General features: G+C 44.2%; 39 protein-coding genes and 1 pseudogene (1 of these 40 cut by a window edge). 27 read left to right on the forward strand and 13 right to left on the reverse strand.

The genetic code is table 11. The features are described 5' to 3' along the window. The 9 genes from KUV50_RS02290 to KUV50_RS02330 form a co-directional block, all read left to right on the forward strand. On the forward strand, positions 1-413 hold the 3' end of the coding sequence (locus KUV50_RS02290) for a succinylglutamate desuccinylase/aspartoacylase family protein (RefSeq protein ID WP_222578460.1). It extends 526 nt beyond the left edge of the window; the window shows 413 of its 939 coding nt (coding positions 527-939); the start codon falls outside the window, past its left edge; it ends in the stop codon at positions 411-413. After that, positions 410-1231 (forward strand): SDR family NAD(P)-dependent oxidoreductase, encoded by an 822-nt coding sequence (locus KUV50_RS02295; protein WP_222578461.1) that lies wholly within the window; start codon positions 410-412, stop codon positions 1229-1231. Before KUV50_RS02290 ends, KUV50_RS02295 begins: the two co-directional genes overlap by 4 nt. Continuing rightward, complete coding sequence (locus KUV50_RS02300; RefSeq protein WP_222578462.1) at positions 1228-2373, forward strand: pyridoxal-phosphate dependent enzyme; 1146 nt, start codon at positions 1228-1230, stop codon at positions 2371-2373. The genes KUV50_RS02295 and KUV50_RS02300 overlap by 4 nt, the downstream gene beginning before the upstream one ends. Positions 2374-2392: 19 nt before the next feature. After that, positions 2393-3310, forward strand: a complete 918-nt coding sequence (locus KUV50_RS02305) for a dihydrodipicolinate synthase family protein (RefSeq protein ID WP_222578463.1) — start codon at positions 2393-2395, stop codon at positions 3308-3310. Positions 3311-3447: 137 nt separating this feature from the next. Next, positions 3448-3828, forward strand: coding sequence for a RidA family protein (locus tag KUV50_RS02310; protein WP_222578464.1), 381 nt, complete (start codon positions 3448-3450; stop codon positions 3826-3828). Further along, a complete protein-coding gene (locus tag KUV50_RS02315) occupies positions 3825-5303 on the forward strand; it encodes a M81 family metallopeptidase (RefSeq protein WP_222578465.1) in 1479 nt (492 codons plus the stop codon). Before KUV50_RS02310 ends, KUV50_RS02315 begins: the two co-directional genes overlap by 4 nt. A 280-nt stretch (positions 5304-5583) precedes the next feature. Next, a complete protein-coding gene (locus KUV50_RS02320; protein WP_222578466.1) occupies positions 5584-6426 on the forward strand; it encodes an SMP-30/gluconolactonase/LRE family protein in 843 nt (280 codons plus the stop codon). 11 nt (positions 6427-6437) lie between these two features. Continuing rightward, the gene (locus KUV50_RS02325) at positions 6438-7502 is read left to right on the forward strand and encodes a hypothetical protein (protein WP_222578467.1); all 1065 of its coding nucleotides are present in this window, start codon (positions 6438-6440) and stop codon (positions 7500-7502) included. 169 nt (positions 7503-7671) lie between these two features. Next, entirely contained in the window at positions 7672-8442 is a 771-nt protein-coding gene (locus tag KUV50_RS02330) for a patatin-like phospholipase family protein (protein WP_222578468.1), read from the forward strand. A gap of 49 nt (positions 8443-8491) precedes the next feature. On the opposite strand, the gene KUV50_RS02335 is transcribed toward KUV50_RS02330, so the two are convergent. Then, on the reverse strand, positions 8492-11230 hold the full coding sequence (locus KUV50_RS02335) for a TonB-dependent receptor (RefSeq protein ID WP_222578469.1): 2739 nt from the start codon (positions 11228-11230) through the stop codon (positions 8492-8494). 1063 nt (positions 11231-12293) lie between these two features. On the opposite strand from KUV50_RS02335, the gene KUV50_RS02340 reads away from it, so the two are divergent. Together KUV50_RS02340 and KUV50_RS02345 are read left to right on the forward strand one after the other, a co-directional pair. Next, positions 12294-13223, forward strand: coding sequence for a hypothetical protein (locus KUV50_RS02340; protein ID WP_222578470.1), 930 nt, complete (start codon positions 12294-12296; stop codon positions 13221-13223). Positions 13224-13300: 77 nt separating this feature from the next. Beyond that, positions 13301-16105: a gliding motility-associated C-terminal domain-containing protein gene (locus KUV50_RS02345; RefSeq protein ID WP_222578471.1), complete on the forward strand. Its 2805-nt coding sequence runs from the start codon at positions 13301-13303 to the stop codon at positions 16103-16105. A gap of 265 nt (positions 16106-16370) precedes the next feature. Here the strand turns inward: KUV50_RS02345 and KUV50_RS02350 are convergent, their stop codons facing one another. The 5 genes from KUV50_RS02350 to KUV50_RS02370 form a co-directional block, all read right to left on the reverse strand. Next, entirely contained in the window at positions 16371-16889 is a 519-nt protein-coding gene (locus KUV50_RS02350; protein ID WP_222578472.1) for a UpxY family transcription antiterminator, read from the reverse strand. Between the two features lie 41 nt (positions 16890-16930). Beyond that, positions 16931-18229: a sulfate adenylyltransferase subunit 1 gene (locus KUV50_RS02355; RefSeq protein ID WP_222578473.1), complete on the reverse strand. Its 1299-nt coding sequence runs from the start codon at positions 18227-18229 to the stop codon at positions 16931-16933. A 60-nt stretch (positions 18230-18289) separates the two neighbouring features. After that, positions 18290-19192, reverse strand: coding sequence for a sulfate adenylyltransferase subunit CysD (gene cysD / locus KUV50_RS02360; RefSeq protein WP_222578474.1), 903 nt, complete (start codon positions 19190-19192; stop codon positions 18290-18292). Then, positions 19192-19782: an adenylyl-sulfate kinase gene (cysC, locus tag KUV50_RS02365; protein ID WP_222578475.1), complete on the reverse strand. Its 591-nt coding sequence runs from the start codon at positions 19780-19782 to the stop codon at positions 19192-19194. The genes cysD and cysC overlap by 1 nt, the downstream gene beginning before the upstream one ends. 427 nt (positions 19783-20209) lie before the next feature. Then, positions 20210-21172 carry a YheT family hydrolase gene (locus KUV50_RS02370; RefSeq protein WP_222578476.1) on the reverse strand — a complete coding sequence of 321 codons (963 nt, stop codon included), beginning with the start codon at positions 21170-21172 and terminating at the stop codon, positions 20210-20212. A 370-nt stretch (positions 21173-21542) separates the two neighbouring features. On the opposite strand from KUV50_RS02370, the gene KUV50_RS02375 reads away from it, so the two are divergent. Further along, the gene (locus KUV50_RS02375) at positions 21543-23660 is read left to right on the forward strand and encodes an elongation factor G (RefSeq protein ID WP_222578477.1); all 2118 of its coding nucleotides are present in this window, start codon (positions 21543-21545) and stop codon (positions 23658-23660) included. A gap of 58 nt (positions 23661-23718) precedes the next feature. Here KUV50_RS02375 and rpsT read toward each other — a convergent pair whose 3' ends face one another. Next, the gene (gene rpsT / locus KUV50_RS02380; RefSeq protein ID WP_222578478.1) at positions 23719-23970 is read right to left on the reverse strand and encodes a 30S ribosomal protein S20; all 252 of its coding nucleotides are present in this window, start codon (positions 23968-23970) and stop codon (positions 23719-23721) included. Between the two features lie 327 nt (positions 23971-24297). On the opposite strand from rpsT, the pseudogene KUV50_RS02385 reads away from it, so the two are divergent. From KUV50_RS02385 to KUV50_RS02400, 4 genes and pseudogenes are all read left to right on the forward strand, one after another. Next, positions 24298-24600, forward strand: a pseudogene (locus KUV50_RS02385) (HU family DNA-binding protein); the annotation flags it as partial. Positions 24601-25450: 850 nt separating this feature from the next. Further along, positions 25451-26617 carry a cystathionine gamma-synthase gene (locus KUV50_RS02390; RefSeq protein WP_315899916.1) on the forward strand — a complete coding sequence of 389 codons (1167 nt, stop codon included), beginning with the start codon at positions 25451-25453 and terminating at the stop codon, positions 26615-26617. A gap of 184 nt (positions 26618-26801) precedes the next feature. Beyond that, positions 26802-27326: an OmpH family outer membrane protein gene (locus KUV50_RS02395; protein WP_222578481.1), complete on the forward strand. Its 525-nt coding sequence runs from the start codon at positions 26802-26804 to the stop codon at positions 27324-27326. Positions 27327-27367: 41 nt separating this feature from the next. Continuing rightward, positions 27368-27892 carry an OmpH family outer membrane protein gene (locus KUV50_RS02400; RefSeq protein ID WP_222578482.1) on the forward strand — a complete coding sequence of 175 codons (525 nt, stop codon included), beginning with the start codon at positions 27368-27370 and terminating at the stop codon, positions 27890-27892. A 140-nt stretch (positions 27893-28032) separates the two neighbouring features. Here the strand turns inward: KUV50_RS02400 and KUV50_RS02405 are convergent, their stop codons facing one another. The 4 genes from KUV50_RS02405 to ruvA form a co-directional block, all read right to left on the reverse strand. Continuing rightward, entirely contained in the window at positions 28033-28755 is a 723-nt protein-coding gene (locus KUV50_RS02405) for a response regulator transcription factor (protein WP_222578483.1), read from the reverse strand. Between the two features lie 72 nt (positions 28756-28827). Then, positions 28828-30303, reverse strand: a complete 1476-nt coding sequence (locus tag KUV50_RS02410) for a sensor histidine kinase (RefSeq protein ID WP_222578484.1) — start codon at positions 30301-30303, stop codon at positions 28828-28830. An 89-nt stretch (positions 30304-30392) separates the two neighbouring features. Then, a complete protein-coding gene (sprA, locus tag KUV50_RS02415) occupies positions 30393-37631 on the reverse strand; it encodes a cell surface protein SprA (RefSeq protein WP_222578485.1) in 7239 nt (2412 codons plus the stop codon). Between the two features lie 59 nt (positions 37632-37690). Next, entirely contained in the window at positions 37691-38293 is a 603-nt protein-coding gene (gene ruvA, locus KUV50_RS02420) for a Holliday junction branch migration protein RuvA (protein WP_222578486.1), read from the reverse strand. Between the two features lie 126 nt (positions 38294-38419). Between ruvA and purD the strand changes: the two genes are divergently transcribed. The 7 genes from purD to KUV50_RS02455 all read left to right on the forward strand — a co-directional run bounded on the left by purD (position 38420) and on the right by KUV50_RS02455 (position 47770). Then, positions 38420-39703 carry a phosphoribosylamine--glycine ligase gene (purD, locus tag KUV50_RS02425; RefSeq protein WP_222578487.1) on the forward strand — a complete coding sequence of 428 codons (1284 nt, stop codon included), beginning with the start codon at positions 38420-38422 and terminating at the stop codon, positions 39701-39703. Between the two features lie 107 nt (positions 39704-39810). After that, positions 39811-40935: an alanine racemase gene (gene alr / locus KUV50_RS02430; RefSeq protein WP_222578488.1), complete on the forward strand. Its 1125-nt coding sequence runs from the start codon at positions 39811-39813 to the stop codon at positions 40933-40935. A gap of 71 nt (positions 40936-41006) precedes the next feature. After that, positions 41007-42995 carry a peptidylprolyl isomerase gene (locus KUV50_RS02435; protein WP_222578489.1) on the forward strand — a complete coding sequence of 663 codons (1989 nt, stop codon included), beginning with the start codon at positions 41007-41009 and terminating at the stop codon, positions 42993-42995. Beyond that, entirely contained in the window at positions 42961-43851 is an 891-nt protein-coding gene (locus KUV50_RS02440; protein ID WP_222578490.1) for a hypothetical protein, read from the forward strand. Before KUV50_RS02435 ends, KUV50_RS02440 begins: the two co-directional genes overlap by 35 nt. Further along, on the forward strand, positions 43841-45220 hold the full coding sequence (locus tag KUV50_RS02445) for a peptidylprolyl isomerase (protein ID WP_222578491.1): 1380 nt from the start codon (positions 43841-43843) through the stop codon (positions 45218-45220). The genes KUV50_RS02440 and KUV50_RS02445 overlap by 11 nt, the downstream gene beginning before the upstream one ends. A 90-nt stretch (positions 45221-45310) precedes the next feature. After that, the gene (locus KUV50_RS02450; protein ID WP_222578492.1) at positions 45311-46081 is read left to right on the forward strand and encodes a LytR/AlgR family response regulator transcription factor; all 771 of its coding nucleotides are present in this window, start codon (positions 45311-45313) and stop codon (positions 46079-46081) included. Positions 46082-46108: 27 nt separating this feature from the next. Continuing rightward, positions 46109-47770 carry a M1 family metallopeptidase gene (locus tag KUV50_RS02455; RefSeq protein WP_222578493.1) on the forward strand — a complete coding sequence of 554 codons (1662 nt, stop codon included), beginning with the start codon at positions 46109-46111 and terminating at the stop codon, positions 47768-47770. A gap of 564 nt (positions 47771-48334) precedes the next feature. On the opposite strand, the gene KUV50_RS02460 is transcribed toward KUV50_RS02455, so the two are convergent. Continuing rightward, entirely contained in the window at positions 48335-48733 is a 399-nt protein-coding gene (locus KUV50_RS02460) for a hypothetical protein (protein WP_222578494.1), read from the reverse strand. Between the two features lie 135 nt (positions 48734-48868). On the opposite strand from KUV50_RS02460, the gene KUV50_RS02465 reads away from it, so the two are divergent. Both KUV50_RS02465 and KUV50_RS02470 read left to right on the forward strand, forming a co-directional pair. After that, positions 48869-49225, forward strand: a complete 357-nt coding sequence (locus tag KUV50_RS02465) for an AAA family ATPase (protein ID WP_222578495.1) — start codon at positions 48869-48871, stop codon at positions 49223-49225. Between the two features lie 637 nt (positions 49226-49862). Beyond that, on the forward strand, positions 49863-50333 hold the full coding sequence (locus KUV50_RS02470; protein WP_222578496.1) for a hypothetical protein: 471 nt from the start codon (positions 49863-49865) through the stop codon (positions 50331-50333). A gap of 15 nt (positions 50334-50348) precedes the next feature. On the opposite strand, the gene KUV50_RS02475 is transcribed toward KUV50_RS02470, so the two are convergent. Continuing rightward, positions 50349-50837 (reverse strand): TlpA family protein disulfide reductase, encoded by a 489-nt coding sequence (locus tag KUV50_RS02475; RefSeq protein WP_222578497.1) that lies wholly within the window; start codon positions 50835-50837, stop codon positions 50349-50351. Between the two features lie 70 nt (positions 50838-50907). On the opposite strand from KUV50_RS02475, the gene KUV50_RS02480 reads away from it, so the two are divergent. After that, on the forward strand, positions 50908-52509 hold the full coding sequence (locus tag KUV50_RS02480; RefSeq protein ID WP_222578498.1) for a DUF6029 family protein: 1602 nt from the start codon (positions 50908-50910) through the stop codon (positions 52507-52509). Then, a complete protein-coding gene (locus tag KUV50_RS02485; RefSeq protein WP_222578499.1) occupies positions 52506-53312 on the forward strand; it encodes an Omp28-related outer membrane protein in 807 nt (268 codons plus the stop codon). The genes KUV50_RS02480 and KUV50_RS02485 overlap by 4 nt, the downstream gene beginning before the upstream one ends. Positions 53313-53677 lie beyond the last annotated feature (365 nt).

Raw genomic sequence — 53677 nt, forward strand, 5'->3', positions numbered from 1 at the left:
TTTATACGGAATATGGTGGTGGAGGACAACAAAATGAGGAGATTGTGGAGGTGTTGTATGAAGGATGCTTGCGGGTCCTGGTGGAACTGAAAATGATCCCTGATCGAAAGATGCATAGCCCGGAACCGCAGTATATCGTAGAAGATACGCGGGAAGCAAGCGGCCACTTGCAAATCATGTACCCATCACCTCTAAAGGGCGATTTTATAACTCATGCTCAATTGGGGGCCATGGTGAAAAAAGGAGATTTGATTGGCGAGGTACATGATTCAAAGGCAGGCAAAGGTGTAGAAATATCTGCCCGGGAAGATGGGTTGTTGTTTTTGATACGACGAAGACCCTTCGTGAATAAAAATGAAGCAACGGCGGGCATTCTACCTATTACTCAACCAGGAACTATTACACTACCATGAAGGGAAGAAAAGTTGTACTTATTACCGGAGCTGCAGGCGGCATAGGACGTAAAACAGCCATTCGATTCTACAAGGAAGGATGTTTATTGGCGCTGTCCGATATAGATGGGACAGGTCTGACATCGTTGCAGACGGAACTGAATGACTTGGAGAGTTCTACTGATCGGTGTATTCTTTTTCCGGGAGACCTGTCTGATATGAATTATGTAAAGTCATTGGTTCAGAAATGCCAGGAAGAGTGGCATCGGCTGGATGTGTTGGTTAACAATGCGGTCTGGCGAAGCCACGATACCATGCGGACCATTTCCGAACAAGACTGGAACAAAACCCTTCAAATCGGATTGACTGCCCCTGCTTTCCTCGCGCGGGATGCCGCCAAGCTAATGGAAGATCAAGATGCTCATGGCGTAATCATTAACATTTCCAGTGTGCAGGCACACCGGGCCGCCGGAACCTCTCCGGCTTACGTGGCTTGCAAAGGTGGAATGGAAAGCCTGACCTACGAATTAGCGGCACTCTATGGTCCGTCAGGTATTCGGGTGGTCGGGGTCGCTCCTGGAAACACGATCACCCCGTTAAGTGGAGACTTTGAGGATGAAACCGGCGAGAATATTAGTGAAAAGCTAGTAAGATATATGGAAGATCAGACGCCCTTAAAGCGATCGGCTGAACCCGAAGAAATTGCCAATGTCATTTATTGGTTGAGTACTTCTGAAGCGTCTTTTGTGAATGGAACAACGATCGCAGCAGACGGTGGTTTTTGTCATGGGTTTGGTGCTTATTCATTAAAAAAAATACAATTTAATAATCAGTTTTGAAAGGTATTTGGGCATATAGCGAATTTTGGCATTCCGGAGAATCCGGCGAGATGATCACGATGGGTGAGGGGCACACCCCTTTGATCCCAGCACGCCGACTCGGTAAAAAATACGGGTTGGATCATTTGTATTTTAAACTCGAGACCACGAATCCATCCGGTTCGTACAAAGATCGATTTGCTGCAGCATCAGTATCTCATCTACTTTCTATGGGAGCTAAAATCTGCCTGGCTACATCCAGCGGCAATACCGGGTCGGCATTGGCGGCCTATTGTGCGCGGGCTGGTATTCCTTGTGTCGTTGTCATCGTTGATGGAACGCCTCTCGGAAAACTAGAGCAAATGCAGATTTACGGAGCTCATACCCTGATGGTGAAGGGATTTGGTCTGGATGAGCGGATTACTACATCGGTATTTGAGCAGCTCCAGGCTTTGACTACAGACCTAAATACCCAGGTGCAGATCAGTGCATATACTTATTCGCCGGAAGGCATGCGGGGGGTGGAAACGATCGGACTGGAACTGGCAGAACAACTTCCCGGCGATGACATCCAGGTGTTTTCGCCTTCGGGTGGAGGAGGATTGACGCTGGCCATTGGTCGGGGATTTCAAAAATGGAAAAATGATCATTTTGGTTATATGCTTCCATCGCTGCATTGTGTCCAGCCGGACGGGAATAATACCATTGTAGGACCGCTGAAACATGGTAAAAGGAAAGCTGCGTCCATAGTACAGAGTACGACGAATATAAGTGGCTTGCAAGTACCCGGGGTGATCGATGGGAATGAAACAATGGCTATTTGCCGAAGTCTGGGAGGTACGGGACATTTGGTCGATGATGAAATGGTGTTTCAGCTGCAGGCTGAGCTGGCATCGATGGAAGGGATTTACTGTGAACCGGCAGGGGCTGTGGCATTAGCAGGAGCTATCCAAGCGTGTCAGAACCAGAAAATCAAAAAAACAGATCAGGTCGTGTGCATGATCACGGGGCATGGGTTCAAAGATACCGGTTTCATCAAGCGAGTGTCTACCGATCAAAATAAGTACTTTGACCAGTTTGATAGCGTGGAAGAATATGTAAGAAAAATAATAAAAGGTGAAGGTCAGGAGTCAAGAATTATGAATCAAATTTCAAATAAATAAAATAAAAATAATGGAAAATATGTTTCAAGGCATTTGGCCGGCGATGTTTACGCCGGTCGATAATGAAGGCAATCCCGCATTTGGTGAATTGGAAAAGATCACGGACTGCCTCATCAGGGACGGAGTAGACGGACTTTATCTTCTGGGATCTACCGGGCAGGGGGTGTTGTTTAAAGAAGCACAACGGAAAAAAATATTGGAGGTCGTTCAGGATGTGAACGCAGAACGGGTCCCCATTATGGTGCAAGTGGGATCCATGACCACGCGGGATTCAAAAGCGCTTGCCTGCCATGCTGAAAACGCGGGTGCCGATGCGATATCTTCGGTGGGCCCGGTTTACTTTCCGGGGGGTGCGGATATGGTGTTGACCCATTACCGGGATATCGCACAAACCACCCAATTGCCTTTTTTCCCTTATCAACTGGGAAGCACCTCGATTAAGGGAGACATCAACGATTTTATACGAGCTTTGCTGGATATGCCCCAGGTTCAAGGAATGAAATTGACCACTACTGATCTTATTCAGATCAGTACCATCCACAATTATGCCGGAGATCGCTTAAAATTATTCAGTGGTGCCGATGAGTTGCTGTGTCATTCCTCCCTATGTGGAACCGTGGGCGCCATAGGAAGCTTTTATAATTTCTGGTACAAAGAATGTGCACATGTAAGGAATACATTTATCAATGGTGATTTTGAACTCGCCAAGGACTTTATGCTGGAATTTCAGCGTACGATATTTGAAGTATTACCCAACGTATGGACGTTTTTTAGGGCGGCAATGAAGCTCAAGTATCAGGTAGATATTGGACCAGCTGTCCGACCTGTAGGTAATAATAACCAGAAATGGGAAGTGGGTGAGGTTCAACAGATAATGGACCGAATCGAAGAAGTGGCAAAAGTTAAGGCTGAGGTAGAGGTAAAGGCTAAGGTTTAGACTAAGCTTACCCTATACCATTAAGTACGATAGAGGATGGTGGAAGGAGGATGCCGCTTAGCCAGCGGGCAAGCGACCCGCCTTTTACCTTATCCTATTTAATATTTCATCAAAATAAATAATAAATAAAACAAAAAATGAAGAAAGTAATCACAGGAAAAGATGTACCAAAGAGTTCTTTGCCTTTCTCACCTGCATTGCAGGTCGGAGAATGGGTTTTTGTGTCCGGACAGGCCTCTGTTGATGAATCCGGGAATATTGTCAACGATACTTTTGAAGGGGAGTGTCGGCGGTCATTTGAAAACGTAAAGAAGGTCTTGGCGGGAGCCGGACTGACGCTGGATGACGTGGTCCAGGTCCGTAACTATGTCGGTAAACAGGCGTATCTACCGGAATTCAATAAAATTTACCGGGAGTATTTTAATGAACCCTATCCGGCTCGGACGACCATTATGAATTGTCTGGGGAGCCTGCTAAAATTTGAAATTGAAGTGATTGCAATGAAGCCTTCCGAATGAAAAAGAGAATAGCTTTAGCAGGGATATATCACGAGTCCAATACTTTTTTGCCGACTAAAACCACCCGGGAAGATTTTCAAAACGGGCATTTGTTTTATGACCAGGCTATACGTGAAGAGTACCAGGAGGCGCATCACGAAATCGGCGGAATACTCGAGGTGTTTGATAAATCTAATGTCGATATCTATCCTTTGTTTTTTGCTGAGGCCACACCCGGTGGAATGATCACGAAAGATACCTATTTACAGTTGGTGTCCGATCTTTTGTCGAAATTGCAAGAATATGGTCCGTGGGACGGAGTGATGGTATGCGCGCATGGAGCGGCAGTAGCCGAAGAATATCCGGATATGGATGGAGATTGGTTAAGTCAGGTCCGGCAGCAGGTGGGAGGTCAGGTTCCTGTGGTGTGCACCATTGATCCGCACGCCAATGTCAGTACTCGGATGATCAATGCCACAGACGCTATGGTAGCTTATTCCACCAACCCACATCTCGATCAGCGGGAGACCGGCCGGAAAGCAGCCCGATTGATGTTGGATCATTTGTCCGGCCGGGTTGTCCTTACTCAGATTTTGTCGAAGCCCCGTGTGTCCATAAGTATTGAACAACAAGCTACGGCAGAATACCCTTGTTCGCTGTTGTATGCACAGGCTGCCGAGTTTCTTAAGTTGACCGGGTTGTTATCCATTAGCATAGTCTTGGGTTTCCCCTATTCGGATGTAGCGAAAATGGGTTCTGCCTTTATAGTGGTGGCCGATGATCAGCGAGGTGAAGCGGATCATGCGGCTAAATCCATGGGGATTTATCTGGAAGAAAATCGGCATTTGTTTGTAGGTGAGCGGATCGATGCGCAGGCAGCAGTCGAGAAAGCAATGGAGATGGAATCCCCGGTACTTCTGCTGGATATGGGAGATAATGTCGGTGGGGGCTCTCCCGGTGATGGAACAATTTTGCTGCAGGAGCTTGAAAATCATGGAGGACAGAGTTATTTTATTTGTCTTTTTGATCCGATGGCTGTGGAAGTAAGTGATGGAGCTGGTGAAGGGGCAGATATCAGGCTGACAGTTGGAGGTGAAACAGATGAACTACATGGCTCACCCTGTACACTGAAGGTCAGCGTGGTGAAACTGGCCGATGGCGTATTCATTGAAAACGAACCGCGCCATGGCGGGCAGGTGAATTATAATATGGGGCGTATCGCCATCGTAGAGACGGCAGATGGATCCACTTTAATGTTGACCTCGAGAAGAATTCCGCCTTTTAGTCTGAGTCAACTCACAACTTTTGGAGTTGATCCTCAAAACTATGACGTCATCGTGGCCAAAGGGGTCAATGCGCCGGTAGCGGCCTATGCACCGGTGTGTCCGTCACTGATTCGGGTAAATACCCCGGGAGTCACTTGTGCTGATGCCACACAATTGGAGTTTAAAAATAGAAGAAAACCGTTGTTCCCATTTGAAGACTGGAGTTTATAATTGTTAATGCTTAATTTTTAATTATTAATTGTGTGTGAGTGGATGGGTGAAGGAGCTTGCTGCATATCCTGAACGATTGAGTAGCGCCTTTAACCTTATTTCTCAAGCCCACAGGACGACTATTATAGATTAAGACAATCGAAATACGCCTTTCCGCAGGAGAAGTGTTCCAGAAAAGCCAGGTTTGCACTTAAAAATGCGATAACCTTTTTATAAACCATGTTTTGATAAAAACAATAAGGAAATCATGCAATACATAAATCGAAACAATCAATAAGTAATGAGAACCCACTGGAAGAAAAAATTAGATGTGGAATATTACACCGAAGGGCCCGGACTGGATGCACCCGGTAACCTGTATTTTACGACGTTAACTGGCGGAAGGATTATGAAATTAACGCCGGAAGGGGCTGTGATTCCCTGGACCCGGTTGCAATGTCCCAATGGACAGCGTATCCTGAAGAATGGTCGTCATCTTGTGTGTGATACGTTGGCAAGAGCCATTGTTGAATTAGATTCTGCCGGGAACGTCCTGGGTGATAAAGTCAAGACAACGTGCGCCAACCATTCGTTCGAAGCCCCCAATGACTTGATCATGGATTCATCGGGTGGTTTTTATTTTACGGATTCTGTGCGGCATGTGGGGCAGGTGTTCTATGTGGGACCGGATGGCCGGGAAAATCGAGTGCTGGAAAATTTGGATTACCCCAACGGGATCGTCTTATCACCCGACAATCAAAAACTATTTATTGCCGAAAGTTATACAAACCGAATTCTGGTCGCAGAATTAGAAGAACCTGGAGTTGTGAAATCATTTCCGGATGTCTTTATTGATCTTCCTTCCAATCCCAATTCCTTCGACCTTCAAAGGATGCCTTTTACAGCCAATTTGCCGGATGGTATCGCTTTTGATGACCGCGGAAGATTGTGGGTCGCTCATTACGGAATGGGGGCATTGCAGGTGATTGATTCCGCCGGGCAACTCATCGATACCGTGGAGACAGGAATTCCCGCCACCAGTAATCTGTGTTTTTCGCCCGATTACAAATCTGTTTATGTGACTGGCGGAAGGGGTGAGCCCGGCCCGGGCATGATTCATCAAATATTTATTGAATTCTTTTGAACGACCCATTTATGAAAAAGTACCTATATATTTTTGCTGCTATTTTTCTTTATTCTACCACCTCATTGTTCGGACAAAATGGTGATTTAACGATTTCTGAACTCCCACCTATTCCGGACCAGGAAGGATTTGCTGGAATGTTCACCGGCGTCAGTGGCGGAGCTTTGCTGTGCATGGGGGGAGCCAACTTTCCGAATGGAAGACCCTGGGAGGATGGGCAAAAAGTCTGGTATGATTACATCTATGTGCTGGAGAGTGAAAACGGTGAATGGAACGAAGCAGAACAAAAGCTACCTTATCCATTGGGATATGGTGTGTCTGTGACTTATAAGGACGAGGTATTGCTAATTGGTGGAAGCAATGCGGATGGACATTACTCTGGAGTCGTCGGGGTGAAATATAAGAATGGAAAGATAGTCATAGACTATAATTACCCTGATTTACCCGTTTCACTTGCCATGATGTCCGGTGCTTTAGTGGGCGAGACGATATATATAGCCGGTGGATTAGAAACTCCGACTGGTTCTCCAACCAATCATTTTTTTGCCCTCGACTTGTCTTTGGATCCCGGGAATAGACAGTGGGAAGAATTAGAATCCTGGCCAGGTTCTGCTCGGTTATTATCTGTTGCTGCCTCCAAAGATGAAAAGTTTTACCTGTTTAGTGGAATTTATTCCTTCAAAAACCCGGAAGGCCAACCAGACCGGACTCTGTTAAGGGATGCCTATGTTTTTGATCCCGGGAAGGAGCGTTGGACTGCGTTGCCTACGCTGCCCCGGGCGGTGGCGGCTGCACCTAATCCGGCTCCGGTTCTAGGTCTGAATCATATCCTTTTTCCGGGCGGATTGGATAGTGCAACAGCTGTTTATCCTGATCCGGAGACCCACCCCGGTTTTCTGGATGATGTCCTGGCGTACAATACATTGAGTAAGACTTATGGATCGGTCGGGACCTTGCCGGAGGGAGCTTCGAGGGTTACCTTGCCAAGCACACAGTGGAAGGGGGTTTGGGTGATCCCCAATGGCGAATCCGGTCCAGGTGTACGATCACCAAAGGTGTATACGATATCAAACTAATTTGCTTTTTGGATTCCGAACGGTTTTTATTGTTCAGCCAGCATGAATGTTTTTTTTATCGGAAAGGGTGCTATTAAAGGTGTATTCTTAATCGGATGCGCTGGGGTTGACCCGGTCTGCACACTTTGGTGTGATGTGTGAAATAAAGATATTATTATTAATTTTGACAATGGAAATCAAAAGAACTATTGGTCTTGTATTATCGGGCGGTGGCTATCGTGGTATTGCTCACATCGGAGCGATTCGGGCTATGGAGGAACATGGATTGGAAGCCAATTATGTTTCCGGAACCAGTGCCGGAGCGATCGTAGGTGCTCTGTACGCTGCCGGGTATTCCTGGAAGGAAATGTTGGATGTTTTTCAGAATATATCCATATTTTCTTTTTCAAATTATGCATTACGAAAACCGGGATTGATTGACAGCGATAAGTTCTACGAAACCTTTTTGAAGTATTTTCCAGACGATAATTTCAAGGTTTTGGAAAGAAAACTATTTGTCACGGCGACCGACCTGATTGGTAGTGGGACGAAGATATTTCATGAAGGCGAATTAATCCGCCCATTGTTAGCATCATCTGCTGTACCTGGTGTTTTTTCACCGATCGCGATGGATGAGACGCTCTATTGTGATGGGGGTGTCACCAACAATTTTCCCGTCGAACCACTTCAGATATTTTGTGATGCGATCTTAGGGGTGTATGTCAACCCATTGGAAAAAGTAACTACAAAGGATTTGAATTCTACGGCTGAAGTGGTTGAAAGAGCTTACCTTATCATCCGCGCTACAGCCTCTAAAAGTAAATTTACTGCTTGTGATGTTTTAATCGTACCACCAGAACTCAATCAATATGCCATTTTAAAGCGGTCCAATATGGATAAAATCTTTCAACTTGGATATGAAGAGGCAAAGAAAAGATTGCTCGAAAGCGGATTGATTTGAAAATGCAAAAAACTCATCATTCAAATATCTACGAATTACCACCTTTTGATCAGATGTCAAAGTCTTCCCTCGTTGCCCCTTTGCTGAAGTGCCGGATGTTGTACGTGAAATTCAACATAAAATACTGTTGCAAGACGGTATTCTGCCGGTCTTCGATGTACAATTCATTGATGTTGCGACTTATATTATTGTTTTCATTGAACAGATCATATACTTTGAGACTGATTTCTCCCAGATTCTGTTTCATGATCTTTTTACCGAGACTCATGTTGACGAGTAACACGTTGTTATTGTACCCGTCGGATAATCCGGAATCCATCCGGTGTGAGATATCAGTGCGATAGGTGAGTCCTTTCCATATAATCCAGTCAGCCCGGATCCGGCTTCGTTGGTTGAAGTAGCGGTTGTTGAGTTGCGGACGCAGGGTGTTGTCGACGAAATTGTAACTGGACCGGGTAGAGATATTGAAATCTATTTTATCGCTGATGTTACTGCTGAGTGAAATTCCTGCCCGAAGCCCTGTGGACTTTGATAGGTTGGATGTTTCATTAATGACACCTGGTCGACGTGTCAATCCGGCTGCACTCCATACATTGAAGTTGGATTGGATGAATTTTAATGGAAGCCCGTAATTCGCATAGGCCCACAAATTCCAATATCCATCCACGTTGACGGGCTTGACCAATTGCGAACCTTTTTCAAGGGCAATGTCGTCTGTGATTGGTGTATATTCCTCCGCGATAAATGTACTGTTTGCTATATAATCTTCTGTAATTCGAGAAGATGCACCTGCATAAAAGGAATGCTCGTTTTCAGGATTCCGGGCTTTGAACCGCATGCGCAATCGATGGGTGTAGGTCGGATCCAGATCAGGGTTTCCTGTGCTGAGACGCAGTGGATTGGCGTCGTTAATCACGCTTTGCAATTGACCGATGGAGGGTTTGCCCGTCCAGGTGTAGTAATTTAATTCTACATTTTTATTTTTGGTCCACTCATAATCCAATCGAAGGGTGGGCAGGAAAGCGGAGACAGTTCGGTCATTGACGAAAGGCGCCGGAAAAAACTGGTTGTTTTGCAGCGATACATGTTCATATTCCAGTTCCGCTTGTGCTTTGAAATTCTCAATTTTATACTGATACCCCAATTCTATTTCCTGGGAAATGTAATAACTTTCAAAAGTGTTGCTGAGCGAGGTGTCCAGACGCAACTCGTCGTTGGGCCCGTCAGGATCCTCATAAATGTCATAGAGTAATTTGTCTGAGTCGTCGATCCGGTTACCTATTCCATATTCCAGTTCGATCATGCTTCGATCGCCGAACCCCTCCGTGAATGAACCGCGGGCACTCCAGGATATTCCCGTCCGAGCCAGTGTTGACTTTTGATTTAGATCTTCGGTGGTCGGCGCATTTTCATTGTAAAAAATATTGTGTCCGGTTCGATAAGATAGATCCGTATTGGTGTGATATCCTCCATGTGTATTTATGGTTAAGCTTCGACCTTTCTTGTCAAACTTATGGCTGTAGAGCAATGAACCAGAGTAATCGTTATTCTGATGATCATTGGACCTTTTATTGGATGTCTCATTAATGGGATTTGCGTTGAGTGCTGTGGCCCCGTCCATGGATGTGTTATTCTGATCATTGACCAGGCTGATACGCGGTTTGAAGATAAACTTATTTCGGTCATCCATTTCATATTCTACCCGGAGATTGAAGCGGTGGTCCTGATTGAGGTTGTCCTGAGTATTGCTTTGGTCATAGATTTGCCCGGAGTCAGAAGGCAGGATATATTCCCGGGTCAATTGACTGGCTCCTTCATTGTTCCGATGACTGTAGTGATAACTTCCACTTACTTCCAGTTTATCGTTCCATTCGTTGCTGAATTGAACCCCGATGTTATTTGTGTTAATAATTCCATTTTGGGTACGAACCTCATCCTGACTGTTGGGGTCGGCTGAGTAGGAGACGGCATTGACGTTGTTGCTCATACCGGTCACGGTGATCCGCCGATCGTCATTAAAAAAGTTTACATTGGCGCCGAGTTCATATCGATCATCGGAGCCATAACCCCCAGAGGTTCGGCCAAACTGGGCACGTTTGCTGTCCGGTTTGGTGATGATGTTAATCGTGCGCGCTTCGTCCCCGTCATCAAAACCACTCAATTCTGCTTTGTCGCTTTTTTTATCGTACACCTGCACTTTATCAATAATTTCAGCGGGTAGACTCTCCAAGGCGAGCTTGACATTGTTGCCAAAAAAGGGTTTCCCGTCAATAAGGATTTTCGCTACATCTTCACCCTGCGCTTGTAGTTTCCCGTCCTGCATCATGATCCCGGGCATTTTTTCCACGAGATCCTTTCCGCTGGCATCGGCGAGGGTGGTATAGGCCCCGGCATTGAACTGGGTGGTATCTCCTTTTTGCGTGCTCATGGTCGCTTCACCCAGGATCACGACTTCATCGAGGGTTTGTGCTTGGGGGTTGAGTTCGATCGTAGAAATGGTTTTGTCCTGATCTGCGTTCACGGGCAGGTAGGTGGTTTGATAACCCAGGTACTGCACTTTGATCAGGTACTGTCCTTTTTTTACTTTTTCCAGTTCAAAATAGCCGTCCAAATCTGTCGTTGTCCCGGAGACTATCGTAGAATCTTCCGGGTTCAACAAGGCAACAGTAGCCAGTGGAATTCCTTCTTCTTCCTGCGGGTCTTCGACCGTTCCGGTTAATAAATAGTTTTGTGAAAATGCTGGTGTTAACGTGATGAACAGCAAAACAAAAAGATGAGTAAAGCGCATTGTGAAAATTTCGGGATTGGAATAATCGATCATTCAGCTATAAAGTTACGAAATTCGTCCTGAAACCGTGAACGTGCCCGGATTTTAAGGAAAGTTTGAGAGAATTAATGGAATATAGGAGCATGGTGCACATGAGGATGGTATGCAAGGTGTTACATATCAATATTCAGGTGGTCATTTTGGGTTGTTTGGGATCCTTCATAACTACAATTCATCACAGCAATGACAATGGATAAAAGATAGCCTGGAAGTGTTCTCTTTCTGTCTCATCAACGTGGTCGAAATCAGGATCTTCCATAAATGGGGTGGAGAGCTATTCAGAATGCAAGGCGGTGAAGTAGAGCCTCCGTATGGGCAGATCTTCCTCAGGGGATGGTGATGGTGCAGGTGAGTTATGAAACGGGGCAGGGTGTGGTGAAGACGGTGGCCGATGGGGTAATAGTGGTGAAGTAGGAGTGTAGCCATCCCCAACGAGTTGAGTTGGGGATTAGCTCCGGAATTGATACTTCCAAAAGCAAGATGCTTTTGCTATATTGCTTCCAGCTCCGGAAATGACAATATTTTCAAAAGAAGGATCACCGCCTTCCGCAGTACACGGCATGCCTGAGGCAGACACAGCCTCTCACGCTCAAGCGTGGCTCTAACGTGGCCTTAACGTGGCTGCTTTTGGTACATTACGATTTCAGAGATCCCCCCCCCTCTTCTTCCCATCCAGAGCGACGAGACGGATACGGTGAACAAGTGAAGAGCTGTCAAATCTCACCACATGATTCCGTCGCATTTTATAGAATACTATATTTATACCCACACATTACACAATATGAAGCATAAGAAATAATCGAATCTAAATTCATTCTAATTATTACGTGAATTATACTTCAGCAAAATATTTAACAAATTATATTTTTTATATTCATAATAAAAACTTATGTTGGTGAACAATGATTTTATGCTGTTGGAATTGGTTTTTCTTCATGGTTCGGCCACATCGGAATGAGACCCCCTCAGAAGCGAACATATAGAGAATACTAAAATATTTTATTCATATATTAAAACCTTTATCATGAAAAAGTTGATTTTTTTCCAACTCCCACCGCCCGGTAAATATCATTGCTTCAAATTGAGATTTGTCCTGCCAAATCTTCCCCGTATCTTGCCGAAAAAACCGACCAGTATCTACCCGCTTCTGATCCTTATGATGAGTATGCTTCTGTTTTCCTGTGAGGACCAAGAACCGGTGATTCAAGACAGTAAGACACATATTTTTGAGACCGTTGATGAAATATTGGAATACCACAGTACTCTTAAAGATGGCTTTGAAGAAAATTACATCGATGTAAAGATTGAAGACATCAAAGAAGGTGATAGAGATATCCGACCATCATTGCGAAGTTCTCTATCGTGTGATTTGGAAGTAAGCTTCTACAGGGATGCCAATAGTTCAACGGATTCTGCTACCGTAGAAATCTATAAGAATAGCAGTCCATGGAAATCCTATGATATGGAGGATAAACAAAAAATCACAGTCGTTATAGATGATGCAGACTCATATCAATATAAAGTTACCCCACTAGGAGACACTTCAAATGTGGATATGTCTTTGAAAGCGGGTTTAAAGTTTGGTACAAAAACCATATTCCCTGGAATCATCGGGTCATACATTTCAACTTCGAGAACATATACCTGTCCGACACCCACCGGCGGTATCTGCGAAATTAATATTTGCACAGATAAGATCTGGGGGAATGCAACAGGGTATTTGGTGTTTGTTAGAGAAAATGGAACTTTGATTGATTACTATCCAATAGATAATGGAAAATGTAAAACCATAAGTATCGATGAAAACAATAATTACAAATTTGACATAGCGCCTATTGGAAATGGGACCAATGAACGGTATACGCTTCGACTTGAGACACCGGAAAAAGATATCACATACACCTTTACCGAAGAGACTGGTAGTACGAACATACTGACATTCGATTGTCCATAATAGAATATTTCTTAGAATAATACCCTCTGGTTTAGCTATCGGAGGGTTCTTTTTACGGTATAGAAAGATAAAACAACTTGAAGTATTATATCCCATTTACCATAGGATTTTTTCTATTTACTTTCGCTGTTGCTTACAGCCAGGATATGTACTATGGAGTCCGTGACCGGGTAATTTACACGGAAGACCTGAGTGAATGTAATTTTCAAACTGTTGCTTCTGATCCCGGGGGAAAAAGTTTTGGAAAAAAACTAGGAGATATAGCCTTTCACCCGGACGGCAGGATATATGCAATCAACGACTCCCTCATCAGTTCAATCAATGTGCATAATGGAGAGTCAGAGATAGTCACTCCATTGGCTGATCAGAATATAGACATCAGATTTGGAACGTTGCTCATTTCTGAGGAAGGAGATGTACTGATCGCTGGCCAGAAAAAACAAATTCTATCTGGGTGGTTTTTTGACCTCCGGGAACTCAGCGTATTGGGTACCATCGATTTAAATTGGATTCTTGAATCGAGTAATATAATTGGAAACGGTTCGCTTTATAGTGAATTGAACAAGAAATATATTGGCGGAGTCTCTAATCAAGAATTAATTCTTTACAATATAAATAAACAAACAACAGAAGTACTTGAGTGGAATAATACGCCTGAGCAGGCTATTTTCGGCGCAGCTAAATCCCTTCCTCCATGCGGTGAAGCGGTTCTTTTGGGCTTTAATCCTGTTATTGGAGTAGCCAGTAATTATGCGGGGTTGAATGTGGAGACCGGTGAATTTACCCAATATTGCAATGTAGTGGAGACTAATACTTTAGCGTACGCCACCCCCACCGACTTCCGCCGCTCCACTCTTCGCATTGATTTGGACAAAGATAATTCCAGCGGACACATCACAGCCGGCTATTACGACACGCTGACGACCTGCAGCAAGGAAGTCCCCGTGATGGATGATGTGGAACTCTATACCTGCGGACAGGAGGTGGACTCTATTTCGTTCCGGCTGCGGTATTATGATATTCCCCGGCTGCCTGAAGAACGGATCTATTCGGAGGATTTTGCTGATCCTGAACAAACTTCTCCAGACCGGTACGTCTGGAAAAACATCCATAGAGCGGACGAGGATAAGATCAAGGAATACCTCCGTAGTCTGCGATACCAGGCTGATTGGACGGATCCGGATGAAAAAGAGCGGGTGGTAATGACCACCATGCACGTGGGCGAAGATAGCACCACCTCCTGGTCGGTGTATCAGCTGGAGACCGATGAGGTATATGCCGGGCAGGATACCACCATCACCTACTGTCCCGAAGACATCTCACTGGAATTAATCGATTATCTGAGCAGTGGAGTCAGCACAGACGGTCGGATCGAGCCGGAACTTGATGCCGGTGGTACGGTCTTCACACCGGGCAAAGATGCCGATGGGGACTATCTCTATATACTACAGAATATGGACTGTGCAGATACAGCTGTCCTTACCGTCGAGTCGTTGGAGACGGGTCTGGAAGATATTGGGCTGGATACGGTGACGGTTTGCTCCAGTGAAAGAGTACGAATTGGTTTTGCACCCGGGAAATATGACTCGATCGAATGGTGGGATGGAAGTACGGGAGACTCGACATGGATTAGTGCGGATGATACAGGTCATTTTGTCATAGTGAATCAGGATGGTTGCGGGATTACCGTCCCGATCACCGTGATCGAACAAGATGTGCAAGGAATAGCGGGACGGGATACTACGATTCAATATTGTGCCGGAGGTACGGTTATCGATTTGACTAAGATTTTAGGATTACCCGATGAATATAGTTGTGAAATTATTCCAGCCCTGAGCAATGGATCCTTGATTTTTGACCCGGCGGTAGATGCAACCGGGACGTATCAGCTGATGGCCAGGATCAAAAGCTGCACAGACACGATTGCCATAGTAATGGAAGAGACGATGACCCAGGAATTGGTTCTGGATCCGGTCCGGTTGTGTGCAGGCACCTCGCAACGCATCGGATTGGTACAGGGAGTATATGATCAGGTGATCTGGTGGAATGGCGACAGTGGGGACTCGACGACGATATCCAATATGGATACTGGACCTTTTACCGTGGAGGCAGAAAAAGATGGATGCACCTATCAGGGTGAAGTCGATCTGACTATCGTTCCTGAGGTGGTCGTGCCGGATTATTACCCGGAACAACTTACGATCTGCGCCGGGGAAACACAAATGATACCTGTTTCGGGGCTGGACTCTGTGCTGTGGGAGAACAGCATCTATTATCCGGGAGAGGATATAATACTCGCCAGTGAAAGGAATCACTGCTTGAGAGGCTATCAGGGCGGATGCTTTACGGAAATGGCTATATCGGTAGAAGTCATGGAAGACCCGTCGGCGGGTTATCAGAAAACCATAGACTGGTGCTCTCAGTCCGCCTCTGGCGGATTGACGCTCAAGCTTCCAGAAGACAATGCAAACTGGCGATTCCGGTGGGCAGATGGAACCGATTCTACCAGCCGTACCATATGCAGCACAGGACGCTATCCTTTTCTGATTATTTCAGATTCGTGCGAATATACCAGCTTTTTTGAGGTGGTAGGTGATGCCGACTGCGATGAAGAATGTATCGTCTCTATACCCAATGCCATCACACCCAATGGCGACGGGATCAATGATAACCTGGAAGTTTTTTCAGAGTGTGCCATCAAAGTGATCGAAATCAGGATTTTCGACAAGTGGGGAGGTGAACTGTACAGGGTACAGGGTGGTGAAGTGCAGGCCTCCGTATGGGCGAATCTACTTCCGGGTATGGTGATGGTGCAGGTGATGTATGAGGCGGGGCAGGGTGTGGTGAAGACGGAGGTTCAGGGGGTGTTGGTGGTGAAGTAGTTTGATAAATTTTTAATTTATAGTGTTGAGTTTTAAATTTCAATTCTGAGCTTGGGAGTTTTCATTGACACCATTCATTGGAAACTGGAAGCTGGAAGCTGGAGGCTGGAGGCTGGAGGCTGGATGCTGGATACTGGAAGCTGGATGCCGTAAAACTGGATGCTATATGTTAAGCTCTGCGGACTTGCTTGCTTTGAACTTTTATCTTTCAGCTTGGGTCTTTGAGCTTTCAGCTTGTATGCTTTCAGCTTATTTGCTTTGAGCTTTACTTCTTCTTCCTCAATTTCTCCTTCGGTACCTCGATAAAAAAGGATATTCCTACATTTTCCATCCGCATTAGCACACGATGCTTCCCTTTGAATTCCACCAATTCGCCAGACATGCCGGTTAATTCGCCGCCGATGATCTCGACCTGATCACCGCGTTCCATCACGGAATCTGTCATCTGAACCTTCATCGTTTGGTTTTCACCGGTGATGTACTTTAATAACTCAATCTGATCTGCCGGGATGGTGGGGATTTGCTGATTAAAGCGGACGAACTCAAAGACACCCTCCGCTTCGAGCACTTTGACATATTCGCGTTGGTCTATGAAAACAAACACATAACCGTAAATCAACGGAATCTGTGTCTTCCGCGTGCGACCCGGGTATTTTTTGATCGACCACTTCAGTGGAATCCAGGCTTCGACATCCTTGTCATGCAGTTGTTGTACGACCCATTTTTCACTGCGGTTCCGGGTCCGAACCGCGTACCAGTGTTTTTTGTCGTCCAGGAGAGCCATGGCTGTGAATATTAATTGGGTGATGATCGTCCAGTTGAATGTCAGATAATCATTCCTGCCGCTACGGTATTATTAGTAGTTTCGTCGATAAGGATGAGACTACCGGTAATCCGGTTCTGCCGGTAAGAATCAAAGTAAAGCGGTTTTGTCGTCCGCAATACCACCCGTCCGATGTCATTCATTTTTAAAGTCCGGTCTTCCTGATCCCTGTGCAGCGTGTTAATGTCCAGCTTGTACCGGACCTCTTTAATGAGACACCGTACTTCGTTCGTGGTATGCAGTACCGTGTACTTTCCTCTCAACTGGATGGGTTTATCCTGATCAAACCAGCAAAGCATCACTTCGATGTCCTGACTAACCTCGGGTTGGTTGTTGGGCCGAACAATCATATCCCCCCGGCTCAGGTCCAGGTCGTCCTCGATCAGGATGGACACGGACTGTGGTGGAAATGCTTTTTCAACCTCACCGTCGAACGTGTCAATCTTAGCTATTTTTGTCGTAAAACCAGTCGGAAGCAACATGACTTCATCTCCTTTTTTGAATATACCACCTGCTATACGTCCGGCATACCCGCGGTAATCATGAAAATCATCGTTGTAGGGCCGCAGTACATGCTGTACCGGAAAACGGCTGTCAATAAAGTTGTGGTCACTCGCAATGTGGACATTTTCCAGATAATACAGCAAGGTCGGCCCTTCAAACCAATCCATATTTTGGGACCGGTTCACGATATTGTCTCCTTTCAAGGCTGAAATGGGGATAAAGCTCACATCGTTGACGTCGAGTTTAGAAGCAAATCTCTCAAATTCCTCTTTGATCTCTGCATAGCGCGCCTGATCATAGTCGACCAGGTCCATTTTGTTGACACACACGACCAAGTGTGGGATCTGCAGCAGAGAGGCTATGATCGCATGGCGTCGGGTTTGTTCCAGAACCCCTCGTCGGGCATCGATCAGGATGAGGGATACGTTGGCTGTCGATGCACCGGTCACCATATTGCGGGTGTACTGGATGTGTCCGGGCGAATCGGCGATAATAAATTTACGTTTCGGCGTAGAAAAGTAACGGTAAGCCACATCAATTGTGATGCCTTGTTCCCGTTCCGACTTTAGACCATCGGTCAGCAGTGCCAAGTTGATGTCTTCTTCACCGCGCCGCTCGGAGGCTGATTTCACGGCATCGTATTGATCTTCAAATATGGATTTGCTGTCATACAGCAGCCTTCCGATGAGGGTTGACTTCCCGTCATCGACCGAGCCTGCTGTACTGAAGCGAAGCAGTTCGGTATCCTCGAAGGTCTCTACTGTGTTATCTGGATTATTATCTTTGGTTGTTTTCATGATTTGTTCGCCGTATTAAATCTTTATTTCTGTTAATAGCTTTGGTATTCCCACTAAGCACTAAAAATACCCGTGCTTTTTCCGGTCTTCCATAGCGGTTTCTGATCTTTTGTCGTCTGTGCGGCCTCCGCGCTCGGTTTGTCGGGTGGTGGATACCTCTTCGATGATCTCCTGAACGGAGGTTGCGCTGGAACGCCATACTCCGGTACAGGTCATATCACCGATGGTTCTGCACCGAACAGTTTCTTCGAAAAGCTCTTCGTCTGGTTTTTTGTAGATAAATTCGGAGTCTGCCAGCAGGATTCCATCCCGTTCAAACACCTGCCGGGTATGTGCAAAATAGAGTGAAGGTAATGGTACTTTCTCAGTGGCGAGGTATTGCCAGACATCCAGCTCGGTCCAATTGGATATAGGGAAAATCCGAAAATGTTCTCCCATTCCTTTTTTGCCGTTGAATAAGTTCCACAGCTCTGGGCGCTGATTTTTGGGATCCCATTGACCAAATTCATCACGGTGAGAGAAAAACCGCTCTTTGGCCCGTGCTTTTTCCTCATCCCGACGTCCACCTCCCAGTGCAGCGTCGTACTTTCCCTTTTCGAGCGACTCAAGCAGCACATTGGTTTGAAGCAAATTTCGGCTGGCGTTGAGCCCTTTTTCCTCTGAAGCTTTACCTGCTTCGATCGCCTCCTGAACACTTCCTACGTGAAGTTTTAGACCATATTTTTCGACCAGATCATCTCGAAACTGTAGCGTTTCGGGAAAATTGTGGCCGGTATCAATATGTAATAATGGAAACGGGACCCGGGCCGGATAGAATGCTTTGACGGCCAAATAGGTCATCAGAATGCTGTCTTTGCCCCCGCTGAAGAGGATTACCGGATTCTCAAACTGCGCGGCTACCTCCCGCAGGATAAATATGGATTCCGATTCGAGTTCTCTTAAATGGTTAATGTTGTAATCCATTACGGTCGAATATGTTTTATGGTGTAATTCAATAGTTTTTCCAGGTTTTGGTCCGGTTCATTGCTTTCCGTATCCAAAACCAATTGCGGTTTATCCGGCACTTCAAAGGGGGCGCTGATTCCGGTGAAATTTTCAATTTCTCCTTGGATTGCTTTTTCGTACAACCCTTTGGGATCTCTGTTTTTGCAGGTGTCTACGCTTGCTTTGACATAGACCAGGTGAAAATCCTCCGGTCCGATAATGTCGGCGGCCAATTGTCGCATGGATGCTTCAGGGCTTACAAAAGAACACAAAACAACCAGGCCATTGTGGACCAAAATGCGGGCTACTTCAGAGATGCGGCGGATGTTTTCCATACGATCTTCCTGGGTGAAAGTCAGATCCCCACAGAGTCGATCCCGGATGTTGTCCCCGTCCAGCAGCGCAACCAGGTGACCTTCTTCGGTCAGCTTCTTTTCCAGGGCCAGAGCCAGGGTCGTTTTGCCACTTCCGGACAACCCTGTAAACCACAGCACTTGTCCTTGCTGGCGGACCAGTTGTTCTTTGGCTTCCCGGGAAACCGTTCTGTCATATATCGGAAAAATATGCACGCTACCTAATCTTTCGTATTTAAGAAGGCAAAAATACAGGAATAATTGTGTCTGTAGCTTTATAATCCGATATTTTTCTGGATAGTGGACTGAAAAGGAGTAGCTATGTAAAAGTCAAAGGGTCCGAATACACCTTTGATGAGTGAACAGGCACCTCCCTCCTGGGACTATAAATTCCCCTTGTTTTGCGCAGGTGGATTGAGCGGACCATCGGCGTTGTTCTGACCATAACCCGCAAAAGCCTACCCTCACCCAGAATTGGTCTAGGTAATATTCCCAATTGTGTAATTTAACGCATTGATGCACTGCATCTTATGCATCACCATAGATTGACGGGTGAAAAAAGCGGGATAAAGAGAAATCACCGGACACTCAAATTTGAGATAACCAGGTAGTGTCCGAACATGGAAAGGTGCAAATGACCATGCTACACAAATTTATCCAGGAAAGTGCTGCTTTTTTTCTCATGGTAATAGGTCCCTCCCGGCATCCAAAATCCGACGTGTCCACCATAGCGAGGAGTTAGTAGAAACAGTTTTTCCGAGGATGCTGCCAATTCGTAAGGATAACAGCTTTCGGTGAGAAAGGGATCATTTTGGGCATTGATCAACAGGGCAGGACGTTGGATCTGATCCAATATGAAAAGCGCACTGTTTTTTACTCTATAATCCATTGCATTCTCAAAACCGTGATAGGGAGCCGTGTAGTTTTCATCAAATTCATCGAGATTTTGTGATTGCAGAATCTGGTCATAGGGCAGTAAATTGGGATAAGCCTTCCGTTTGACCTTCATCTTTTTTATCAGCTTCTTGTAAAAATCCCTGCTGTAGATCCAGTTGTTGGATTTCATTAGCTCGTATACTGCTGTACGCAAATCAATGGGAACAGATATGGCAACTCCGGCTTTGACCTGAGTCGGAATGTTTGGACACTTGGCCAAATAATTAAGAAGGATATTGCCTCCCAGACTAAACCCGATCAGAGCAATGGAATGATAACTCCTGGTATTGATTATATTTTCGATCAGGAAAATCACATCTTCGAAATACCCGGCGTGGTATGCATGTGGCTTTTTATTGGGTTCTCCGCTACATCCCCGGTGGTTTAGCGCGATCGCATCCCAGTTGGCGTTTTGAAGATGCCGGGCCATTCCCAGCATATATGGACGCGTCGAACTACCTTCAAAACCATGTAATAGTATGACCGCCCGGTCGTGTTGTTGCTCAGGTAAATCAACATCGATAAAATCTCCGTCAGGCGTGTCCATGCGTATGCGATCCGATGGTACTTCTGCCCGGACAGACCGGAACTGAGTTGGGAATATAGTAGCCAAATGTTTATTTCTAAACAGGGGGTTTCGAGGATTATAATCTGACTTTAAAAGAGGCATATACCTGTAATTTTACCAGCCGAAAGTTTGTCTGGGAGCAGCTGTCTTACATCAAATTGACTGCAATGATAAATTTTTTTCATGGTTCATTATAAAAATTTTATCTTTAGTAAATCACTTTTTACTTGTCTTTCGAAGTTTGTTAATTTGATAGACTTGGTGGAGCATGCTCAAAACATATAAAAAAGATGTGAGCAGAGATAAAAGAGGCAGATAAAGTCTGCATTCGTGGATATATCAGAAAGAGGATTAGATACGGCTTAGTGACATTGTCATGGTGTACAGCATGGATGCCGTCAGACATTGAATTATGGTCTGATGATGGAAACATGAAACCACAATTGTATTCATATACCTAAAAATTCTGACCATGAAAATTACCACTGAGAATCTGAGAAATGTTGTTTTGCTGGGACATGCCGGTAGCGGAAAAACAACTTTTGTCGAAAACATGCTTCTTGAAACAGAAGCTGTCAATCGATTGGGCGAGGTCGAACAAGGCACCACCGTCTCTGATTATACGAACATCGAACAGGAAAAGCAGTATTCTATATTCACTTCCCTGATGCATGTCCATTGGAAAAGCAGTAAAATTAACATCATAGACACACCGGGGGCAGATGATTTTGTGGGTGAAGTGTTGTCTGGGCTGAAGGTCGCGGATCTTGGTGTGATGATGATTCATGCCCGATATGGGGTCGAGGTCGGGACAGAACTTTCCATGGAACAGGCTGAAAAATTGAATACACCCCTATTATTCGTGATCAATCATATGGATGATCATGAAGCCAATTATGAAAAATCACTTCAAGAAATTAAAAATCAATTGGGTTCAAAGGTTGTTCCGATCCAGTACCCTTTAAATCAAGGGCATGGATTTGACCGGATAGTGGATACACTTCATAGAGTGGTCTATCATTTTCCTGAATCTGGAGGTCGGCCGGAAAAAGAAGCTATTCCTGAAAGTGAAATGGAAAAAGTAGATCAGTGGCATAATGCACTGGTGGAGGTTGCTGCTGAAAATGATGAGTCTCTGATGGAAAAATATTTTGAAGCCGGAAGTCTATCGGAGGAAGAGTTGCGCGAGGGTCTGAATGTGGCCTTGTCGCATGGGGAGTTTTATCCCGTGTTCATTGCCAGTGCTGTTCACAATATGGGCAGCGGGCGGGTTATGGGGTTCATCAATGACATTGGGCCCTCCCCTTCAGATCGTCCGCCCCAACCGTTGATCGGTGGCCAAGCGCTGGCATGTGATGTTGAGGATGCGACGACATTGCTCATTTACAAGACCATTTCAGAACCAAATGTAGGGAACGTCTCCTATTTTAAGGTGTATAGTGGTGTTCTTTCCCGGGGTGATGTGCTGACCAATGCAAATACGGGTACGCATGAGATTTTTAATCACATTTATTTTTCCAATGGGAAAGACCGGGAGGAAATTCCTCGTATTATAGCCGGTGATTTGGGAGTCACCACGAAACTTAAAAATTCACATACCAACAACACCCTGAATACAAAAGGGATTGAGCGCGAGATTGAGCCCATTCATTTTCCTTCACCTCAATACCGAATGGCTATTGTTCAGGAAAATTCATCGGATCTGGACAAGATGGCCAGGTCCTTGCAAACTATCCAGGAAGAAGATCCGACCTTGATTGTCGAGCAATCCGCTGAACTGAATCAAACCATTATCGAAGGCCAAGGTCAGCTGCACTTGGATATTATCTGTTATCGGCTGAAGAAATCTTTTGGGGTGGATCTCATGTTGGAACCACCACGGATACCCTACCGGGAGACGATTAGTCGTACAGTAGAAGTTTCTTACCGGCACAAAAAACAGAGTGGGGGGGCAGGTCAGTTTGCTGAAGTGTATTTGCGAATGGAACCCTGGGATGAAAATACACCACTTCCCACAGATCTTTCGGTTCGAAAAGAAGAGACGGAATCTTTGCCCTGGGGCGGCACTCTAAAATTTTTGTGGTGTATCGTCGGTGGAAATATTGATCATCGATTCTCCAATGCGATCAAAAAAGGAATTTTGATGAAGATGGAAGAGGGGCCTTTAACGGGCAGCCGGTGTCAGAATATCCAGGTTTGTGTATTTGATGGCAAGATGCATTCTGTAGATTCCAATGATATGGCCTTTCAACTGGCGGCGGGACATGCATTTCGACGGGGGTTTATCAAAGCAGGACCCCAGGTTTTGGAACCAGTCTATCACCTGGATATCCGGTGCAGAGATGAAGTGATGGGAGAGATTATGGGTGACCTGCAATCGCGTCGGGCCCAGATCGTCGGTATGGGAACCGAAGGAGGGTACCAGAAAATATCAGCAACTATTCCACTGGCAGAGATGGAAGGGTACTCTTCGGTGCTGCGGTCGTTGTCGCAAGGGAAAGCAAAATTCAAAAGCAAACCGCTGGGGTATGCTCAGGTATCCTATGAAGTACAGCAATCTCTGGTGAAAGAAAATGGCGCAGTGGCATAAAAAAAACCGTCCGAAATTAATCAGACGGTTTCTTCTCTTTAAAATAGAGAGATGGTTCTTACAAACCAGCTACATGTTTCATTAACTTGCTCTTGAGATTTGCCGCTTTATTTTTATGTATGCGGTTGTTTTTAGCTAACCGATCGATCATACTGACTACCTTTGGTAGAAATACAACGGCATCATCTTTATCTGTTATCTCACGAAGGTTTTTGATTGCCGTTCGTGTAGTTTTTTTATAGTATTTGTTCCGCAGTCTTTTTTGTGCAGAACTTCTTATTCGTTTTTTAGCGGACTTATGATTGGCCATAGTTGTTTATTTTTATCAGGCTGCAAAGATAGATCAAATTGGTCAATATATCAAATGAATGGTGAAAAAATTTATAACCTTCTTCCTGACGTCTTTGATCAGCGATGTAACCACTGCGAAAAATACTCAATACACCGACCGAAAAGACCGGTGCATGCCTTCCGCGTGGAAGATTTTGTTTTAATTAATGACTATATATATAATATGTCTGATATTTGACGTTTAAAAAGCCTGAAATGTGCATAAATACGGCCTTTCTGGAAATTATTCAGATGAATTATTTGGAATTGAACCGAGGATAACCGTACATTTGCCTCTCAGAATTTTTATTCCTTATTAAAAAATATAATTAATATGAACAAAGGAGATTTAGTTGACAGCATTGCAAAGCAGTCAGGATTAACAAAATCAGATGCTGCTAAAGCATTGGATGCAACATTGGATTCCATCACCGATACTTTAAAATCTGGTGATAAAGTAACTCTTCCTGGTTTCGGAACTTTCTCTACTTCAGAAAGATCTGCGCGAACTGGGCGGAATCCTCAGACCGGCAAAGAAATTCAAATCAAAGCTAAGACAGTTGCCAAGTTCAAAGCTGGCAAGAACCTGGCTGATGCAGTGAACGACTAAGAACATTCGCTGAAGAAAAGTAATTAGAAAGGCTGCACCCAAGGTGTGGCCTTTTTTTTGACAATCCACCTCGGATGGTTGGTTATTTGTATGCCGGGCTATTTGATAAAATATGTCCCTTAGTACCGCCAGATGATCTGGACTTGACTGGGACATCTGAGGTTTTTGAGAGGACGCAGGTTAAAATGTCGATGCATCAAAAGGGGGACTGGCAAGATAGACAAGCAGAAGGGGTCAGACCAAAGATCCGAGGGGATCGGTTTTTGCAGGACATGATGAATTCTAAGATATGGTCCGTGTTTAGCGTCTGAGAGTGTGTTGTAATAACGTGATTAGCTCTGTCATTTTTAGTGAGTTATGAGTAATAAAACTCTATTGGGCATTAGTCCTTAGTTGCACAGTAATTAAGGTGAAAAACCTATTTAAATAAGAATTATAGTTCGCTCTGGGTTGATCCCCAATTAGTTGGGGCAAAAACACGCTAACCGGCTTTATTCACCACGTCAATCTGGTAATACGCATAATACACAGTGCATTCATTGCTTAAGTTCCAAAATTGGGCATATTACATAGCCCAATTTTGGGTGACGTTTGACTTTTGATTCATACTTCTGCTGATTCATACATCTGCTGCATTACTAACTCCTTGAAATAGAATACTATTCGTGAGGCTACCCTTCCAAAATGAGGGCATTTTGGTTCCCTCATCAAAGATGGATTTACCATCTTTGGTCTGCGTTGCACTCCGACTATATTCAGTCATTCCTTGCATCTGCATAAATCAGAAGCCATGAACCTTATGCCACCTATCAATCGTGTTCAATCATAATTTTCATCAACAGACAATGATATCAATACTATGAAATTTGAAACAAAAGTCATTCACGCCGGAATCACACCCGATCCAAGTACGGGAGCAGTCATGACGCCGGTTTTTCAAACGTCGACATTTGTTCAGAAAAGCCCTGGGATTCATCAGGGGTATGAATATGCCCGATCACAGAATCCGACCCGGACCGCACTTCAGAACAACCTTGCTGCACTCGAAAACGGAAAGTATGGTATTGCTTTTGCCAGTGGGCTGGCTGCTATGGACGGAGTTATAAAACTACTCAAACCGGGTGATGAGATCATTGCTACAAATGATTTATACGGAGGTTCTTACCGCTTGTTGAAACAAGTATTTGAGAATTTTGGAATCCATACAACATTTACAGATCTATCTGACACTGACAATGTACGGGCCTTGATTACCCCCCAAACACGCATGCTTTGGGTGGAAACACCGACCAATCCATTGTTGAATATTTTAGACCTGGAATCGATTTGTTCCTTGGCAAAAGATTATGAACTGATGACGTGTGTGGATAATACATTTGCTTCGCCCTATCTCCAAAACCCATTGGATTTTGGCGCAGACCTGGTTCTTCATTCAGCGACGAAGTATATTGGTGGGCATTCTGATGTGGTATTGGGCGCTGTCGTGGTCAATGATGATGAATTAGCGGAGCGACTTACTTTCATTCAGAATGCAACGGGTGCGGTCCCGGGGCCTCAGGATTGTTTTCTAACCATCCGAGGTATTAAGACACTTCCTCTTCGTATGGATCGGGCGTGTGAAAATGCAGCTCAGATTGCTGAATTCCTGGTGGAACATGAAGTTGTGGGTGATGTGTTTTATCCCGGCTTGTCTCATCACCCAGGGCATGATCTGGCAAAAAAACAGATGAAAGATTTTGGGGGTATGGTTTCATTCAATCTCAAAGATGATAGCATGGAAGAGGCAAAAAGAATCATGAGTCGAACTCGATATTTTTTGTTGGCTGAATCTCTGGGCGGCGTTGAATCTCTCATCGGACACCCTCCTTCAATGACTCATGGATCGATTCCCCGCAAGGAACGGCTGGCAGCTCGGTTAATGGATTCGACGATTCGTCTGAGTGTCGGAGTGGAACACATCGATGATCTGATGGAGGATTTAGGTCAGGCTCTGGAAGCCCGGCCTGGTGACAAATGATCGAAAGGTGCTGTGCTTTGGATTGTTAACCAAACGTTAATCGGGTGAGAAATATCACTTCTACTGCTGGAATTCCAAATTTTTTTCAAAGATTTGATTCTTAAAGTACCCTTAAAGTAGACGAAATTCTGAAACATTCGTTTCCATATAAAGTCATTTAGGTGAATCACAACAAACAGAACTTATGAAAAAATTATTAGCAGGATTAGCGATATCTGCAACTTTGATGCTGACATTGGTTGGGCAGACTACTGCTCAAAGCACGGCGATCATCAATATTGCAGATGTTTTGGAGAATATGCAGGATTATAAGAATGCACAAGCTCAACTGGATAAACTAGCTGAACAATGGCAACAAGAAATTAATGCTGAATTTGAAAAAATCAAGGCTATGTACAACAAGTACAACGCGGAAGAGGTCCTCCTTAGTGAAACGGAACGGAAAGCCCGTGAAGATGCTATTGTCCAGCGCGAGAAGGAAGTCCGTGAAATGCAAAAATTGCGGTTTGGACCTGAAGGCGATTTGTTTCAAAAACGACAACAGCTGGTCGAACCGATCCAGGACAAGGTATATAATGCAATTCAGGAATATGCAGCGTTGCATAACATAGATATCATTTTAGATAAAAGCAGCTCGGCTGGCTTGATCTATTCGAACGATAAATATGACAAAACTGAAGATATCAAACGGAAATTAAACATTAAATAAATTTATTGTAGTTTTGTGCACAATTTTAAAAAAGTAAACCAATGAAGATGAAAAACATGATTAAATACTTCCTATTATCGGCTGTGGTGCTGTTCTCTGCAGGCATGTTGCAAGCGCAACAAAAATTTGCTTATGTCAATTCCCAGGAACTACTGGAGAATTTGCCTGAAGTAAAAGCGGCTGATGCGGAAATACAGACCCTTCAACAACAATTGCAAAAGAAAGGTCAGGAAATGATAGAAAGCTTTCAGGCAAAAGCTATGGAGCTTCAGCAAAAACGAGATGCGGGTGAAATGTCACCCAAACAGCTTGAAGTAGAAAGTCAAAAATTACAGGAGGAGCAAGATAAAATCCGACAGTATGACACGAAAATGCAGACCGATGTTATGAGAAAGCAACAAGAACTGCTCCAGCCAATTCAAGATAAAGTAAATACGGCCATCGAGACTGTAGCAAAAGCCGATGGATATACCATGGTTTTTGATTCAAGTTCCGGAGTAGTACTCTATGCGGATGATGCCACAAACATCACCAGCAAGGTCAAAGCCGAATTAAGCGGAAACTAATCAATGGTCTGATTCCATCATAGAATCAGTAAATGAAAAGATCCCGATAGGGTAAAAAATAAGCGGCTGTAATATCATATTACAGCCGCTTTACATTTTAGCTCTCAGATTAAAATCACATCTGATTTTTCAACTGGTTTCTACTCCTCGTCTTTGACCAACAATTGAAAACCATTCCCGTGAATGTTGACAATTTCTATGTTGTCATCGATCTTCAGGTACTTTCTCAACTTGGTTACAAAAACATCCATACTTCGAGCGGTGAAATAATTATCCTCTCCCCAAATCTTGGTTAATGCTTCTGAACGCGTAAGTACATTGTTCAGGTTCAGGCAAAATAAGCGCAGCAACTGCGCTTCTTTGGGAGATAATTTACTTTCTTTCTCCTTTTCCCCGTTGTTGTAAATCAATCTGCGAAGCGGAAAGTCAAACGTGAAGTTGCCAAACTCAAATTCAGTTCGGTTGTCTTCATTTTCCAAACCGCCATTCTGACTTCTTTTGAGAATTGCCTGGACACGAAGCAGAAGTTCCTCGGAATTAAAGGGCTTGGTGATGTAGTCATCAGCCCCTATTTTAAGGCCCTTCACGATGTCATCGTTCATTGTCTTGGCGGTCAGAAAGATGATCGGTGTTTTCTTGTCATCTTCGCGGATTTCTTTTGCGAGGGTAAAACCATCTTTTTTTGGCATCATGACATCAAAAATACACAGATCAAACTCACCGCTGTCAAAAGCAATCTTGCCTTTTTCACCGTCGGAGCGAAGTGTGATATCAAAGTCATTCATTTCCAAATAAGACTTCAGGACGTCACCAAAATTTTGGTCGTCCTCTACTAATAAAATACTCGGCTTAGAATCATTCATAGGATCTTGATTAAATTCAGGATATTAACGATTTAACAGTTCTTAAATTTTATAGTTCAGGAACTATTTTATTTATTTCTCTTTCGGGTAGGGAAAAAACAACTGAAATACACTTCCTTTTCCGAGTCTGCTATCGACATGTATTTGGCCGTGATGCGCATCCACCATGGCTTTCACATAGCTAAGGCCCAGTCCAAATCCTTTTATATCATGGATGTCACCGGTATGTATGCGATAAAATTTTTCAAAAATATTTTTGACCTGTTCCCGGTTCATTCCCTGCCCGTTATCTTCGATTTCGATAATAATGCCTCCGTTGCCCGCTTTACTCCGAATCTGAATCAGCGGCTCTTCAGGCGTATATTTGTTGGCATTATCCAGTAAATTATGGAAAATATTGCTCAGATGGTTTTCATCTCCCTTGATGATGTGGGTGGGTGCACCAAGGTCAATAGTTATCCTACCACCTCTCCGTTTAACCTGCAGCTCAATATGGTTTTTGGCCTGGGTGAGCAATTGATGAACATCCACATATTCCATAGCCATTTTCAACCGCTTGTTGTTGAATTGAGCCATTTGTAGGACTTTTTCGACCTGGACCAGCATTCTTTTATTTTCTTCTTTGATGATGTTTGCAAACCGCTCTACTTTTTCTGGGCTTTTTACGATATTGGGATTCTGTATGGAATCCGTAGCCAGAGAGATGGTCGCTATCGGCGTCTTAAATTCGTGGGTCATATTATTAATAAAGTCGGTTTTCATTTCTGCTATCCGTTTCTGTCTCAGAATGGTAAATATGGTATACAAAAATGAAAACAATGTGATGGCAATGAATATGACCGACAAGATAATATTCGTGAGTATTCGACTGATTATGAACCGGGTTCGCATCGGAAATTCGATGATAAGCTTTCCTAAAGCCCGGTTGTTGTTATGAATAAATAAATTTGTGGCATACGGCGAATTCTTGAGTTTGTGATTGTGTTCTGTTATGGTCGCTTCAATATCTTCTTCGGGGAAAACCACAAAGTTTCCATCCATGATCACGATGTTCCCATCCTGGTTTGAAAGAATGCCATAATGATAATCTGTTTTGATCCCTCTGCTGCGCAGATTGTTGCGTATGCTGTTGTCCAATTTTTCAAGATTGATCAAATCCGTGATCCGCTGACTTTTCAATCCATCTGCGCCCATCTTGTTGATGAACGCGGATTCTACCAGATTTTTTAATTTTTCAAGATCGATCTGACTCTCTCTGATCTGGTCAAGTTCTGCTTCTGAAAATAGATCGGACCACTTAGTAACCGTCGAATCCTGTAAATGCCGTTGTCCCAAAATGTGGCTCAACTGTGGCCGTCGGTCGTTGCCGTAAAAGCGGTCTTCGATCTCTTGCTTGACGCTGTTCAGGGCGGAGTATACTTCAGTATCAAATTGATCTTCGACGACTTTGATGTTCTCACGGATCCAGTTTACCTGCATCCAGACAATGCCGGCAATAGCTATGATCATCAGTCCCGCCACCCACCAGATCCATTTTATGTTTGACATGGAAGTCGTTTGATAAAAGTGATAATAATTTCCGTTCCCACCATATTAACAATTTCTGTCCATATGGTTGCATCGGGCAGCATTTTTTTCTAATCCAGCTTGTACCGAATCGTTGTACCGGTTTTGAAACGCGTAATCGGGTAGGAGTTAGAAGTCCAGGGAACTGTCCGATTGTATTCTCCATACAGCCGAATGGTCATTTTGTCATTGAGCTCATAGTCCACGGTGGGTCTCATGCTGATGTTTCGGGCGCCAGACGATACCTGTGGTTGAATTTCTGAGTCAAACAAATGGATCACAGATATATTGTTCCCATAGCTAAAGTCTACCTGAACGATGATGTCATTGCCGGCCTCTGCATCCCGACTACTCCGGTTTTGGCCGGGTTGTTGAACCGATCCAGGCTGCGGGCGGCTGGGTCTTCTTTTTTCACCACCTGATCCAAAAGGAAGGTTGACATTTTTTAGGGTAGCACCAAACCCGATGCGTATCTCCGAGGAATTGTTTTCATTGAGTTGGTAATTGGTTAGACTAAGCGCCAGATTCCTGCTCTTTACATAATCTACGGAGAAGTTGAAGTCATTTTTAGTTCGGACCTCTATGCCCAAAAGTGGATTAAATTGTTCTGATATGACCACATCAGGTATTTCGTATTCACTGTAATAATTGCCAGTCAACTCATTGATGTTGTCCATGGGACTTTCCGGTTCGTAATCCCGGTCCGTTCGGAACGAATTTATATTTAAATTCGACTGGTATCCGTGGCGCAATGCGAAGTTGGAGAATAATTCATTAAAGAACGGGATCTTGCTCAGCCCATTGTAGTTGAGCTGCCAGTTCAGTTTAGGTGATACATCCAAAAACTTGAGCGTTGACTTGGTCGGGTCTTTGTCTGTATAAGCAGCCAGGAAGGCCGGCACCAAAACTTCCTGTTGATATCTGCCATGGCCTTCGGTATATTCAGGACCATCTAATGCATGTTCGCCATCCCCCAATCGTTGAGATATAGCCTCCCGGTTGTCTTCGAATGTCGAAAATAAGTTCTGGACGTAGGCAGTGTCGTTTTTCATAAATGTGTTCAGTGAAAAGAATGAGACAGAATAACTTCCGACATCTCGGGGAGCGAGATGTTTGAAATCGCCTCCTGCTTCCTGAACCTTGAAGAATTCGAAATTGTTTTCCACGAAGTTCTTATTGGCCGTCACGGTAATTTTGAAGTCCCGGAATGGTTCCACATCCATGCTGGCATCAATGCGCTGAGTACGGTTTCGCACAACCTCCTGGTTGAGCAGAATCGTATTCGTGATGTACTGCTCTGAGCCGGACACAAGACTGTTTAACCATTGATCTGTCGGCTGAACCCCCAAGATATAACCGATTCCTGGCGCGGACCATGCTTCATTCATGCCAAGAAACTTTGGTTCTGGGGTAAATCCTGGAACCACACTGCTGAAGTTTTCTGTATAGTTGAATTTTATCGTACGCAATGACATCAAAGGTCGAAGGAGGGCAGTCTCGGCAATTCCCGGACCACTTGATCCACTGCTGCGACTATCTTGATCAGCGTCCTGGGAACTGGTTCCCGGCCGTTGACGACTCCGGGCGTTGCCATTGGTTGCAGGTTGACCCAATTGAAAATCATTGACTGCTTTAAGATATCCCACTTTATTATACAACTGCAAGAAGTTTACATTGGCATTGACAGATCTGGATTGGGAGTTTTGAATGATATTCCCAAATTCCTGGGCATTGAGGGCTGCAGCACTCCAGGTGTAAGTTGTCGATAATTGTGTGCCGACGTCTATAAAGTCAAGGAAAGGTAAGTACTTAAAGGGGAGGGCGTAAGTCAGATTTACCTTGTGCTGATAATTTTTTGGACGTCCCAGGTTCGTTAGGTTATTCCACAAGGTATCCCTGATTTCAGAAGGATCATATGGATTTCTATTTTCATCCAGCACGGGCAATTCATCGATGATGGAATTGCTGATGGCATCAAAATTTAGTCTTAGAGACCGGGTCAGATTCCAGGCCAGATTGTAGTTTCGATCCCAGGTGAATCGTTTGGTATACCAGTCACTGAATTCCGGTTCCATAAACCGGTATTCGGTGGTGCTCTGAAATCGATTCAGCTCATTTCGGAACGCCAGATTCGAAGGAATTGGATTAAAGTTGAATTCTGACAAAAATTTCAGAAATTTATCATTGGCGATTGCATTTTTCAATGGGGTGATGTAGAGCGGTTGTGCTGAATAATTATAATCCAGAGCACCACGCTGCTGTTCTATTTTGTCTTCTTCTATGATCGGATCAGACTGAATACTCGTTGTTTTGGAATACGACACACTAAAGTTCTGCACATCCCACGGTTTGGGCTTCTGGTCAGCCTGGTTGCCTCGCATTACCCGCACATTATCCAATGAAATTGTTTTTCGAACCTCTCGGATAATTGCCTGGTCACGGACGGAGTCTCGTTCTGCCGGAGCAACGGTTTCCAGTTTCTGATCCAGGGTTAAGTCATTGTCATACGGATCATACTTGGGTGTTGCTGTAGCGTTGGAGTATTGCGCGAAAAAAGGAATACTAAGATTCCATTGGTCCGGCAGTAGTTTATTCAATTGCAAATTGGTCGATACATTGTAATCAAACATACGTTCTTTCTGTCTTTGGATGAGTTTCTGATCCAGCGTTCCCCATCCCACCGTACTGAAATTGGACGCAAAGTTTACGCGGCCAAGATCTGCTAACTGGACATCGAGCCGAGCCAATGCAGCCATCCCTCCTTCTTCATTAAGACCCTGCATTCTAAGTTCATTCACCCATATTTCACCACATTTATTCAGGTGATCCTCTGCCGTGTTTCGGACACCGATCATGACTGCTTTCGGATCCCCCAGCGTAGGATTTCCCACTACCCGGACTTTGTTGGATGGCTTGTCCGGATCAGAGACCACATAAGGGATGGTCTCGGGTGCTCCTTCCGCGTTTCGTTCTATTTTGGTGTTGACAAACAGATCCAGCGGGAAGTCAAAACTGTTTTCTCTCTTCCATACTTCATTCACGTATTCCAGGCTGCCAGTAGAAACCGAACCTACATTTTCCAACCTTGAGATAACCAACGGGATTTCATATTCATAGTAGTTGTTCGAAAAGTCTGACCCCAGGCGCAGAAAAACAGACAAATCCCCATCGTTTAGCTTTTCCTTTTTTTCTTCGGCGTGAACAAACATTTTTAATCGCTCGAAATCTCGGAAATCAAATCGACCGATAATTTTGTAAATGGCTGCCGCCTCCCCATGTGGCAGGTTGCAGATGTCCATGGCAATGGATTGTTCGTTTTGAGCAATATTATTCACCGTGGCATAACTGACTTCTCGTTTAATCCCCGGAGGTACTTTGTACTGGAAGGGGAATTTTCCGCTATTTTCTTCAATATTGACCACATTTACATCAAAATCAATATCATCCGATATGGGATTCGGTTCACCGATTCCGGGCTGACTGAGGCTCTTGGTATACCGTCTCCAGGTATTGTTGACCAATTCCAGTTTTGCAAAACGGAAAATGGCTCGTGACTTGAAGCCACTCATATACATTCGCATAAACCGGATCGATCGAAAATCTTTGATACTTCCTACTTTTCGGTCAAAATCCTGAATTGGAATTTTAAGACGGTACCACACTGCTCCGGATGAAGACTTGATGGTATCTGTGATAAAATCCATTTGTTGGATCCCGCCTGTGTTGGGATCGTATTCAATGGGAATTTCATACTCAAAATAGGCTTCGGATTCATTGAGGGTGTTATCGTTGTTCAAGTCCTCATTATCGGGCATATTGGTATTGGATTCCAGAGTACGACCTTCTGAGGCTTTGGAGTTTCCTTCGTAATTGTTGGACTTCGCATACCGCTCCAGTACATCGGTGTAGTTTTCAGGAAAAGACCGGAATGAAACATAATTATCATTCGATGGATCATTTTCTATTTCTTCGCGGGCATTGGCATTTAGTGATTGGATGGCCTGAAGGTATTCAGCGAAGAAAGAACGTTCTTCATCGTCTGACAGTCCGTCATACCCGACATCTTGTTTGGCCCGGTTCTCCGGGTTGGGGTCGAAGGAACGGGTAATGTTTCTGATTCGTGGTACAACGCCAAGGTTGGTAGTGTCCAGTGGCGCATTGGATCCTGGAACAGGCAGTCCGTTTTCGAAAAACATGCGTCCATCCTTGACGATATCTTCTGATACATTGCCCAGATTGATATACATCTTACCACCACTTTCAAGTTGCGTCCCATCTGGTTGTTCCATAAATGGATTCATCACCCACATCTCAATGTACTCGACATTGGCTGCTTCAAAATCATTTCTTTGCAGTGAACGCATTATACCGCCCCATCTTGATTCTGGCCGTCTGAGGTTTCCATCCGGATCAAGTCCTGCACTGAATTCAGTCCCGTCCGGTACGTCGTAATTATAAGGTCCTCGTTTGGTCGGATCGTAGGTCACATCGAAAGTGAGGAAAGTGGATGCAAACTGAAGATCAATTTCCCGATTGGGAAAGATTTCACGTATAGGAATGGCACGGGTGTAGGGATTGCTGTTGTCTGCATAGATGGACTCCAACCGATACCAGGACATGTTGGCCCGGTTCACGCCAGTCAACATCGAATTGGTCAGCGTGGATTCAGGGAATTTAGGGTTATTATTGTTCAGATCATTTTGAGGGATTGAAGAGATAACCCAGTCTGTAGTGGGGAGTCGCAGATCAATCCCTGTCGAACTTCCTTCGAAATCATCAAGATAGGCTGTACCACCGGTCGAATCCACATCGATTGCCTTGGAGTGTCCAGGTTTTAACCAAGCTCCCTCCACTGCAAGATCCACACTACTTTCTGAGGTGGTGTTAATCAAGGGCAGGTTGTTGAGAAACCGCGTGATCCAAGGTGCCGGCTTACTCATGTTCATATCGAGTCCGACGATCCTGTTGTTGATGGGATCTTCACCGTAGTTCACCTTTTGGGTGAATGGCCGTTCCCAAAGGTGCATATAGGTCGCTCCCACATTGAGCTCGTCACTAAAGGCATAATCTGCACGTAATCCGACCATGTTCTTTCGATTGAGGTTGAACAAACCCTGATCCTCATAGGAAACCCGAATATTGACCCCCGGTCCGGTATACGCACTGTTCGTGATGCGGACTTTACCCAACCCATAATTCACTTCATAATCTACGCCTTCGATCAATTCCTGGCTTCCGGCATAGACTTTTACAGAGCCCCGGGGTACATTGAATGCCCGGAGATCATACTCGTCAGAAGCGCTGGCTTTGTAGCGTCCTTTAATCAGAAATCGGTTTTTCTCTGTAAACTCCCGCGCGACAACAATGGTACTGTCGTATAACTCTTGGTACACGAATTTTTCGATCAGTTCAGGATCGTCCAACCGTTCTGCCAGGTTGGAGCCAAATGGCTCCAAAGTGGGGAACATCATCCGGCCCGTGTTCAGATTGAAAGTAACCCCGTTCACAAAGTCGAACTGACCATCTCCACCGGGTTGCGGATCTCCGGTGGTGGTTAACTGATCGAGTCCAAACAAATTGAGCAGGGGCAGATTTTCATATTTTTCTGTCGGCAAATACCTTTTTAATGATTTCCCGGGATCTTCATAGAAGATGTCCAGACGGAAATCCTCCTGACTTACCTGATAAGCACCGATGGAGTAAAAGTTCTTCATCATCAGATCCCAAAGCGGCAAATCCACATTCTGGGTGGTTGCTTTCAGAAGTTTGGTGAATAGTACCGTAGTGGTATCTGGATTGAGTGGTAAATCGGTTGAGAATTCTCCGACTTGATATTTTTCACCATTGTACTCATATTCATATGAAACTGCCAGTACCTGATCGGGGCGCAATGCGGTGGTTAATGAAATATAGCCCAGATCCGGATCGAGGCGATATTCTGATGGTCGCAGCAAACGGGCTCCTACTTTTTCAAAATCTCTGGATTGTTCCAGGCGAAACTGCGAGGTCAAAGTAGCTACAGCCATGTCAAGGTTGCGAATCGAACCAGATGAAGTGATGGCATCATAAATTGAATTCGATGAATTGTCCGGCAATCCATCTCCGGTAATGTCCGGATTGACCACCACTGGTGGGTTTTGAAAATTGGGGTTTTGGTTAAATATTTTATCCGTTTCACCCAGATCAGCAATCGCCAGAATGTCCCGGGAGTCTTCCACCTGGTTTCGATCGTTGGTGACCCATACCTCCGTCCGCGTAATCTTATACAATGAACGTACCTGCGGGAGTATGGACAACGCTTCTTCGAAATTCTCCCGAAAGTAGTGAGCCAAAAAGAAGTGTCGGTTTTCATCATAATTATCCGCATCCACTTCAAACTCCTGTACTTCTCCGCCACCCTCAATGTTCAGGTCTTTTTGTTCGCTGTTCTGTTGGGACAGGATGGTTGTCAACCGAAGTCTTCCAAACTGGGTGCCCAATTTTACACCAAAAAGATTTTCTGAACCATGGATCAATTGACTGTTCAGCGGGAGACTTACATACCCTGCATCGATCGTTTTGATGATTTCATCTTCGGAAAAATTGTCGGTATCATAATTGATTTTAAGATTTTGATCAAAATTAAACGTAGACTTGTTGTCCCAGTTAAATTTCAGATTGAGCTTATTCCCAATGCTTCCTTCGACATCGAGCCGGATCGGCATATCAAAATCAAGTCCGCCGTAACGCTGTTGCCGTTCCAACAGGATGGGGTTTTCAACGTTTTGGTATTCATACCCCAGGGTAATATCGACACTACCACGTGGTCGTATATCGATTTCTGAACCTCCGAACAATCGATCAGCGAGATTTTTGGACACATCGATTTTCTCCATGGGATCCAGATCCAGGCCACCGCCTGGGGTGACACCTGAAATCCGGTTCAGATATTCTTGTTCTTGTTGTTCCTTTCGATATTGGAGATATTCACTAAATGTCATGGTCGGTGAATAGGGCCGGTATTCATCACCGAGTTGGTTGATGAAGTTATAGGTATTCGACTCGGGGTCGTATTGGACCTTGTCCTCCAGCAACGGAGGATCTTTCAGATCAAAAGGGTTTTCTTGGTTGGGTTGGGTCAAATATTTTCCGATGTTTCCTATGCCTGGTACAGTATCTCGTACCTTACTTTGGTTTTTAGACCAGTGGGTTGATAGGGGCAGATCATGGGGTCCATTTGCCTCAATCGTCCAGGAACAGAGCAATAAGATATTGACACTGAGCGCGATGACTGCAATATCCCGGAACTTTAAGTCAAAGTCAAAATTCATAAATCTTCACAAAAGTTATGGTAATTCAAATTCTAAACGACAAGAATAGGAAATCATTATCATGACATTAATTTTAATGCCTGTTTTATCATTATTTCTACAGTATCATCGGATTGCTCTTCCTTGATTTTCATCAACGCATGCTGGATCTTTGCTGGTGGAAAACCCAATGTAAGCAGTGCCTGGCGAACTTCGTTGATGTTGTTTTGCTCAGCGGTTGTTGCTGGTGAAACCGTAGATGGATTGGCTAGCTTTGTATGGATTCTTGAGATTTTATCCCGAAGATCGATTAATACCCGTTCTGCGGTCTTGGTGCCAATGCCTTTGACACTTTTAAAAGCATGAACATCTTCAGATTCTACAGCCTGAACCACCTGACCCGGAGTCATTGATGAAAGAATCAATCGAGCCGTATTTGGCCCGATGCCACTGATGTTAATAAATAATTCAAACGTTGTGCGTTCTTCCTCCGTGATAAATCCATACATCGCCCGGGTATCTTCTCTGATGTAATAGTGCGTGTACAGTTTGATGTCCTCCTTGTTCTGGAGAGCAGAATAGGTGTGAACGGAAATATGTATTATATATCCGATGCCATTATTCTCCAAAATAACATGCGTTGGATCTTTTTCGATGATTCTACCAGTAATGTATTCGTACATAGCTTTTATTTTTTGTCAAAGGCAAAGATATCCTTATATTAGTTAATGTCGTAATATGTAATCAAATTCTGTACCGTTTTTTAAAAAGACCCTATCTTTAGCCTTTTTAGAACGTAAAAAAGAACCATGAACATATTATTATTAGGAAGCGGAGGACGAGAACATACCCTGGCCTGGAAAATAACTCAGAGCCCGCGCTGTGATCAGCTTTATGTAGCTCCAGGCAATGCCGGGACGGGATCGATTGCTGAAAACATCGCTGTGGATATAATGGATTTCGAAGCTCTAAAAGAATCTGTAAAAACATATAATATAGATTTTGTAATCGTGGGTCCGGAAGCCCCTCTGGTGGAAGGAATAGTTGATTATTTTCAAAATGATCCGGAACTTCGGACTATTCCAGTTCTTGGACCGGACAGGATGGCGTCGCAACTCGAAGGCAGTAAATCCTATGCCAAGTCTTTTATGAAGCGGCATAATATTCCTACAGCCGGATATATCGAGGTGACCGCCGAAAACCTGGACCAGGGAGTACGGTTTATGGCTGGTTTGCAGCCCCCGTATGTCTTGAAAGCAGATGGGCTGGCCGCCGGAAAGGGTGTTTTAATCATCGAGGATCTGGATGAAGCAGTCCGGGAACTAAAGTTGATGGTAGACGGAAAATTCGGATCAGCCAGCCAGAAGGTGGTTATTGAAGAATTTTTGGATGGAATCGAATTTTCCGTGTTTGCTCTGACCGACGGAAAAAACTATATTCTGCTGCCGGAAGCCAAAGATTACAAACGGATAGGAGAAGGCGATACCGGACTCAATACCGGCGGTATGGGAAGCGTGTCTCCGGTGTCATTTTTTCAAGGAGATTTTAAGAAAAAGGTTATTCAGAAAATTGTCGCTCCCACCATTGAAGGCATACACCAGGACAGCCTGCATTACACCGGATTTGTCTTTTTTGGATTAATAAAAGTTCAAGGGGAGCCCCACGTTATTGAATATAATTGTCGGATGGGCGATCCGGAAACTCAGTCTGTCTTGTGCCGTATTGAGGATGATCTGGTGGATGTTTTTTATCAGGCGGCTTGTCAGAGTCTGGAGGCGCAGAGTTTGTCTTTCAATCCTGAAACCGCGTGTACAGTGGTGACAGTTTCCGACGGATATCCGGGCGCTTATCAAAAAGGGAAGGTGATTGAAGGGCTGGAGGATGTTGCCGATCACGTATTCCATGCGGGAACACGCCACAGTGAAGGCGGTGTGTTAACCAATGGTGGTCGGGTTCTCGCTGTAACTGCCATGGATGAGATTCCAGCACGCGCTATGGAGAAAGCCCGGGAAGCAGCTGGGAAAATACAGTACGAGGGGGTTTATTTTAGGAATGATATTGGCCAGGATTTACTGGAACTATCCGAAGAATGAATATCATCTTCGTGTCTGACATTGAACAGCAGTGAAACTATGGATCACTGAAGAATCGACAAACACTATTTACACTATAAAACGTACACCAAAATATGGGAGTCAATATGGATGTTTATATGTCTGATTTTGCTCCGGCTACAGCGATCACTCACCTGGACAACCTCAGACACAATCTGAGTTATTTTAGAAGTTTGCTATCGGAGAACACCCGTGTCATGGCCATGGTGAAAAGCAATGCGTATGGATCCAGTGCAGTCGAAGTGGGGCGTGAATTGAATCGCCTGGGTGTCAGAGATCTGGGCGTCGCCTATACGTATGAGGGAAAGGAGTTAAGAACGCATGGAGTATCAGGTTCCATTATGGTAATGAATCCCGTCCCCGGAGATTTTCCTGATCTGATCAACCACCAGCTGGAGCCTGAACTATCCAATATGGAAATACTGACCAAGTGGGTGAATTTCATTAGCAGAGAAAAGATTGCGAACTATCCGGTGCATTTGGAGCTGGATACAGGAATGCGCCGACTTGGATTTGACAACAACGATCTCGGATCATTAGTTGAGGTGCTGTGTGCTACGCCGTCTATGCAGGTGAAATCTGTTTTTTCCCACTTATCTTCCAGTCCCACATCAGAGAAGGATGCATTTACGAAATCACAGTTTAATCTGTTTGAAGAGTGGACAGCGTTGATCAACAGAAATCTGCCTAAACCCGTCACTCGACATATCCTAAACTCAGCCGGAATTGTCCGCTTTCCGGAATACCAATACGATATGGTTCGTCTGGGGATTGGACTGTATGGCGTGGGTCTGGAATCGCTTTCGGTTCATGAAGATCTCCGGCCGGTTCAATCGCTGTATGCTTCCATTTCCCAGATCAAAAAGGTCAGTGCTGGGGAGTCCATCGGCTATGAGCAAAATGGGCAGCTTCAATCGGACGGTAAAATTGCTGTTTTGAATATCGGCTATGCAGATGGAGTCCCTCGACTGGCTGGGAATGGTCGGTTTTCGGTGCGCATTGGAAAAGTTTTGTGTCCGGTGGTGGGGAACGTATGCATGGATATGATTATGGTCGACATCAGTAATTGTCCGGATGTTACTGCTGGGACTCCGGTAGAAATTTACGGGCAAAATAATCCGGTTCACCATCTGGCAAATGCTGGAAACACTATTCCATATGAGATTTTGACCGGGAACCGAAAACGAGTTCACAGATTAATTGCAGAATGAATGAGTTTATGATATACCAACTGCAGTTGTATTTTCGTTCCTTATTTTTTTATCTATAAATGTTAAAATCCATGAACTTTAGGTTGATCCCCATATCAGTTTGTCTATTAATTCTTTTCGGGTTTACAGCGCCATTGCATGCACAGAAAGCCATGGAAGATCCAGTGCTGTTCTCTATAGGAAAAGATAATGTCCGTGTGTCTGAGTTTGAATATGTTTATGAAAAGAGCAACGGAGCTGATGCGGACTACAGTGCGGAGTCGATAAATGAATTTTTGGAATTGTATAAAAAGTTCAAATTAAAAGTGGCGGATGCCCGGTCCCGAGGCATGGAGAACAATGAACAGTTGGAGGCGGAACTTGCTCAGTACCGCAACCAATTGGCGGATAAGTATTTGTCGGATGATGCGATGCTGGACCGACTGACCAAAGAGCTTTACAACCGGATGAAATGGGATATTGATGTCAGCCATATTCTTCGGATGTTACCCCCCGGAACCCCGAAAGAAGTAAAAGAAGCTGCGCTTGAAAAACTAAAGGAGGCTGCAGATGCGCTGGCTTCCGGAGTCGATTTTTCTGCCGTCGCTAAAAAATACTCGCAGGATCGTTCGGTATCCTCCAATGGTGGTCATTTGGGGTATCGGCGTGCCAAATTGCCCGATGGGTTTTATGAACTGGAAACAGCCATTTACAATACGGCAGCGGGTGAAATGACCTACCCTGTTTATTCCACATTAGGTGTTCATCTTATAAAAGTGCATGGTCGAAGGCCTGATCCCGGAACCATCGAAGTGGCGCATATACTTATCAGGCATCCAAACCCCGGGGAAAAAGATACATCCAGACAGGCGATTGAACGAATTTATGAAATGTTACAAGCCGGGGGCGACTTTAATAAGATAGCTCAACAATACAGTGAAGATAAGAACAATCGTCGTCAGAACGGATACCTAGGAAAGTTTAAAACGGGTACATATGCGCCAGCTTTTGAAGATGCGGCTTTTTCAATCCCTGAAGACGGCGCTGTTTCTCCCCCTGTAGAGACCGAATTCGGATGGCATATTATAAAACGTATTTCCTTGGATACCCTGAAAGATTATGAGGACGAAAAGCGGTTTTTGGAAGAAAAGATACGCAGTGATGACCGATATCAACTGGCGCAACAAGCCTTTCTAAATCGCATTAAGAAAGAGGAAAATTTTCGTAAAATGGACGTGTCCAACGAGGAACTTCTGGATGTGCTGACGAAGAAGGTATTTGTGATGAATTGGGAGGTTCCTCAGGAATATGAGAACAGACCCTTGTTCCAAATCCGGGATTCGATCTATGATCTTGAAAATTTTATAAACTACCTGGCTGCAAATCTTGATGCCCGGTATCAACGGAGTGTCGTTCGGGACCCTGCTTCAGAAGTGGGGCACATTCTTGATCAATACATCGATCATGAGATGATGGTTTTTGAAAAAGCGCATCTGGAGGAAAAGTATCCGGAATTCCGGGAAATTATGCGAGAATACCGGGAAGGGATCATGTTATTTGAGATCTCAAAGGAAAAGATATGGGATCGCGCCGGTCAGGATACCTCCGGATTACGCTCTTATTTTGACAAAAACAGATCAGATTTCCATACCGCGCAAAATATTTATTATAATGAGTTTATTGTGAACACCACGAACAGTCGGGTGTTGGATAAAGTGGAGAAACTTATTCGGAAAAAAACACCAGAAAAGGTTTTGAAAAAACTGAACAAAGCGGCAGAGGTCGTTACTTATCAAAGCAAAAAAGTGTCTGAAGGGGAGTTTCAGGATCATTTTGGTACAGGCCAAATCAAACTTGCTGATCATGAAATTTATAAGAAAGCAAACAGTGCCGCCGGAATTACGATATTTGGACAGGTGCAGCGCATTGAGCCGGGCGAACCCCTGGAGTTTGAAGATGCCCGAGGAGCGGTGATGTCAGATTATCAAAAGTACCTGGAAGATCAGTGGATAAGTGAATTGCAAAAAAAATATGATATCAAATTAAATGAGTCGGTGCTTCGGTCTATTATTAAATCCTAATTTCAGCCTGATTTGGCTACTTTCATTGTTATGGATTGCTGTAGGTTGTCAGAAAACAGCAAAGCAGGATGAATCCAATGAGCTTCTTGTCGCTGAAGTGGGGGAAAATGCCCTTAGTCTTCGTGAACTAAAGAACATGTATCCGGATAAGCTCAACAGTTCAGACAGTGTTCTTATATCCAATGCCCTCACTGATCGCTGGATAAAAAAAGAAGTATTTTTGGCTGAAGCAGAACGATCGATGGGTGATATTAATCAACTCAATGAACTGGTTAACGATTATCGTGAATCATTGATTCTTCATAAATATGAAGAGCAACTTTTAACGAATTTTTCGGATACCGTGGTCACAAATGAGGACATTGAAACGTTTTTCAATCAAAACCCGGATCAATTTAAGTTGAAAAAAACCATAGTGAAGTTTAATCTGGCTGTTTTTCCGAGAGAATCTCTGGAAGGTGAGTATGATAAAGTGAAAAAACTGTGGGATGAGATGAATGATCAAGAGAGTCTGAAGATAGAGTTAGTTAGATATTTGGACTTGTTTGCTGAAGCTTTCGTACTGGATACGGTGTGGCATGAACTGGATGAATTGCAATCCCTGTTACCAGAAGTACTTCCCAAAAATATTCTCAATAAGAGTCATCGGCTGGAGTTAGAAGATGCGGAACATTTTTATTTTCTGCGGATTATTGATATTGCAGAGGAGACAGATGATGCGCCTTTCACTTATATTCGTAATTTTGCACAGAAAGCTATTTTACAGAAACGCAGGATGCGGTGGCTCGAAAGGGTGAAAACCGACCTATATCAGGAAGCTCTGCGTGACAACAAGATTAAGAAATATGAGAATTAAGTTTATTATTGTCCTGTGCCTTTTCGTTAACCTTATAAGTGCCCAGGAAGAAGGTATTGTACTGGAACAACTGGCTGCAAAACTGGGTGGAGAGATTCTTTTGTCTTCTGAAATACTGAGCAATTTGGATTACCAGACCGCTGTTAGCGGCGGTCTGACCAAAGAAGATTCATGCAGTGTAATCCAAAGCATGTTTTTGAATAAGTTACTCGTGGATCAGGCCAAACTGGATAGTATTGTCGTTCCCGATGCCCAGGTAGAACAAGAACTCGATCGTAAAATACAATACATCATTCAGACCATGAATGGCGATATTGAACGATTTGAAAACTATTATGGTAAGAATGTTTCCCAAGTCAAAAAAATGATGCGGAAAGATATGAAAGCCCAGGCGATGGCCCGACAGATGCAATCGCAGATTTTATCGAAAGTTAAGATAACGCCGAAAGAGGTGATTGATTATTATGAATCACTACCTGTAGACTCCCTTCCTTATTTTAATTCTGAAGTCGAGATCGGGGAGTTGGTGATGTTTCCCGAAGTGAGTCAAGAGGAACGAGAAAAAGCTATTGCTCTGGCAGTACAGATCCAAAATAAGATAGAAGAAGGTGAAAACTTCAATACCTTGGCGAGAAAGCATTCCGATGATCCGGGCTCGGCACGCATCGGTGGCGATCTGGGGTGGCAAATGCGTGGAACCTTTGTTCCCGAGTTTGAAGCAGCTGCCTTTAATCTCGATGATGGAGAAATTTCTGACATTGTGGAGACCGATTTTGGATTTCACATCATCAAGATGATTGGGCGTCGGGGGAACCGAATTCATGTGGAGCACATACTTATCAAACCCGAAATCAAAGAAGAAGATGTGGAACGAGCAAAAGAAAAACTGGATTCCATCCGGACTATGATTATACGAGACTCTATCCCATGGGAAATAGCGGTTCGTCGGTATGGCTCGGAAGAAGTGCAGTCTTTTCACAATGGAGGACGGGTAACCAACCCCCAGTCCGGCAACACCTTTTTTCAAACCCCGGAACTGGAAACTGATGTGTATTTTGCGATTGATACCATAGAAGTCGGTGATATTACTGCACCGGTGGAGATGACCGATCCCAATAACCAGAAAGGGAGTAGCTTTTTGAAATTGATTAAACTTTTTTCCCGAAGTAAACCACACACTGCTAATCTGGGCGAAGATTACGATAAAATCAAACGGGCTGCCATCCAGCAGAGGCAAGAACAGTATTTGATGAACTGGCTGCGCGATAAAATTCGCTCGACATATATTCAGATCAACCCTGAATTTTTGCCGGATTGTCCGACCATGGACCCATGGCGAGCGGTTAATGTTGCTACAGCAACTCCATAGCAGTTTACAAGACGGACAAAATTTTTGATTTTTATCTGTTATTCAATTAAAATGATTATCTTCTCATTTTGAGGGAGTTCTAGTTAAATTATGGAAAAAATCAATAGTCTGATCGTCGAAGACAATCGGAAAGCTTCGGAACTTTTGAAGAATAAGCTCCAAAAGTACTGCCCGTCTCTGGATACCATTGATCAGGCTATGCAGCTTGATGAAGCCAAATCCCTTGTGGTTGAAAATAAGTATGATCTGATATTCCTGGATATCGGGATGCCAACAGGCAGCGGATTTGACCTCATTCATTTTTTAGAAAATCGGGAATCGGATCCCATGCCTGCCATCATTTTTACTACCGGACAAAATCAAAAAGAGTATTTACTGAAAGCGATCCGAGTGTCAGCCATCGACTATTTGTACAAGCCCATAAGTAACGAAGAATTAATTCAGGCTGTTCATAAAGCAACGACGCGTATTCGCCAGGATATTGACCATAGTTCGTATTCCGAGAACTATGCTACCACTCCCAAGACCGTGATGCTCGAACAACTTTCAGTGTTGATGGTCAGAGGGGTGATCGAATGCGTCGATACGATGGAGATCAAGTATCTGGAAGCCGATGGCACGATGACCATCATTCATCGCACCGAAGGGAAAAGTCTTCATTCTGTCAGACACTTAGGGTATTATAAAGACCAATTGCTCAAACATCCCTTCTTTTTTCAGATCAGTGCCGCAGTGGTCGTCAACCTTTCTATGATCGGCAGATATGAGCACAGTAGACTGTTATTAACGTTTCGGGATGGGGAAACTATCCATGCTTCCAAGCGGGGAGGGAAGGATCTCAAAGACTTTTTGCGGAATTAACCAGTTCGTGGAGCATAATTGAATCGAATGAAGTACATCTTGATTTTACTTTTCTTATTGCCAATCTCCATGATCAATGGGCAGATCCGGCAATTCACAGATGCAGATTCCTTGCGTGGAGGTAATAATTCGGAAAGAAGTTGGTGGGATCTGACCTATTATGACTTATATGTAGAGGTATATCCGGAAAAAAAGTGGATCGAAGGCCGGAATGTTGTTCGATATCAAGTGAAAAGACCCCATGCGGTTCTGCAACTTGATTTACAGGATCCATTGAAAATTGTAAACATTACCCAGGATGGTCAGCTTTTGAAATTTACAAAGAAATATTCCAGCTACCTCATAGAATTGCAGAAAGATCAGAAAAGAGGGGAAATAGAAGAAATTATCGTGACTTATGAAGGACATCCGACCGAAAGCATTCGACCTCCCTGGAGCGGGGGGATCACCTGGGACAAAGACAAAAACGGAAATTGGTTTATAGCCAATAGCAATCAAACAGCTGGTGCCAGTATCTGGTGGCCCTGCAAAGACCATCCTGCTGATGAAGTCGATAGTATGCAGATCTCAGTGAATGTGCCTCGGGGTTTGCAAGATGTGTCCAATGGTCGGTTGCGTAGCATCACCGAAGAACCTGACGGGCGACGCACTTTCCATTGGTTCGTGTCCAATCCCATCAATAGTTATGGGGTGAATATTAATATTGCGGATTATGTCCATTTTTCAGAGGTATATCAAGGTAAAAAGGGACCCCTCACCTGCGATTATTATGTGCTTCCATATAATCTGGAAAAAGCTCAAAAACAATTCAAGCAAGCTACTAAGATGCTTGAAGCATTTGAATATTGGTTGGGTCCCTACCCCTTTTACGAAGATGGATATAAGTTAGTAGAAGCGCCTTATCTGGGCATGGAACATCAAAGCAGTGTGACCTATGGAAATCAATTCGAGAATGGTTATCTCGGGCGTGACCTTAGTCATACGGGGTGGGGGATGAAGTTTGATTTTATCATCATTCACGAATCGGCCCATGAATGGTTCGCCAATAACATTACTTATGCTGATCTGGCGGACATGTGGATTCACGAGAGCTTGACCAATTACAGTGAAAGCCTCTATGTGGAGTATTACCATGGCAAAGAGGCAGGTGCTGAATACGTCCGAGGTATGCGTGCCAATACACAAAACAATTGCCCCTTGCAGGGCGCCTATGGAGTCCACGACCAAGGGTGCGGGGGCGCAGACATGTACTACAAGGGGTCCAATATGTGGCATACCCTGCGTCAAATCGTCAATAATGACGAGCAGTGGCGCAGTATATTGCGCGGACTCAATGAAACCTTTTATCATCAAACGGTTCTTGCTGCAGACGTTGAAGGGTTTGTGGACGCCCATACTGATGTGGAATTAAAGCCCTTTTTTGATCAATATGTCCGCGATGCTCGGATTCCGGTTTTTAGTTACTGGGTAGACCATGGGGTTTTGCGATACCGGTATGACAATACCATAGAAGATTTTGCGATGCCCATTCAGGTGTGGATTCAGGACCGACCTGTATGGTTATATGATGCTTCAAACGAATGGCAAAGCACCGAACTTCCCGAAGGAATTACGTCAACGAATATCAGGGTGGATCCTGATTTTTATGTGGCTTCGTTTGATTTGGGGGTAGAGCAGGAGAGGGATTAGGAGATAGGATGTTAGGTACTTTACCAATGAATTTCTGCCAAATTTTGTTTTGAATATGGAAGTTCATAGGTGTTGATAGTAAGTTTTTTCCAAGTGTATGTTCCCTCTCAAATGAAAGAAAAATATGTAAAATTAACTATACTCTAAAAATCTTTGGTTTTTAACTGCCGAAAGACGGCGAATGAATTCGCCGATACGAGGGCTTCCTCTTTACGTCAATTTCAGTGGATTTATTTAGACATTTTGGTTCTGGCTCGTCGAGGTTAGGTATTAGGTGATCCGGTGGTGATGGTTGGTTATTGGATATGGTCCCTGTAAACATAGCTTTTCTCATAACTATCGCAAATTCAAGCAGTATTTCATAGTTCTTTTTGAGCATCAGTGCTTTCAGTAAATCAGTTTGTTCTTGAGCTCCTTGATGTCTCGATACAAAATCCCGGAGATTTATTTGATTCTGGTCATTCAAGGTGTTTATCTGCGAAAGAAATTCCATCGGTGAATATTCAGTGGAACTGTAGATCAAATTTCTGCCCGGGTTGAAGGTTCCTTCCCTGAAAAATTCATTCAGAACACGGTTGCTGTTTCCGGAGCTGCCACTAAAAGTTGTATTTTTGGTACGTTCCAGATCGATGGTGATCTGTAAGGAATTGCCGGGATGGGTGTAAATCTGGGTTTGAGGAAAAGGGGAGAGAATATACTTTTCCTTGTCAAATTGTGTGAATCGAATCTCAAACGTGCCATCGGGTTGTATTTTAGCTTCCCGGTCCGGATCAACCCGGCTCCCCAGTGATTCTTTGAGCTGTACATTTTGGTTTTGGAGTATTTCTCGTAATTTTTGATGACGCCCTGTATCACGGTCGGTGATACCTTCTGAGGCGGCATTGGAAGTGTAGGACTCGCGTAGGATGCTGTCAGGTAAAACAGGAAAATGGAAAATCCGGGCAGGAGACTTTTGAAAAGCATGAGGTTGGGTTTTTATTTGAAAGACATAGTGATCTGGCTGGTGGTTTTGATCATAAGATGCTGATATTGTGGTTTTTGGTGTGGTGATATTTACTTTAAGAATCTAATAGTTTATGTATTTTGAATTTATGTTCTATGTATTTTGAAGATTACACCTACGTTTCTCTTGAAGATCCTGATTTGCGTGACTTTGCCCAAAATGATCCGAGAGGATTTCTGGAAATGTATCCGGAGAAAGCGATCTTTGATGAGATGCAGCGGGTGCCATCGTTGTTCTCATATCTCCAGGGGGTAGTTGATGATTCAGGAATGGTGGGGCAGTTTATATTATCCGGTTCTCAAAACTTCCACTTGATACAAAATATAACCCAAAGTCTGGCAGGCCGGGTGGCATTATTCCATTTGATGCCGTTGGATCTATCTGAAATGAAATCTGAGGAATTATTAGATGATTCTTACACGGATGTTATATTCAAAGGGTCTTCGAGGTGAAATCGACGAAAACGATCCCAAACGCTCTGGTTGACGGATTGAGGTTCTTTGAAAAAGCAGCAGGAACAGACCGTATAGCGGGCAAAAATCTGATTTACGGGGGACTTGAACGACAAAGATGAAGCGAGTTTCAAGTTTATAGTTGGCGGGATTTGCATTGAGAATCAACCTTTGTTGTACTGCGATGGGCGTCTGAAAATGAGATTTGCTTTGCTATTTAACCAGTTTTATGTCAATGATCCGTGATTGAACGAATTTATTGTTATCTTAACTCTTGATTATTTACTTCGCTTTCAGCGAGTACTTGTTTAGTGTGTATTAAAAATACCCCATAGGGATAAAAGCCCCGATAGCTATCGGGGAGCCAGGGCTGTCAGGCCCTGTAACAGGTTATTCGGGTTATGAGTCCCCAAAAGGGGACTAAATCGTAGTTCCATTTAAAAACCTGGGGTTCACACCCCAGGCTATGATCTGCAGTCCCTATGGGACTATTTCTGGCACAAAATCGTAATAATAGATTTAATGTCAAGACTGTATGTGGATTTAGGTGCCGTATGATCGGCGCTAAACAGGTACTTCAGCGAATTATATAACTTCCGTGATTTATTTTTCACAACCTCAATCAAAATGGAAAGCCATGGAATACTATGACGATGAAAATTTAGAACAAAATGACCACCTACTGATCGATGATGAGATGAAGTCATACCTTGACGACTATGGCCGATGGGGAAAGATTCTGGCCATCATTTCCTTTGTGGGTATAGGCTTGGCAGCGCTCATGGTTCTTGGTGGTGTCGGTTTTCTAATCATGAATCAGGGCGACCTCGGCTATTCTCGATTTCGGATTTCTGAGGGCTCGATCCTGCTTTTTTATTTCTCATTTCTCCTGTTGTACTTTCTGCCTGCACTTTATTTGTACAGATCTTCCACTTCGGTCCAAGAGGCCGTGAGACTGAATGATGATTATGCTCTGGTCAATTCGTTCAGAAACCTCAAGAACCTGTTCAAATTTATGACCATACTTGTGATAGTCGGTATTGGCTTTTATGGTCTGATGATTGCCGGAGCATTGATCTTCGGTGTCTATTCATTTCTTGGGTTTTAATCAATCGACGTTTGACTATGGCAGTTTGGCCAGTGCTTTTTCAAGGAGTTTTTCATCTCCATTGGAATATCCGATGTGGGTGTATACCAGATTTCCCTGGGCATCCAAAACTGCTGTAAACGGGATCGACTCATAGTTGAAAATTTGCTTGGATTGATCTTCCATGTCCTGGTAGACAGCATATGGCCACTTGTATTGTTTAACCATTGCTTTGACCCGTCCGGCTGTCCGTGCGTTATCTGTGCTTATGGCGATTAACTCCACATTGTATTTGTTTTGCCACGCCTCGTATTTTTCCTGTATTGCATCAAGCTCTTTTTTGCATGGACCACACCAGGTCGCCCAAAAACTCAGAATAACATTTTTGCCTTCAGGGAGGATTTTATCCATCGTAGTTCTTTCTCCTTTCATTCCTTTCAGATCAATCTGGTGAAGAGGAAGTGACTGGCCATACGACCATCCGATCATGAAGACCGTTAAAATGCATCCGAGTAATAACTTCATACTTAATTTTGGCTTTATTTTCGCAATCAATGTATCTATCAAACGTTCTGTTGAAATAAAAAAAGACTTATTGAATAAAATTATACAATTTTTAATCATTCTGGTAATCACCCTTCCGGTGGCAGCACAAGACACAAAATCCTCCTGGAATATCGATGGATTGTGGACGGGCCAGGTCAATGGCGCGGTGAAAGATACTAAAATCGGAGCTGCTAACACACCTTTTTATGAAGATCATAAATGGGGGGCAGAATCTTGGTTGACCTTGCAGGCTTACAATCAGAATTGGCGCATCGAAACCCGTCTGGACGGATATCAGAACAGTATACTTCGAAACCCGGAGGATGCCTATACGGCATATGGAGTGGGATATTTTAATATCAAATATGCAACGTCTAAATTTTCTATTGAAGGCGGACATTTTTATGAGCAGATCGGCCAAGGATTGATCATGCGCTCTTACCGGGACCTGAGTTTGTTGATCGACAATTCTATATTTGGACTCAAAGCAAAATGGTACATGGCCGGCGACCAATCGATTATGCTTTATGCCGGACGACCAAAGTCCGATTTTTCACTCCAGAATCTTTTCAATGGCGGTGGTGAATACCGTAAAAATTGGACCTTGAAAAATGTGTATTTAAGTTCTGGTGTGGGGGTCAGCTGGAAGCGATACAGTAATTCATTCACGGATGACCTGATTGACGAACTCCGGTTTTATCACCCTTCGGATAAGGTGGCTTTGTATCGAAATGGTTTACTCGGCACCGTTTTCCATGAAATGAATGCCGGGCCGTTCACCTGGAATGTGGAGGTGGCTGTCAAATACCATGACCCGTATTACAATGCAGAGGAATCGCGCCAGCTTATTACCGGAGAAAACATCCTCGGACGCTTCGAAACGAAGCCCGGGCAAGCGCTTTACACCCAGCTGGCTCTTGATCTTGCAAAAGTATCATTGAGTCTGGAAGGGAAATATATTCGTCGTTTTATCAATAAATCGGATCCATTTAGTTTTGACTACCGGAACGATCTCAATTTTATTCCACCGGCTACGGATATTCGCACCTACCGGTTGAAATCCCGGTATATTCCAGCCACGCAGTTTCTCGGAGAACAATCTTTGAATCTGACGGTATTTTTGCCACTGGAAGATCACTTATTGGAGTGGCGCAACAGTCTTATCCTGCAGCTCGATGGGGCCAGACTATACGATGATTATGATCTGAAATGGACCTGGAACGGAGATCGTGACCGGTGGGTAGGTGGCATGATGTACCAGATTTACAATCAGTCTGTGTACGAGGGGAAAGGAGGACATAAGGTGATTCATTCTGTGATACCCTACGTGGAATATTACACGACCTGGGGTAAAAACAAAAGCCTAAAGACCGAATCACAGGCGTTGTTAACCCGCCAGGATAAAGGATCACTTTATTTTTTGGGAATGGAATATGCCTGGAATACGCATTGGACCCTCAGTGGGTCCGGAATGCTTGAGTCTAAAGCTTCTATTGTATATCCTACTATGGGATTGTTTTACCGGAAAGGCAGTGGCCGATACGGACTGAGCTTTGTCAAGCAGCTGGAAGGATATGTTTGTTCCGGCGGGATCTGCCGGTACGAGCCCGCTTTTAGCGGTTTTCAATTTGAATTTCAACAACGATTATGAGAAATGTAGGGTACCTGTTGTTTTTACTTTTCATTCTGTCAGCTTGTACTGATGAAATCCCTTATGATCTGGCAGAACCCATGGCTGGAAAACAAAAAGTGCTTATCGAAGAGATCAGTGGGGTGCGGTGTCCCAATTGTCCCGATGGAAGTCGTTTGCTCGAAGCACTCAATGCAGATTTTGACAGTAGTCTGATCGTGGTAACTTATCACGCCGGTAGCTTTTCTCGGCCCTATGCGGAGAGTAAGTACGATTTTAAGACATCACAGACGGTCAGCTTGATGGAGCTATTGGGACGGCCCGAAGGCTATCCGTCAGCAGCTATCCAACGCATCCCGGTGCCTGGTCAGCAAACGTATCAACGACTTCCCAATACCTGGACGACGACTATATCGGATGCCGTAAATGCAGAGCCAAAAGTAGATCTGAACTTATCCGTAAATACTTTGAACACCAGTACCACCCTTCGCGTTTCCGCCTTGTTTCTGGAGGATATTAATGCGCCGGTTTTTCTGACCGTCTATTTGACAGAAGATGGGTTGGTCGATCCTCAGGCAGACACGAAGACCAGTGAAGAATATATAGCCGATTTTCAGCACGACCATGTATTGCGTGAGGTGTTGACCCCGGTAGAAGGGACCAGATGGTCTGATGGTTATCAGAAATTGGATTTTAAGGAGGATAATTTTAATGTAGATGTGCACGCACTTTCGAACGTCGTAGATTCGGGAAACACGGCTTTTGTCGTCTTCCTGCATACCAGTGAGGGGGTGTTGCAGGTGGAGAAGATTGATGTTCATTAAGGTGTGGTATGTTGATAGGTTTGTTGTTTGAGGGGCTGGTGGAAGGCATTTGCAGCGGATGGATAAGGGGAATGTTCCCTATGGATCCCTTACACACATAACCACAGAAAGCCTGTTATGCCCCACCATAATCATGCAATTTGGATTTGAACTTAATAACAAACGCCCACCATAATTTATGTCCCATGGGAATTACAGACCATAGCCTCGCCAAAAAAAAGGGGCTGAGCTTGTGCGGCCTACAGCGGGCTTGTTTAAAATTTTGTGTATTCGCTCAAAATTGATTCTGATTTCATGAGTAAAGTTAAATAATCATTTTATGACTTTCACCCGATCCGGGAATAAGATAGTCAGTTGGTTAAAAA

It is taken from the genome of Membranihabitans marinus, from assembly GCF_019802045.1.
GTDB classification, from domain to species: Bacteria; Bacteroidota; Bacteroidia; order Chitinophagales; family Saprospiraceae; genus Membranihabitans; species Membranihabitans marinus_A.

What these genes read in the sequence shown, in the direction of transcription:
- KUV50_RS02295 (WP_222578461.1), top strand. Translation starts at nt 410, where the DNA reads ATGAAGGGAAGAAAAGTTGTACTTATTACCGGAGCTGCAGGCGGCATA.
- KUV50_RS02305 (WP_222578463.1), top strand. Translation starts at nt 2,393, where the DNA reads ATGTTTCAAGGCATTTGGCCGGCGATGTTTACGCCGGTCGATAATGAA.
- KUV50_RS02310 (WP_222578464.1), top strand. Translation starts at nt 3,448, where the DNA reads ATGAAGAAAGTAATCACAGGAAAAGATGTACCAAAGAGTTCTTTGCCT.
- KUV50_RS02315 (WP_222578465.1), top strand. Translation starts at nt 3,825, where the DNA reads ATGAAAAAGAGAATAGCTTTAGCAGGGATATATCACGAGTCCAATACT.
- KUV50_RS02320 (WP_222578466.1), top strand. Translation starts at nt 5,584, where the DNA reads ATGAGAACCCACTGGAAGAAAAAATTAGATGTGGAATATTACACCGAA.
- KUV50_RS02325 (WP_222578467.1), top strand. Translation starts at nt 6,438, where the DNA reads ATGAAAAAGTACCTATATATTTTTGCTGCTATTTTTCTTTATTCTACC.
- KUV50_RS02330 (WP_222578468.1), top strand. Translation starts at nt 7,672, where the DNA reads ATGGAAATCAAAAGAACTATTGGTCTTGTATTATCGGGCGGTGGCTAT.
- KUV50_RS02335 (WP_222578469.1), bottom strand. Translation starts at nt 11,230, where the DNA reads ATGCGCTTTACTCATCTTTTTGTTTTGCTGTTCATCACGTTAACACCA.
- KUV50_RS02340 (WP_222578470.1), top strand. Translation starts at nt 12,294, where the DNA reads ATGAAAAAGTTGATTTTTTTCCAACTCCCACCGCCCGGTAAATATCAT.
- KUV50_RS02350 (WP_222578472.1), bottom strand. Translation starts at nt 16,889, where the DNA reads ATGGCTCTCCTGGACGACAAAAAACACTGGTACGCGGTTCGGACCCGG.
- KUV50_RS02355 (WP_222578473.1), bottom strand. Translation starts at nt 18,229, where the DNA reads ATGAAAACAACCAAAGATAATAATCCAGATAACACAGTAGAGACCTTC.
- cysD (WP_222578474.1), bottom strand. Translation starts at nt 19,192, where the DNA reads ATGGATTACAACATTAACCATTTAAGAGAACTCGAATCGGAATCCATA.
- KUV50_RS02370 (WP_222578476.1), bottom strand. Translation starts at nt 21,172, where the DNA reads ATGCCTCTTTTAAAGTCAGATTATAATCCTCGAAACCCCCTGTTTAGA.
- KUV50_RS02375 (WP_222578477.1), top strand. Translation starts at nt 21,543, where the DNA reads ATGAAAATTACCACTGAGAATCTGAGAAATGTTGTTTTGCTGGGACAT.
- rpsT (WP_222578478.1), bottom strand. Translation starts at nt 23,970, where the DNA reads ATGGCCAATCATAAGTCCGCTAAAAAACGAATAAGAAGTTCTGCACAA.
- KUV50_RS02395 (WP_222578481.1), top strand. Translation starts at nt 26,802, where the DNA reads ATGAAAAAATTATTAGCAGGATTAGCGATATCTGCAACTTTGATGCTG.
- KUV50_RS02400 (WP_222578482.1), top strand. Translation starts at nt 27,368, where the DNA reads ATGAAGATGAAAAACATGATTAAATACTTCCTATTATCGGCTGTGGTG.
- KUV50_RS02405 (WP_222578483.1), bottom strand. Translation starts at nt 28,755, where the DNA reads ATGAATGATTCTAAGCCGAGTATTTTATTAGTAGAGGACGACCAAAAT.
- KUV50_RS02410 (WP_222578484.1), bottom strand. Translation starts at nt 30,303, where the DNA reads ATGTCAAACATAAAATGGATCTGGTGGGTGGCGGGACTGATGATCATA.
- sprA (WP_222578485.1), bottom strand. Translation starts at nt 37,631, where the DNA reads ATGAATTTTGACTTTGACTTAAAGTTCCGGGATATTGCAGTCATCGCG.
- ruvA (WP_222578486.1), bottom strand. Translation starts at nt 38,293, where the DNA reads ATGTACGAATACATTACTGGTAGAATCATCGAAAAAGATCCAACGCAT.
- purD (WP_222578487.1), top strand. Translation starts at nt 38,420, where the DNA reads ATGAACATATTATTATTAGGAAGCGGAGGACGAGAACATACCCTGGCC.
- alr (WP_222578488.1), top strand. Translation starts at nt 39,811, where the DNA reads ATGGATGTTTATATGTCTGATTTTGCTCCGGCTACAGCGATCACTCAC.
- KUV50_RS02435 (WP_222578489.1), top strand. Translation starts at nt 41,007, where the DNA reads ATGAACTTTAGGTTGATCCCCATATCAGTTTGTCTATTAATTCTTTTC.
- KUV50_RS02440 (WP_222578490.1), top strand. Translation starts at nt 42,961, where the DNA reads ATGAGTCGGTGCTTCGGTCTATTATTAAATCCTAATTTCAGCCTGATT.
- KUV50_RS02445 (WP_222578491.1), top strand. Translation starts at nt 43,841, where the DNA reads ATGAGAATTAAGTTTATTATTGTCCTGTGCCTTTTCGTTAACCTTATA.
- KUV50_RS02450 (WP_222578492.1), top strand. Translation starts at nt 45,311, where the DNA reads ATGGAAAAAATCAATAGTCTGATCGTCGAAGACAATCGGAAAGCTTCG.
- KUV50_RS02455 (WP_222578493.1), top strand. Translation starts at nt 46,109, where the DNA reads ATGAAGTACATCTTGATTTTACTTTTCTTATTGCCAATCTCCATGATC.
- KUV50_RS02460 (WP_222578494.1), bottom strand. Translation starts at nt 48,733, where the DNA reads ATGCTTTTCAAAAGTCTCCTGCCCGGATTTTCCATTTTCCTGTTTTAC.
- KUV50_RS02465 (WP_222578495.1), top strand. Translation starts at nt 48,869, where the DNA reads ATGTATTTTGAAGATTACACCTACGTTTCTCTTGAAGATCCTGATTTG.
- KUV50_RS02470 (WP_222578496.1), top strand. Translation starts at nt 49,863, where the DNA reads ATGGAATACTATGACGATGAAAATTTAGAACAAAATGACCACCTACTG.
- KUV50_RS02475 (WP_222578497.1), bottom strand. Translation starts at nt 50,837, where the DNA reads ATGAAGTTATTACTCGGATGCATTTTAACGGTCTTCATGATCGGATGG.
- KUV50_RS02485 (WP_222578499.1), top strand. Translation starts at nt 52,506, where the DNA reads ATGAGAAATGTAGGGTACCTGTTGTTTTTACTTTTCATTCTGTCAGCT.